This is a genomic window from Nonomuraea sp. NPDC048881, assembly GCF_040649795.1.
Classification (GTDB): Bacteria; Actinomycetota; Actinomycetes; order Streptosporangiales; family Streptosporangiaceae; genus Nonomuraea.
In genome coordinates this window covers 1-55,458 of the sequence record NZ_JBEZGC010000029.1, presented here as the reverse complement: position 1 = coordinate 55,458, position 55,458 = coordinate 1, and the positions used below count along the sequence as shown (strand labels likewise).

The 55,458-nt window shown below is 74.2% G+C and carries 55 protein-coding genes (1 of these 55 only partly in view); 26 read left to right on the top strand and 29 right to left on the bottom strand.

All coding sequences use genetic code 11. The features are described 5' to 3' along the window. The 6 genes from AB0C33_RS47965 to AB0C33_RS47940 all read left to right on the top strand — a co-directional run. Positions 1-731: the 3' portion of a LacI family DNA-binding transcriptional regulator gene (locus AB0C33_RS47965; protein ID WP_358301473.1), read on the top strand. The gene continues 337 nt to the left of window position 1, outside the view; only the last 731 of its 1,068 coding nucleotides appear in the window; its start codon lies off the left edge, out of view; the stop codon is at positions 729-731. A gap of 107 nt (positions 732-838) precedes the next feature. After that, positions 839-2,101, top strand: coding sequence for an extracellular solute-binding protein (locus tag AB0C33_RS47960; protein ID WP_358301472.1), 1,263 nt, complete (start codon positions 839-841; stop codon positions 2,099-2,101). A gap of 3 nt (positions 2,102-2,104) precedes the next feature. Next, positions 2,105-3,067 (top strand): sugar ABC transporter permease, encoded by a 963-nt coding sequence (locus AB0C33_RS47955; protein WP_358301470.1) that lies wholly within the window; start codon positions 2,105-2,107, stop codon positions 3,065-3,067. After that, on the top strand, positions 3,064-3,894 hold the full coding sequence (locus AB0C33_RS47950; protein WP_358301467.1) for a carbohydrate ABC transporter permease: 831 nt from the start codon (positions 3,064-3,066) through the stop codon (positions 3,892-3,894). Before AB0C33_RS47955 ends, AB0C33_RS47950 begins: the two co-directional genes overlap by 4 nt. A 32-nt stretch (positions 3,895-3,926) precedes the next feature. Then, positions 3,927-5,132: a family 1 glycosylhydrolase gene (locus tag AB0C33_RS47945; protein WP_358301465.1), complete on the top strand. Its 1,206-nt coding sequence runs from the start codon at positions 3,927-3,929 to the stop codon at positions 5,130-5,132. 58 nt (positions 5,133-5,190) lie between these two features. Continuing rightward, entirely contained in the window at positions 5,191-6,726 is a 1,536-nt protein-coding gene (locus tag AB0C33_RS47940) for a family 20 glycosylhydrolase (protein ID WP_358301462.1), read from the top strand. A 60-nt stretch (positions 6,727-6,786) separates the two neighbouring features. Here AB0C33_RS47940 and AB0C33_RS47935 read toward each other — a convergent pair whose 3' ends face one another. The 3 genes from AB0C33_RS47935 to AB0C33_RS47925 form a co-directional block, all read right to left on the bottom strand. Continuing rightward, positions 6,787-7,698, bottom strand: coding sequence for a hypothetical protein (locus tag AB0C33_RS47935; protein ID WP_358301459.1), 912 nt, complete (start codon positions 7,696-7,698; stop codon positions 6,787-6,789). A gap of 217 nt (positions 7,699-7,915) precedes the next feature. Next, entirely contained in the window at positions 7,916-8,560 is a 645-nt protein-coding gene (locus AB0C33_RS47930; protein ID WP_352351471.1) for a response regulator transcription factor, read from the bottom strand. After that, positions 8,557-9,561 (bottom strand): histidine kinase, encoded by a 1,005-nt coding sequence (locus AB0C33_RS47925; protein WP_358301455.1) that lies wholly within the window; start codon positions 9,559-9,561, stop codon positions 8,557-8,559. The genes AB0C33_RS47930 and AB0C33_RS47925 overlap by 4 nt, the downstream gene beginning before the upstream one ends. A gap of 446 nt (positions 9,562-10,007) precedes the next feature. Between AB0C33_RS47925 and AB0C33_RS47920 the strand changes: the two genes are divergently transcribed. Together AB0C33_RS47920 and AB0C33_RS47915 are read left to right on the top strand one after the other, a co-directional pair. Then, positions 10,008-10,466, top strand: a complete 459-nt coding sequence (locus tag AB0C33_RS47920) for a CBS domain-containing protein (RefSeq protein WP_358301452.1) — start codon at positions 10,008-10,010, stop codon at positions 10,464-10,466. 5 nt (positions 10,467-10,471) lie between these two features. Then, complete coding sequence (locus AB0C33_RS47915) at positions 10,472-11,755, top strand: ArsB/NhaD family transporter (protein WP_357969544.1); 1,284 nt, start codon at positions 10,472-10,474, stop codon at positions 11,753-11,755. A 15-nt stretch (positions 11,756-11,770) separates the two neighbouring features. Here AB0C33_RS47915 and AB0C33_RS47910 read toward each other — a convergent pair whose 3' ends face one another. Beyond that, on the bottom strand, positions 11,771-12,655 hold the full coding sequence (locus AB0C33_RS47910; protein WP_358301449.1) for a phosphotransferase: 885 nt from the start codon (positions 12,653-12,655) through the stop codon (positions 11,771-11,773). Positions 12,656-13,163: 508 nt separating this feature from the next. Here AB0C33_RS47910 and AB0C33_RS47905 point away from each other — a divergent pair. The 5 genes from AB0C33_RS47905 (at position 13,164) to AB0C33_RS47885 (ending at position 18,901) form a co-directional block, all read left to right on the top strand. Beyond that, positions 13,164-14,090: a lysophospholipid acyltransferase family protein gene (locus AB0C33_RS47905; RefSeq protein ID WP_358301446.1), complete on the top strand. Its 927-nt coding sequence runs from the start codon at positions 13,164-13,166 to the stop codon at positions 14,088-14,090. A 157-nt stretch (positions 14,091-14,247) separates the two neighbouring features. Continuing rightward, a complete protein-coding gene (locus tag AB0C33_RS47900; protein WP_358301443.1) occupies positions 14,248-16,482 on the top strand; it encodes an MMPL family transporter in 2,235 nt (744 codons plus the stop codon). Then, the gene (locus tag AB0C33_RS47895) at positions 16,479-17,336 is read left to right on the top strand and encodes a lysophospholipid acyltransferase family protein (RefSeq protein WP_358301440.1); all 858 of its coding nucleotides are present in this window, start codon (positions 16,479-16,481) and stop codon (positions 17,334-17,336) included. Before AB0C33_RS47900 ends, AB0C33_RS47895 begins: the two co-directional genes overlap by 4 nt. A 90-nt stretch (positions 17,337-17,426) precedes the next feature. Further along, complete coding sequence (locus AB0C33_RS47890) at positions 17,427-17,678, top strand: acyl carrier protein (RefSeq protein ID WP_352351457.1); 252 nt, start codon at positions 17,427-17,429, stop codon at positions 17,676-17,678. Further along, positions 17,678-18,901 (top strand): beta-ketoacyl-[acyl-carrier-protein] synthase family protein, encoded by a 1,224-nt coding sequence (locus AB0C33_RS47885; protein WP_358301437.1) that lies wholly within the window; start codon positions 17,678-17,680, stop codon positions 18,899-18,901. Before AB0C33_RS47890 ends, AB0C33_RS47885 begins: the two co-directional genes overlap by 1 nt. Positions 18,902-18,918: 17 nt before the next feature. On the opposite strand, the gene AB0C33_RS47880 is transcribed toward AB0C33_RS47885, so the two are convergent. Next, positions 18,919-19,356, bottom strand: a complete 438-nt coding sequence (locus tag AB0C33_RS47880) for a VOC family protein (RefSeq protein ID WP_358301434.1) — start codon at positions 19,354-19,356, stop codon at positions 18,919-18,921. 73 nt (positions 19,357-19,429) lie between these two features. Beyond that, positions 19,430-20,617 carry a cytochrome P450 gene (locus tag AB0C33_RS47875; RefSeq protein ID WP_358301432.1) on the bottom strand — a complete coding sequence of 396 codons (1,188 nt, stop codon included), beginning with the start codon at positions 20,615-20,617 and terminating at the stop codon, positions 19,430-19,432. A 73-nt stretch (positions 20,618-20,690) separates the two neighbouring features. Between AB0C33_RS47875 and AB0C33_RS47870 the strand changes: the two genes are divergently transcribed. Then, positions 20,691-21,299, top strand: a complete 609-nt coding sequence (locus tag AB0C33_RS47870; protein WP_358301429.1) for a TetR/AcrR family transcriptional regulator — start codon at positions 20,691-20,693, stop codon at positions 21,297-21,299. Positions 21,300-21,303: 4 nt separating this feature from the next. Here the strand turns inward: AB0C33_RS47870 and AB0C33_RS47865 are convergent, their stop codons facing one another. Then, positions 21,304-21,906 carry an ABATE domain-containing protein gene (locus tag AB0C33_RS47865; protein ID WP_358301426.1) on the bottom strand — a complete coding sequence of 201 codons (603 nt, stop codon included), beginning with the start codon at positions 21,904-21,906 and terminating at the stop codon, positions 21,304-21,306. Between the two features lie 67 nt (positions 21,907-21,973). On the opposite strand from AB0C33_RS47865, the gene AB0C33_RS47860 reads away from it, so the two are divergent. The 3 genes from AB0C33_RS47860 to AB0C33_RS47850 all read left to right on the top strand — a co-directional run bounded on the left by AB0C33_RS47860 (position 21,974) and on the right by AB0C33_RS47850 (position 24,186). Continuing rightward, positions 21,974-22,363, top strand: a complete 390-nt coding sequence (locus tag AB0C33_RS47860) for a RidA family protein (protein WP_358301424.1) — start codon at positions 21,974-21,976, stop codon at positions 22,361-22,363. Between the two features lie 32 nt (positions 22,364-22,395). Beyond that, on the top strand, positions 22,396-23,808 hold the full coding sequence (locus AB0C33_RS47855) for an MFS transporter (RefSeq protein WP_358301421.1): 1,413 nt from the start codon (positions 22,396-22,398) through the stop codon (positions 23,806-23,808). A 102-nt stretch (positions 23,809-23,910) separates the two neighbouring features. Next, complete coding sequence (locus tag AB0C33_RS47850; protein WP_358301418.1) at positions 23,911-24,186, top strand: hypothetical protein; 276 nt, start codon at positions 23,911-23,913, stop codon at positions 24,184-24,186. 16 nt (positions 24,187-24,202) lie between these two features. Here the strand turns inward: AB0C33_RS47850 and AB0C33_RS47845 are convergent, their stop codons facing one another. The 7 genes from AB0C33_RS47845 to AB0C33_RS47815 all read right to left on the bottom strand — a co-directional run bounded on the left by AB0C33_RS47845 (position 24,203) and on the right by AB0C33_RS47815 (position 31,474). Continuing rightward, positions 24,203-25,066 (bottom strand): serine hydrolase, encoded by an 864-nt coding sequence (locus AB0C33_RS47845; RefSeq protein ID WP_358301415.1) that lies wholly within the window; start codon positions 25,064-25,066, stop codon positions 24,203-24,205. Positions 25,067-25,176: 110 nt separating this feature from the next. Then, positions 25,177-26,370: a HAMP domain-containing sensor histidine kinase gene (locus tag AB0C33_RS47840; RefSeq protein ID WP_358301412.1), complete on the bottom strand. Its 1,194-nt coding sequence runs from the start codon at positions 26,368-26,370 to the stop codon at positions 25,177-25,179. After that, entirely contained in the window at positions 26,367-27,053 is a 687-nt protein-coding gene (gene cseB, locus AB0C33_RS47835; protein ID WP_358301409.1) for a two-component system response regulator CseB, read from the bottom strand. Before cseB ends, AB0C33_RS47840 begins: the two co-directional genes overlap by 4 nt. 15 nt (positions 27,054-27,068) lie before the next feature. Next, entirely contained in the window at positions 27,069-28,244 is a 1,176-nt protein-coding gene (locus AB0C33_RS47830; RefSeq protein ID WP_358301406.1) for an ABC transporter permease, read from the bottom strand. 2 nt (positions 28,245-28,246) lie between these two features. Next, positions 28,247-28,921 (bottom strand): ABC transporter ATP-binding protein, encoded by a 675-nt coding sequence (locus AB0C33_RS47825; protein WP_358301402.1) that lies wholly within the window; start codon positions 28,919-28,921, stop codon positions 28,247-28,249. Further along, on the bottom strand, positions 28,914-30,677 hold the full coding sequence (locus AB0C33_RS47820) for a peptidoglycan-binding protein (RefSeq protein ID WP_358301399.1): 1,764 nt from the start codon (positions 30,675-30,677) through the stop codon (positions 28,914-28,916). Before AB0C33_RS47820 ends, AB0C33_RS47825 begins: the two co-directional genes overlap by 8 nt. Next, positions 30,677-31,474, bottom strand: coding sequence for a hypothetical protein (locus tag AB0C33_RS47815; RefSeq protein WP_358301396.1), 798 nt, complete (start codon positions 31,472-31,474; stop codon positions 30,677-30,679). Before AB0C33_RS47815 ends, AB0C33_RS47820 begins: the two co-directional genes overlap by 1 nt. A 171-nt stretch (positions 31,475-31,645) precedes the next feature. Between AB0C33_RS47815 and AB0C33_RS47810 the strand changes: the two genes are divergently transcribed. Beyond that, complete coding sequence (locus tag AB0C33_RS47810) at positions 31,646-32,197, top strand: AAA family ATPase (protein ID WP_358301393.1); 552 nt, start codon at positions 31,646-31,648, stop codon at positions 32,195-32,197. Here AB0C33_RS47810 and AB0C33_RS47805 read toward each other — a convergent pair. The 3 genes from AB0C33_RS47805 to AB0C33_RS47795 all read right to left on the bottom strand — a co-directional run bounded on the left by AB0C33_RS47805 (position 32,175) and on the right by AB0C33_RS47795 (position 34,515). Then, positions 32,175-32,675, bottom strand: a complete 501-nt coding sequence (locus AB0C33_RS47805; RefSeq protein ID WP_358301390.1) for an anthrone oxygenase family protein — start codon at positions 32,673-32,675, stop codon at positions 32,175-32,177. The genes AB0C33_RS47810 and AB0C33_RS47805 overlap by 23 nt on opposite strands. 131 nt (positions 32,676-32,806) lie before the next feature. Beyond that, positions 32,807-33,556 (bottom strand): methyltransferase domain-containing protein, encoded by a 750-nt coding sequence (locus AB0C33_RS47800; RefSeq protein WP_358301387.1) that lies wholly within the window; start codon positions 33,554-33,556, stop codon positions 32,807-32,809. An 89-nt stretch (positions 33,557-33,645) separates the two neighbouring features. Then, entirely contained in the window at positions 33,646-34,515 is an 870-nt protein-coding gene (locus AB0C33_RS47795; protein ID WP_358301384.1) for a LysR family transcriptional regulator, read from the bottom strand. 76 nt (positions 34,516-34,591) lie between these two features. On the opposite strand from AB0C33_RS47795, the gene AB0C33_RS47790 reads away from it, so the two are divergent. Further along, positions 34,592-34,741 (top strand): hypothetical protein, encoded by a 150-nt coding sequence (locus AB0C33_RS47790; protein ID WP_358301381.1) that lies wholly within the window; start codon positions 34,592-34,594, stop codon positions 34,739-34,741. Between the two features lie 49 nt (positions 34,742-34,790). Here the strand turns inward: AB0C33_RS47790 and AB0C33_RS47785 are convergent, their stop codons facing one another. Beyond that, positions 34,791-36,914, bottom strand: a complete 2,124-nt coding sequence (locus AB0C33_RS47785; protein WP_358301378.1) for a SpoIIE family protein phosphatase — start codon at positions 36,912-36,914, stop codon at positions 34,791-34,793. A 423-nt stretch (positions 36,915-37,337) separates the two neighbouring features. Between AB0C33_RS47785 and AB0C33_RS47780 the strand changes: the two genes are divergently transcribed. Together AB0C33_RS47780 and AB0C33_RS47775 are read left to right on the top strand one after the other, a co-directional pair. Further along, positions 37,338-40,631 (top strand): S8 family serine peptidase, encoded by a 3,294-nt coding sequence (locus AB0C33_RS47780; protein WP_358301375.1) that lies wholly within the window; start codon positions 37,338-37,340, stop codon positions 40,629-40,631. 172 nt (positions 40,632-40,803) lie between these two features. After that, entirely contained in the window at positions 40,804-41,082 is a 279-nt protein-coding gene (locus AB0C33_RS47775; protein WP_358301371.1) for a hypothetical protein, read from the top strand. A gap of 19 nt (positions 41,083-41,101) precedes the next feature. Here AB0C33_RS47775 and AB0C33_RS47770 read toward each other — a convergent pair whose 3' ends face one another. Together AB0C33_RS47770 and AB0C33_RS47765 are read right to left on the bottom strand one after the other, a co-directional pair. Continuing rightward, a complete protein-coding gene (locus AB0C33_RS47770; protein ID WP_352330153.1) occupies positions 41,102-41,443 on the bottom strand; it encodes an Lsr2 family protein in 342 nt (113 codons plus the stop codon). 531 nt (positions 41,444-41,974) lie between these two features. Continuing rightward, a complete protein-coding gene (locus AB0C33_RS47765) occupies positions 41,975-42,835 on the bottom strand; it encodes a hypothetical protein (RefSeq protein WP_358301368.1) in 861 nt (286 codons plus the stop codon). An 84-nt stretch (positions 42,836-42,919) separates the two neighbouring features. Here AB0C33_RS47765 and AB0C33_RS47760 point away from each other — a divergent pair, with 84 nt between their 5' ends. After that, entirely contained in the window at positions 42,920-43,651 is a 732-nt protein-coding gene (locus AB0C33_RS47760; protein WP_358301367.1) for an ankyrin repeat domain-containing protein, read from the top strand. A gap of 84 nt (positions 43,652-43,735) precedes the next feature. Here AB0C33_RS47760 and AB0C33_RS47755 read toward each other — a convergent pair whose 3' ends face one another. The 3 genes from AB0C33_RS47755 to AB0C33_RS47745 all read right to left on the bottom strand — a co-directional run bounded on the left by AB0C33_RS47755 (position 43,736) and on the right by AB0C33_RS47745 (position 45,810). Next, a complete protein-coding gene (locus tag AB0C33_RS47755) occupies positions 43,736-44,950 on the bottom strand; it encodes a sigma-70 family RNA polymerase sigma factor (protein ID WP_358301366.1) in 1,215 nt (404 codons plus the stop codon). Then, a complete protein-coding gene (locus AB0C33_RS47750; protein WP_358301365.1) occupies positions 44,947-45,282 on the bottom strand; it encodes a YciI family protein in 336 nt (111 codons plus the stop codon). The genes AB0C33_RS47755 and AB0C33_RS47750 overlap by 4 nt, the downstream gene beginning before the upstream one ends. A gap of 99 nt (positions 45,283-45,381) precedes the next feature. Next, positions 45,382-45,810 (bottom strand): ATP-binding protein, encoded by a 429-nt coding sequence (locus AB0C33_RS47745; protein ID WP_358301363.1) that lies wholly within the window; start codon positions 45,808-45,810, stop codon positions 45,382-45,384. A 188-nt stretch (positions 45,811-45,998) separates the two neighbouring features. Here AB0C33_RS47745 and AB0C33_RS47740 point away from each other — a divergent pair, with 188 nt between their 5' ends. Continuing rightward, the gene (locus tag AB0C33_RS47740) at positions 45,999-46,340 is read left to right on the top strand and encodes a hypothetical protein (protein ID WP_358301362.1); all 342 of its coding nucleotides are present in this window, start codon (positions 45,999-46,001) and stop codon (positions 46,338-46,340) included. 68 nt (positions 46,341-46,408) lie between these two features. On the opposite strand, the gene AB0C33_RS47735 is transcribed toward AB0C33_RS47740, so the two are convergent. From AB0C33_RS47735 to AB0C33_RS47725, 3 genes are all read right to left on the bottom strand, one after another. Beyond that, positions 46,409-46,726 carry a transcriptional regulator gene (locus tag AB0C33_RS47735; protein WP_358301360.1) on the bottom strand — a complete coding sequence of 106 codons (318 nt, stop codon included), beginning with the start codon at positions 46,724-46,726 and terminating at the stop codon, positions 46,409-46,411. Further along, a complete protein-coding gene (locus AB0C33_RS47730) occupies positions 46,716-47,147 on the bottom strand; it encodes a hypothetical protein (protein ID WP_358301358.1) in 432 nt (143 codons plus the stop codon). Before AB0C33_RS47730 ends, AB0C33_RS47735 begins: the two co-directional genes overlap by 11 nt. A 141-nt stretch (positions 47,148-47,288) precedes the next feature. Continuing rightward, a complete protein-coding gene (locus AB0C33_RS47725) occupies positions 47,289-47,858 on the bottom strand; it encodes a helix-turn-helix transcriptional regulator (protein WP_358301356.1) in 570 nt (189 codons plus the stop codon). Positions 47,859-47,905: 47 nt separating this feature from the next. On the opposite strand from AB0C33_RS47725, the gene AB0C33_RS47720 reads away from it, so the two are divergent. Both AB0C33_RS47720 and AB0C33_RS47715 read left to right on the top strand, forming a co-directional pair. Beyond that, positions 47,906-48,727: a class I SAM-dependent methyltransferase gene (locus AB0C33_RS47720; RefSeq protein WP_358301354.1), complete on the top strand. Its 822-nt coding sequence runs from the start codon at positions 47,906-47,908 to the stop codon at positions 48,725-48,727. Between the two features lie 48 nt (positions 48,728-48,775). Beyond that, positions 48,776-49,951 carry an acyltransferase gene (locus tag AB0C33_RS47715; protein WP_358301352.1) on the top strand — a complete coding sequence of 392 codons (1,176 nt, stop codon included), beginning with the start codon at positions 48,776-48,778 and terminating at the stop codon, positions 49,949-49,951. A 6-nt stretch (positions 49,952-49,957) separates the two neighbouring features. Here AB0C33_RS47715 and AB0C33_RS47710 read toward each other — a convergent pair whose 3' ends face one another. Further along, a complete protein-coding gene (locus AB0C33_RS47710; RefSeq protein ID WP_358301350.1) occupies positions 49,958-50,911 on the bottom strand; it encodes a zinc-binding dehydrogenase in 954 nt (317 codons plus the stop codon). 78 nt (positions 50,912-50,989) lie between these two features. Between AB0C33_RS47710 and AB0C33_RS47705 the strand changes: the two genes are divergently transcribed. Next, the gene (locus AB0C33_RS47705) at positions 50,990-51,583 is read left to right on the top strand and encodes a helix-turn-helix domain-containing protein (RefSeq protein WP_358301347.1); all 594 of its coding nucleotides are present in this window, start codon (positions 50,990-50,992) and stop codon (positions 51,581-51,583) included. Between the two features lie 30 nt (positions 51,584-51,613). Here the strand turns inward: AB0C33_RS47705 and AB0C33_RS47700 are convergent, their stop codons facing one another. Both AB0C33_RS47700 and AB0C33_RS47695 read right to left on the bottom strand, forming a co-directional pair. Next, entirely contained in the window at positions 51,614-53,875 is a 2,262-nt protein-coding gene (locus AB0C33_RS47700) for a SpoIIE family protein phosphatase (RefSeq protein WP_358301344.1), read from the bottom strand. A gap of 19 nt (positions 53,876-53,894) precedes the next feature. Beyond that, on the bottom strand, positions 53,895-55,458 hold a 1,564-nt coding region (locus tag AB0C33_RS47695), incomplete at its 5' end, for a response regulator (protein WP_358301341.1).

Genomic DNA, 55,458 nt, shown 5'->3' with positions numbered 1-55,458 from the left:
TGGAGGCGCAGCGGCTGGGCCGCCCGGTGATGCTCGGGTCGGGGGCCAGCCGCGACTCGCTGGGCAGCTTCGATCTGGCCGGCAGCGTCGACGGCCTGGCGATCTTCCCGGGCGGCGCGGCGCGCGACCTGCTGGAGCACGTGGGACGCGGCGTGCCCGTGGTGATCTTCAGCAGCCCGCCCATGCACGACCCGCTGCACCACATCACGGTGGCCAACGAGAGCGCCGTGCGCGAGCTCGTCGATCACCTGGTCGAGCGGCACGGCCGCCGGTCTCCCGCGTTCCTCGGCGAGCCGGCCGCGCCCGACATCGCCGCCCGGTTCGCCGGGTTCCAGGCGGCGCTGGCCGCGCACGGGCTGCCGGTCCCCGAGGAACCGTTCGACACCACCGCGCTGGCCCAGGACAGCCTGCGCTCGTTGCGCGCCGCCATCGCGGCCGGCGACGTGCCGGACGCCCTGGTCTGCGCCACCGACCAGCTCGCGCTCACCGTGCTGGACCTCCTGGCCCGGCACGGCCTCCGGGTGCCGGACGACGTCGCGATCACCGGCTTCGACGGGATCGTCGCCGGCCGGCTCTCGAACCCGACGCTGACCACGGTCCGCCAGCCGTTCGCCTCGATGGGGCGGCTCGCGGTGCGCATCCTGACCGACACCGCGGCGGGGGTGTCCCACCCCAGGTCGTACGTGCTGCCGACGCGCATGGTGCTCGGCCGCAGCTGCGGCTGCTCCTGACGGAGTTTGTCTCAATTGCGCATTGGGGCTGGATTTCTGGCGAGTTAAGCGCATAAATTCACAGCCGTTCGGGGGAGGCAACACAGGCCGACAGGAAGGAACTGGCCGTGCGACACAGATCAACAGTGGCGGCCCTGGCCGCGATCGCCGTTGCGGCGGCGCTCACCGCGTGCGGCCGGGCCGACGAGGGCGCCGGACGGGCCCAGCCGTCCTCCAGCGTCGCGGCCAAGGCCGCCGGCGCGATCACGATGTGGGCGATGGGCAACGAGGGCGAGCTCCTGCCCGAGTTCGTCAAGAAGTTCGAGGCCGCCAACCCGGGGGTCAAGGTCGACGTGACCGCCATCCCCTGGGACTCGGCCTACCAGAAGTTCCAGACCGCCATCGCCGCCGGGAACGTTCCAGACCTGGCCATGATGCCCGGGTTGCCGGTGTTCAAGGACGCCTTCGCGCCCGTGCCCGACGCCATCGGCACGGCGGGCATGTACCCGGGAGCCGTCTCGACGGGAACGATCGGCGGCCGGCTCCTGGAGGTGCCGTGGTACGTCGACGTCCGAGCGCTCTACTACCGGACGGACCTCGCCCGCAAGGCCGGCTGGGACAAGCCCCCGGCCACCTGGGACGAGCTGCGGCGGATGGCGGCCGACCTGCAGCGCAAGGCCGGTGCGAGATGGGGCATCCGGCTGCCCGCGGGCACGACCGGATCGTTCCTGTCCTCGCTCTGGATGCCGTGGTCCAACGGCGCGGAGCTGATGAACGCCGACCAGTCCTCGTGGACGCTCGACACGCCGGAGTTCGCCTCGGCGTACGAGTACCTGGCGTCGTACTTCAAGCAGCGCATCGCCGATCCGAACGCCGACACGGCGCCCGCCGCCGCGGTGAAGGACTTCCTGACGGGCACGACGCCGATGCTCGTCGCCGGCCCCTTCCTGCGCGGCGCCATCTCCCAGGCCGGCGGGGACGCGTTCGCGGGCAAGTATGCGACCGCGCCGCTTCCGGCGGGGAAGAGCTCGACCTCGTTCGTCGGCGGCGCGAACCTCGTGGTCTTCAAGGCCGCCAAGAACCCCGATTCCGCCTGGAAGCTCGTCCAGTGGCTCAGCGAGCCGCAGACCCAGGCGGCCTGGTACAAGGTCAGCGGCGACCTGCCGGCGACCCAGAGCGCGTGGCGGGATCCGGCGCTGCTCGCCGACCCGACGCTCGCCGCGTTCGCCGAGCAGCTCAAGACGGCCAAGGCGCCGCCGCAGCTCGTCGCCTTCGACAAGGTCGGCGCGGCGGGCGACTCCGCGATCGAGCAGATCATCAAGGGCGGCCGGCCCGTGGCGGACACGCTGCGCAAGCTCCAGCAGCAGGCCGACGGCATCGGGGTGTCCTGAGCGGTGTCGAACCCCATGTCGCCCACCGCCCCCGGACGGGCGCGCGCCTCCCGTGACGTGCGCGCCCGCCGGGCCGGGGGAGCCAACTCCGAACGCCGGCGCCGGCAGACGACGGTCGCCTGGCTGTTCGCCGCGCCGTTCGTCGTCGTCTTCGCGGTGTTCATGGTCCTGCCGATCGCCGGTTCGATCGGCTTCTCCTTCACGGACCTGACCGCGCGGGACATCCAGTCGCCCTTCAACGTGGACTTCGTGGGCCTCCAGCAGTACGCGGACGTCCTCACGGATCCGGAGTTCCAGAACGCCGCCGGGGTGACGGCGCTGTTCGTCCTCGTCGGCATCCCCGCCACGGTGGCGCTCGGGCTGGGGCTGGCGCTGGCGCTCAACTCGGGCGTCCGCCGGCTCAGGCCGGTCTACCGCGTCGCCTTCTACGCGCCGGTGGTCACGAGCGTCGTCGCGGTCTCGGTCATCTGGCGTCACATCCTCGCCCGCGACGGGCTGCTCAACATGGTCCTCGCCCTGGCCGGGGTCGAGGGGCCGGACTGGCTGAACAGCACCACCTGGGCCCTGCCCTCGTTGATCCTGATGGCCGTCTGGCGCAACACCGGGACCCTCATGGTGATCTTCCTGGCCGGGCTGCAGGCCGTCCCGGCCGACGTCGCGGAGGCGGCGTCGATGGACGGCGCCGGGCCCTGGCGCCGCCTGCGCAGCATCACGCTCCCGCTGCTGCGCCCCACGATCCTGCTGGGCTGCGTGCTCATCTCGGTCGGCTACCTGCAGTTCTTCGAGGAGGCGTTCGTGATGACGCAGGGCGGGCCGCTCGGCTCCACGCTGTCCATGACGTACTACACGTTCAACGCCTTCGGCTTCGGCGACTTCGCCAAGGCGTCCGCGGCGAGCTACATCATGTTCGTCATCATCGCGGCGGTCGGCGTCCTGCAGTTCCGCCTGCTCAGGAGGGCCACATGACCCAGCCGGGACGCCTGACGGCGCGCTCGCTCAGCTACGTGGTGCTGACCGCCGGCGTGGTGGTGTGGCTCGCGCCGTTCGCCTGGATGGTGCTGGGCGCGTTCAAGACGCAGGACGAGATCTTCGCCGACCCCCCGACGTGGTGGCCGCACTCGCCCACCGGCGGGAACTTCGCCCGCTGGCTCACCGAGCTGCACTTCGGCACCTTCTTCGGCAACAGCCTCGTCGTCGCCGTGCTCACCGTGCTCGGCAACCTGCTGTTCTGCTCGATGGTCGGCTACGCGCTGGCCAAGATGGACTTCGCCGGGAAGCGCGTCCTGCTCGGCGTCGTGCTGGTGACCATCATGGTGCCCGGCGTGGTGACCTTCGTCCCGCTCTTCGTGATCGTCGCGAAGATGGGCATCCTCGACACGTACGGGGCCCTGGTGCTGCCGTTCCTCACGCAGCCCGTGGGCGTCTTCCTGATGCGCCAGTTCATGCTGGACATCCCCGACTCACTGCTGGAGGCAGCGCGCATCGACGGCGCCTCCGAGACGAGGATCTTCACCCGGGTCGTGCTGCCGCTGTGCGGCCCCGCGCTGGCCACCCTCGGCATCCTCACCTTCCTCGGCTCCTGGAACAACTTCCTGTGGCCGCTCGTGGCGAGCCAGACCGAGTCGATGTACACGCTGCCGGTCGCGCTCTCGCTCTACTCCACCGGCCAGTACGCGACCGACTACGGCACGCTGCTCGCCGGGGCCGTGCTGATCATCACGCCGATCCTCGCGCTCTTCGTGTCCCTGCAGCGCTACTTCGTGCAGGGCATCGCCACCATGGGCCTCAAATGACCACACCTCCGACACCCAAGACAGGATCGAACATGACGACTTCGCAGCCGCCGACCTTCCCGGACGGTTTCCTGTGGGGCGCGTCGACGGCGGCCCACCAGGTGGAGGGGAACAACGTCGGAAGCGACTTCTGGCAGGCGGAGCACGACGGGAGCCGGGGCCTGCCCGAACGGTCGGGGGACGCCTGCGACAGCTTCCACCGGTGGCCCGAGGACCTGGACATCGCCCGCGACCTCGGTCTCAACGCCTACCGGTTCAGCGTCGAATGGGCCCGCGTGGTCCCCGCGCCCGGTCACCCGTCGCCGGCCATGCTGGCCCACTACCGCCGGATCATCGAAGGCTGCGGGCAGCGCGGGCTGACCCCGGTCGTCACGCTCCACCACTTCACCAGCCCCGCGTGGCTGAGCGCCGGAGGCGGCTGGACCTCCGGGGAGGCGGTCGCGCACTTCGCCGACTACGTCCGCGCGGTGCTGCCGATCCTCGACGGCGTGCCCTGGGTCTGCACGATCAACGAGCCCAACATGGTCGCCCTGGTGGCCGCGCGCCGCAGGCACGGCGCCGGCGAACCCGTCCCCTCCTTCGTCCCGCCGGACCCCGACGTGACGCGCGCGCTGGCCCGCGCGCACGAGGAGGCCCGCGACCTGCTCGCCTCCGTGCCCGGACTGCGCTCGGGGTGGACGGTGGCCAACCAGAACGTGCAGGACCACGGCGCCGGCCCCGACCGCACCGCCGAGCTGTCGTACCTGGTCGACGACCAGTACATCGACCTGGCGAAGGACGACGACTTCCTCGGCGTGCAGGCCTACAGCCGCCTGCGCGCGGGCGCGGACGGCGTCATCGCCCCCGGCCCGGACGACAGGCGCACGATGATGGGCTGGGAGTACTACCCCCTCGCGCTGGAGGACGCGGTCCGGCACACCGCCGCCCGGCTCGGCGGATCGACACCGCTGCTGGTGACCGAGAACGGCATCGCGACCGCCGACGACGACGAACGCGTCGCGTACACGACCGAGGCCGTGACGGGCCTGGCCCGCGCCATGGCCGACGGCATCGACGTGCGCGGATACCTGCACTGGTCACTTCTGGACAACTACGAGTGGGGATCGTGGACGCCCACCTTCGGCCTCGTCGCGGTCGACCGGACCACGTTCCGGCGCACGGTCAAACCCAGCGCCCGCTGGTTCGGGCGGCTCGCCCAGAACCCGGCGGCCGCTCTGGGCGGAAAGGCCACGTCGTGACGAGACCCTGGAGGCGACCCCGGACGCACGGCCTGGCGGGGCTGCTCGGCGGCCGGCGATGAGGGCCGCGCTGGTGCCGTGGCCGCACGCGGTCGCGCTCGACCACGCGACGACGACCGTCCTGCACCCCGGCCACGTCGAGATCCGGGCGGACGATCGTCTGCGCGACGCCCGCGCGTGGCTCGAAGGCGAGTTCGCCCGCCTCCCCGCCACCCCCTCGGCGGGTCACCCGTCCCCGTCGCGCGTCGTCCTGCTGATCGGCGAGGCGCCCGGCGACGTGCCGCCGGCCGGCGGGATCGCGCCGGAACAGCTCCCCCCGGACGAGCGGCACACCGTGACGATCGCCCCGGCGGAGATCACGATCACCGGCCCGACCCCGCACGCGGTCCTGCGGGGCGCCGCGACGCTGGTGCAGCTGGCGGAGTCGGGGGCGGGCCGGCTGCCGGTCGGGCGCATCGCCGACGGGCCCGCCCTGGCGTGGCGGGGCCTGATGCTCGACGTCGTCCGGCATCCCTTCCGCCCGGACGAGATCCGCCGCGTCATCGACCTGCTGACGCGGTACAAGCTGAACGTGCTGCACCTGCACCTCACCGACTCCGGCGGCTGGCGGCTGCAGTCGGCGGCGCGTCCCGCGCTGGACGCGACCTCGCCCGGCGAGCTGATCACGCGGCGCGAGCTGGCGGAGCTGACGGCGTACGCCGCGGCGCGCGGGGTGGCGATCGTGCCCGAGATCGACCTGCCCGGGCACGCCCACGCCGCGATCCGCGCCTACCCGGAGCTCGCCGGCGACCGGGCCGCCGCCCGTCTGGGCTACGTCGATCCGGCCGTGCCCGGGGCCGAGTCCTTCCTCGCGGAGACCGTCGCCGAGTTCGCCCAGGCGTCCCGTGCCCGGTTCGTGCACGTCGGGGGTGACGAGCCGTTCGGGATGCCCGTCACGGCGTACACGCGCGCGGTCGGCGTGGCCGTCCGCGCGGCGCACGACGCCGGCAGCCGGGTCGTGGCCTGGCAGGAGACGGTACGCGCCGGGGCGCTGGGCGACGGCGACCTCGTGCAGCTGTGGATCGGCGCGGAGACGAGCATCGACGCCGACGCCAAGAAGGCGGAGCTGCCGGAGTCCGCGCACCCGTTCGTCGACCAGATGGTGGCGTTGTTCGCCCTCGCGCCGTCCGACGGGCCCGCCGCTGCGGCGGCCGGGCTGCCGGTGCTGCTGTCCTCCAGCGACGTGCTGTACTACGACCGCCCGTACGCCGAGCCCGCCGCGGACGCCGAGGGGGAGGCGCGCCGGGCCCGGCTCGGGTTCCGCGACTATCCGGCCAAGACCCTCCGGCAGATGTTCGACTGGACCCCGGGGTCCTTGGTGTCGGGGCTCGACGTCCGCGTCGCCGGGGTGGAGGCGGCGATCTGGTCGGAGACGATCACGTCCTTCGACGACCTGGCGTTCCTGCTGCTGCCCCGTCTCCCGGCCGCGGCCGAACGATCCTGGACGCGCGAGCCGGCGACCTGGGAGGACCACCGGGCACGCCTGGAACCGCACGCCGCCACATGGCAGGCGACGGGATGGGGAGCGGCGTACCGGCCCGCGGCGGAGCCGTGACCCGCGCAGGCCCCGGGGCTCGTCGCGGTCCCGGGCTCGCCGCGGCCCCGGAGGTCGTCGTCAGGCTCGCACGGGCGACCCGCCGAGCTCGGTCACCGTCAGGGCGCGCAGCAGGTACGGGTGCAGGCCCTCGGCCCGCGGCCGGGGCAGGCCGGCGGCGATCGCGGCCTCGGTGAGCGCGGCCCGCGTCCAGGCCAGGTCGACCCGCCGGCCCGCCTCGCCGGTGAGCAGCGGGTGGTCGGCGGGCCGGTCGCCGCACAGGCGGCGCAGCGGGCGGCGCAGGTAGGGGGCGAGCGGGAAGGCGACGATGTCGCCCCGCCCGTCGTGCAGAGTGATCAGCACGGGGTCGCCGGCGCCCACCAGGTGCACGTCGCACGGGGTCAGCCGGGCCAGCGCGTCGACGGACGCGCCGGTGGACTCCAGCAGGCCGACGGCCACGGCCTCGGCTAAGCGGCCTTCCTCGGCCAGCAGGGCGACCCCGCCGCGCAGCAGCCGCCGCTCGGCCGGGGTGGGCGGGTGAGCGGCCGGCGCCGGAAGAGCCGGCCCGTGCCGTCCGGCGAAGGCGTAGAACGAGGCCAGCACGGCCCGCCGGCGGATCACCGTCGCGCGCGCCAGCGGCCGGCCGGACGGCGCCAGACCGGCGGTGAGCGCGGCCAGGCAGTAGGCGTCGACCTGCGACCCGGCCCCCAGCACGTCGCCGCCGGGATCCTGCCCGCGCAGCCACCGCAGGTAGGAGGCCAGCACCCGCAGCCGCGTCCGCCGCAGGGCCGGGGAGGGCCGCTCGCGCAGCCAGGCCGCCGCCACGCCGGCCGCCGCCGGAGCCAGCCCCTCGACGACGTCGACGTCGGCCGCGGGGACCTCGCCCCCGTCGCCGGGACCGCGCCGCGGACGCAGCCCCTCGATGCGGGAGACGAGGCCGCGGGCCTCCTGACCGGTGAGCGCGCCCCAGGACGCGACGGTGTCCTCGGCCATGCTCAGCACACGACCGGCACGACGACGGGATCGGCGGCAGGGTCGGCGGCGGCCCGTGCCGGAGCACAACAGGACGAAAGGGAGGCGTGGAGGACGTCACTGCTCGCGCCCAACGGACCCATCATGATCTCGATCGTCTCATGGAACTGCGCCCGCGGGCTCCATCCCGCCGGGCCGCCGGGGCCGCGGGACCCAGGGGCGCGGCCGTCCGCCGAGGTCAGGGTTCGATCAGGCCGGCGCGGATGGCGTAGCGGGTCAGGTCGAGCCGGTCGTTGAGGCCGAGTTTGGCCAGGATGTTGCTGCGGTGGCGGTCGACGGTCTTCGGGCTGATGACCAGGGTGTCGGCGATGGCCTTGGTGGAGTGGCCCTCGGCGATGAGCTTGACGATCTCCTCCTCGCGGGCGGTCAGCAGGCTGTCGGGCAGCGGGTCGCCGTGTCGGTGGCGGTGGAGGTAGTCGCGGATCAGCGCGGTGACCGCCCCGGGGTAGAGGAACGGCTCGCCGCGCATCGCCGCCCGGCACGCCTCGATGAGGTCGCGGTCGGCCACCGACTTCAGCACGTAGCCGCAGGCCCCGGCCTTGAGCGCGGCGAAGAAGTACTGCTCGTTGTCGTACATCGACAACATCAGCAGGCGGATGCCGGGCCGGCGGCGGGAGATCTCCCGCGCGGCCTGCAGGCCGGTCATGCGCGGCATGGCGATGTCCAGGACGACCAGGTCGATGTCGTGGGTGCGGACGGCCTCCACCGCCTCGGCCCCGTCGGCCGCCTCGGCGACCACGGTCAGGTCGGGCTCGGCGTCGAGGATCAGGCGGACGCCCTGGCGGACGAGCGCGTGGTCGTCGGCGAGCAGGATGCGGGTCATCGGGCGTTCTCCTTGGCCGCGCCGGGGACGGTGAGGACGATCTCGGTGCCGCCGCCGGGCGGCGAGTGCACGCTCAGGCGGGCCCCGATGAGCAGGGCGCGCTCGTGCATGCCGCGGATGCCGGCGCCCGGCTCGCCGATGCCGCCCCGGCCGTCGTCGGTGACGCGCAGGACCAGGTCGCCGTCGTCGGGCGTCAGCGTGAGCGTCGCCCTGGTGGCCTGGGCGTGGCGGGCGACGTTGGTCAGGCTCTCCTGGGCGATGCGGTAGAGCACCAGCTCGACCTCGGAGCTGAGCGGCGGCAGCCCCGCGGCCAGTCTACGCGTGACCTCGACCGTGCCGGTCTGCGACAGGTCGGTGGCCAGCGCGGTGAGGGCGCTGGTCAGCCCGAGGTCCTCCAGGACGCCGGGGCGCAGCCGGTGGGCGACCTGGCGCACCTCGTCCAGGCTGGTCCTGATCGCCTCCTGGGCGTGGCCGAGCTCGTCGGCCAGCTCCGCGGGCGCCCGGTCGCGCACCCGCTTGAGCGCCAGGAGCGCGACGGTGAGGCTCTGGCCGATCTCGTCGTGCAGCTCGCGGGCGATGCGGCCGCGTTCGGCCTCCTGGGCGGCCAGGGCCTGGGCGCTGGCCACGCTGCGCTCCTCCTCCAGCCGGTCGAGCATCTGGTTGAAGGTGTCGGTGACGCTGCGCAGGTCCCGGTTGCCGGCGGGCAGCCGGTCGTGGGTGTGCAGCAGGTCCACCCGCCGCATGAGGGCGGTCAGGGAGGTCAGCGGGGCCAGGCTGGCCCGCACCAGGAACGCGTTCGCCGCCAGGATCAGCGCCAGGCCGATGAGCAGCACCGGGACCTCGGTCAGCAGCACCGGCGAGGAGACCGTCGCGGGCGACAGCGCCAGCACGAACGTGCCCGCGGCGAAGACCAGCGCGTTGATGACGAACAGGCGGCGGAACAACGCCTGGGCCGGGGTGCGGCCAGGCGGCTCCGGCGCAGTGGCGACGGCGTCTCTCATGCCTTCAGCCTGGGCGTTCGCCGCCCGCGCTGTCCACTGACCCGGCCCGAATGCGGTCGCGCCCCCACCCGATATGGGGGCCGGACCCGATGGGCGCGGCCCCCCGCGCGGTGATGGCATGGTCTCCCCGGAAAACAGGGACGGACCGTAAGGAGGTGGGCGATGCGTGGCACGGACCTTCTCCGAGCCGCGGCGGCAGGACCGCTTCTCCTCCTGCCCGCCCGCGGGTCGCGGTCCGTCCCCCGGGGCCATCTGACGCGCGGGCCGCGCCGGGGGCCGGCCGCCGTCCCGTGGCCGGGGCAGAGCGCCTGAGCCGTCCCGGCCGCCTTTGTGACCTTCGCCCATGCCCCCGCTGGAGGCTCCCCATCAAGATCCGTCATACGACCGTGCCCCGAACCGGCGCGAACCGTCGTCTTCCCACCACTTCGACCACCGTGGACGGTGCCATGCGAGCACAGGACATCGCCGTCACCCTGCCGACCGTGACGGCCCGCGACTCCGTGGGACGCGCCGTGCGCCTGATGGTGGTCAACCGGCTGCCCGGACTCATCGTGGTGGACGAGCGGGGCAGGCCGGCGACCGTGCTGCCGGGCACGCAGGTGCTGCGGCTGGCCATTCCCGGCACGTACCAGGAGGACCAGGCCCTGGCCCGCACCCTCGACGAGAGCGACGCCGAGCTGTTCTGGCAGGAGCTCGCCCACCTGACCGTCGGCGACTGCCTGCCCAGGCCGCCCGCGCGGCCCGTCACCGTGCCGCCGGACGCGACCCTGCTGGAGGTGGCGGCGCTGATGGCCCGCACGCGCAGCCCGCTGGTCGCCGTCCTCGGCCCGGACGCCACCCTCACGGGGGCGATCACGCTGGAACGCCTGCTGACCAGCCTGGCCATCACGAGCCTTCCGGACTGATCCGCATGAGCGCGATCCTGGCCCTATCCATCTTCGTGGTGGCGTTCTTCTTCATCGCCACCGAGAAGGCCGACAAGGTCAAGGTCGTCCTGGTGGCGGCCGGCCTGATGACCGTGCTGGGGCTGACGCCGGGGGAGGAGGTGTTCTCCTCAGGGCACGCGGGCATCGACTGGAACGTCATCTTCCTGCTGCTCGGCATGATGATCATCGTGGGGGTGATCAAGCAGACCGGGCTGTTCGACTACCTGGCGATCTGGGCGGCCAAACGCTCGCGGGGGCGGCCGTACCGGCTGATGGCGATGCTGATGGCCATCACCGCCGTGGCCTCGCCGTTCCTGGACAACGTCACGACGATCATGCTGGTCGCGCCGGTGACGGTGATGGTGTGCGGGCGGTTGCGCATCCCGGCGCAGCCGTACCTGATCGCCGAGGTGCTGGCCTCCAACATCGGCGGGGCGGCGACGCTGATCGGCGACCCGCCGAACATCATCATCGGCAGCCGGGCGGGGCTGACGTTCAACGACTTCCTCGTCCACATGGCGCCCGCGGTCGTGGTGATCTTCGGCGTGTTCGTGCTGCTCACCTACCCGCTGTTCCGCCGGTCGTTCCACTACAACGCCGAGCACGTCGCCAAGGTGATGGCGCTGCAGGAGCGGCGGGCCATCACCGACCCCGCGCTGCTGGCGCGGTCGATGACGGTGCTGGCCGGGGTGGTGACGGCGTTCGCGCTGCACTCCGTCCTGCACCTGGCGCCCTCGATCATCGCCCTGGTCGGCGCGGGGGTCATGCTGCTGGTCTGCCGGGTCGAGCTCGGGGACGTGCTGCGCGAGGTCGAATGGCCCACGCTGGTGTTCTTCGCCGGGCTGTTCGTCATGGTCGCCGGCCTGGTGCACACCGGCATGATGGAGACCATCGGCCGCGCCACCATCGACCTGTTCGGCGACAACTACTTCGCCGCGGCCACCTCGCTGCTGTTCGGCTCCAGCGTGCTGGGGGCGTTCTTCGACAACATCCCGTACGTGGCGACGATGGCGCCGGTGGTGGAGGAACTGGCCGCCACCGCACCGGACGCGTCCACCGGGCAGGCGCTGTGGTGGGCCTTCGCCTTCGGCGCCGACTTCGGCGGCAACGGCACCGCGGTCGCCGCCAGCGCCAACGTCGTGGCCCTCGGGATCGCCGCCCGCACCGGGAACCCGATCTCCTTCTGGCAGTTCACCCGGTACGGCATCGTCGTCACCCTGGGCAGCACGGCCCTGGCCTGGGTGTACGTCTGGCTGCGTTACTTCTGACCCGGGCCGCCCGGGTCAGGGACGCAGCCGGTGGAACAGCTCGACCCGGGCCCGGTGGTAGTCGAGGTCCTCCTCGTCGTGCGGCACGCCCGCCGCGGCGGCCTTGCGGAAGTAGGCGTGCTCCCTGCGCAGCTTGTGCCGGACAAGCTGGGCGAGCGACTCGTCGTCGAGGGGGGCCGCCGTGCCGCCCTCCTCGTGGTAGGCGGCCACGAACTCCTTGCTGGGGCCGGTCAGGTCGTCGCCCCACTCCAGCGCGGCGGCGGCCAGCTCCAGCTCCGGGGCGCCGACGAAGGTCTCGTCCCAGTCGAGGACGGCGACGATGCGGCCGTCCCTGGCCAGGGTGTTGCCGGTGTAGTAGTCGCCGTGCAGCGGGTGGCGTACGGGATGCCCGGCGTGGAAGGCCGCCAGCCAGCGGTCGAGGACGGGGTCGGGCAGGTCGGCGGCGTCCGGGGGCGGGTCGCCGTACAGGCCGGACTCCTGGAAGGCGGGCACGGGACGCGGGCCGGGACGCAGACCGGCCAGCGCGCGGTGGAGCCTGGCCAGCAGCCGCGCGCCCGCCTCCCGCTGCGCCGGCACGTCGGAGTCGGGCCACTCGCCCTCGACATAGGGCCAGCAGGAGATCGGCCGCCCCGCCACGACGACCACCGTCGCGCCGCCCGCGGTGGCCAGCGGGGCGACGGCCTCGGGGAGCGTGGTGGCGGCGTGCCGGGCGACGGCGTGGCACCACTCCGACTCGGCCACCCCGCGCGCGGCCGGGCCCACCCGGACGACGTGGTCCCCGAGACGGTAGGCGGCCGACTCCTCCCCGCCGTGCAGCCGCTCGCCCTCTCCTTCGGCGCCCCAGGCCCGGGAGACGGCGGCACGGATCTCGGGGGTGAGGGGCGTCTTTGCGTAGATCACCTTGTCAGGTTATGGGGCTCAGGTCATGAGCTGGGACGGCTTGTGGAGTGTTCTGCCAAGGTCGGGCGACACGTGGCGCAAATTCGGCGCTCTCCGCCGGATGGCGCTTAACCTGCACTAACAGGATCATCATCCGCTTGTCACCCCGCGGTCAGGGCCGCCGGTGCCGAGCCCGCTCCGAATTCGGGACGCTCATGATCGTGCAGTCGCAAGAAATCGCCCAAAGCTCATATCAGCCCCATACCCGCCCGTCCCGGCGTCGTGCCCTGTCAGGGTGAGCACACCAGTCGGCCCGCGTCCGCGTGCCGGGCCTTTCCGCGCCAGGTGCGCGCATGTCTTGGAACGGTCCAAGCTTCGGGTCCGGTCCGGCGCAGCCTGCCGCCCGCCGTCGTCTCGCGCCGCCGTCAGCGCCGCTCGGGCCGGCCCGCCGATCACCGTCTGGGAGTCCCGCGTGTCCCATCCGACTCCACCCGCAGTGCCGACTGCGGCACCGTCTGCGATGCCGTCCGTGACGCCGTCCGTGATGCCGTCCGCCGTGCAGTCCGCCGTGCCGCCCGCCGGGGCGGGGCGGGGGCGTGCGACGTGGCGGCACGTCGCCGGCCCCGGCCGGCGCGTGGAGATCAACCCGTGGCTGGCGCGGGCGCCGTGCTCGGTGCGCGCGTGCCTGCCTGAGGAGGCCGTCGCCGCCGGGCGGACGCGCCGCGCGGCCCGGCTGTGCGCCGCCCTGCTGGTGCTGCTGGCCGCGCTGCCCGCCTTCCTCGCCATGGGGGCCGCGCCGAGGCTCTGGCGGGCCAGGACCGCGCAGGCGGCGGCCCGGCTGCTGCTGCGCGCGTTCGGCGTCCGGGTCGAGGTCGCCGGTCCGGCGGACCTCGCGGGGCCGGCGGCCGGGGTGCTCGTCGTGGCCAACCACGTCTCGCTGCTCGACCCGCTGGTCATGCTGGCCGCGCTGCCCTGCCGCCTGCTGGCCAAGCGGGAGGTGCGCCGGTGGCCGCTCATCGGGACGCTCGGCGCGGCCTGCGGGGCGCTGTTCATCGACAGGGAACGCCTGTCCACGCTGCCCGCCGCGGTGGGCCTGATCCGCGACGCCCTGCTGGCCGGGGAGACGGTCGCCGTCTTCCCCGAGGGCACCACGTCCTGCGGGCGCGAGGTCGGCACGTTCCGGCCCGCGGTCTTCCAGGCGGCGATCGACGCGAGGGCGGCGGTGTGCCCGGCCGTCCTGCGCTACTACGAGGGACCGAGCCCGTCGAGCCGGGGGAGCTGGGTGGGCGAGGACTCGGTGACCGGGTCCGTCGTCCGGGTGGCCGGGACGCGGCGGCTGCGGGCCGAGGTGCGGCTCACCCCGCTCCTGCCGCCGCCCGCGCCCGACCGCGGGCCGCGCGGACGGGCCGCCCTGGCCCGCGCCGCCGAGGAACGCGTACGCGCCGGCCTCGACTGACCGCAGAAGCCGACCGCACACAACTGACCACACGGGCCCGCGCCGCGGGGGAGCGCGTGCGCGGCGGCCTCGACCGACCGTTACTCGACGTAAGGATTCACCGATGTGGGGCAATTCGCCGCCGTCCGGCCGTGGGCGGAGGTGGCCGCGACGGGTCGTGCTCTGGGGCGCGGCCGTCACGTTCGCCGTCTCGCTCGTGGCCGGCCTGGACGTGCACGACCGGCTCGTGCTGGGCGACATCGTGCCGCTCGGATCGCAGTCCCTGCGCGCGGACGACATCCTCCAGGACGCCTTCCACGCGGGCAACGCCGACCTGGTCCTGATCGCCCGCGCCGCGCGCCCGGTCGACGACCCCGAGATCGACGCCGCCGGGACGCGGCTCACCGAACGCGTCTCGGCCGATCCCGGCGTGTGGCGGGTCACCTCGTACTGGCGCGGCCACGAGCCCAGGCTGCGCAGCGGCGACGGGCGCGCGGCGGTCGTCCTGGCCCACCTGAGCGGCGACAACGCCGCCCGCAACGCCGCCGCCCGCCGGATCATGGACTCCCTGCACGGCCGCTACGGCCCCCTGTCGCTGACCGCCACGGGCGAGGCCCAGGTACGCGTCGAGGCGCAGGACCGCAGCGAGACCGACCTGCGCACCGCCGAGCTGATCGCCGCGCCGCTGACCCTGGCCATCCTGTGCGTGGTGTTCGGCAGCCTGGTCGCCGCCCTGCTGCCGGTGCTGATCGGCGCGCTGGCGGTGATCGCCACCATGGCCGTGCTGCGCCTGCTCACCGAGGTCATGGAGATCTCGGTGTTCGCGCTGAGCATCTCCAGCGCGCTCGGCTTCGCCCTGGCCGTCGACTTCAGCCTGTTCATCGTCACCCGCTTCCGCGAGCAGCTCGCCCAGGGCCAGGACGCCGTCCAGGCCGTCTCCGTCACCATGCGCACCACCGGCCGGGCCATGGCCTGCTCGGCGGCCACCGTGGCGCTGTCCATGTCGGCGCTGCTGCTGTTCCCGTTCACCATCCTGCGCTCGCTGGCCGTCGGCGGGATGACGATCAGCCTGACGGCGGCCGCGGCCAGCCTCGTGGTGCTCCCGGCCGTGCTCACCCTGCTCGGCGACCGGGTCAACCGGCTTCCCGTGCCCGGCCCGTGGAACGCCGCGCGCCGGTCCGCGCCGCCGGTGGAGGACGGGCCCTGGTACCGCCTGGCGGTCGCCGTCATGCGCCGCCCGCTGGCGGTGGCCGTGCCCACCACCGCGCTGCTGCTGGCCATGGGCGCGCCGTTCCTGGGCGCCCGCTTCGGCACCCTGGACGACCGCATCCTGCCGCCCGACGCGCCCGCCGCCCGCGCGGCGCAGGCGCTGCGCGCGGAGTTCGGCGGTCAGCAGGTCGTCGGCGGCACCATGATCGTGCTGCCGGACCTGCGGATGACCGGGCAGAGCTCCGCCGGCCCGCTGGACGGCTACGCCAGGCGCCTGGCCGCCACCGACGGCGTGCTCCGGGTGGACACGGCCGGCGGCTCCTACAGCAGGGCCGCCGCCGTGCCGGGGCCGGGCCGCCGGTTCACCGGCGAGGCGGGCACCTGGCTGCTCGTCACCACCGCGCACGAGCCGTACTCGGTGGCCAACAGCGAGCTCGTCCGGCGCCTGCGCGCGATCCCGGCCCCGGGCCAGGCGCTGTTCGCCGGGCCGGGCGCCGAGCTGGACGACATCAGGCAGAGCATCGCCGGCACGCTGCCCACGGCCCTGGCGCTGATCGCGCTGGCCACCCTGGCCATGGTGACGCTGCTGACCCGCAGCGTCGTGCTGGCCGTCAAGGCCCTGGTGATGAACGTGCTCAGCCTCACCGCCACCTTCGGCGCCCTGGTCCACGTCTTCCAGGACGGCCACCTGCGCGCGCTGGTCGGCGACTTCACCGCCACCGGCAGCATCGACGCCCTCATGCCCACGCTGATCTTCTGCGTCGCCTTCGGCCTGTCCATGGACTACGAGATCTTCCTGCTGTCCCGGATCACCGAGGAGTACCGCAGCCGCGGCGACACCGCCACCGCGGTCGCCACCGGGCTGCAGCACACCGGGCGGCTGTTCACCTCGGCCGCCGTCATCTTCGCCGTCGTCATGGCCGCCGTGGCGACCTCCGGCCTGGCCGTGCTCAAGATGATCGGGGTGGGCATCGCGGTGGCCGTCCTGGTCGACTGCACGCTGATCCGCACGCTCCTCGTGCCCGCCGTGATGCGCCTGGCCGGGCCCGTCAACTGGTGGTCGCCCCGACTGCTGCGCGGCAGGCGGGGGAGCGGCGGCGGCTCTCCCGGCGACCCGCCGCGCGTCCCCGTCGGCGCGGCCGCGGGCGGCCCGGACGGGACGGATCCCGCGGCGCCGGCGGGCACACCCGCGAGCACACCGTGACGACCATCCGCGATCAGGACCACCGCCACGAGCGGCCGCCGTCCGGGCCGGGGCTGTCGCCGTGCACGCCGGACGCGTGCGTGCGCCCGCCGGTCGCCGCCGCCGGGCCGGTGCGCCGGGCCGCCCGCCTCCTGGGCTGCGCGCTGGCCCTGGGAGCCGCCCTGACGCTGTCGGCGATGCCCGCCCGCCGCGCCGGTGCCCTGCGCGCACGCCTCGCGCGCAGGGCCACGGGCCTGATCGTGCGCGCGCTCGGCATCACGGTGCGGATCCCCGGTGGCGTCCCCGCCCTGGACGGGCACGGCACCCTGCTGGTGAGCAACCACATCTCGTGGGCCGACCCGCTGATCATGGCGGCCCTCACGCCGGCCCGCCAGCTCGCCAAAAGGGACATCGGACGGTGGCCGCTGGTCCGGTCGCTGGCCGCGGTCCACCGCACGCTGTTCATCGACAAGGACCGGCCGGCCGGGCTGCCCGCCGCGATCACGGCCGTCGCCGCCGCGCTGCGCGACGGGGACGCGGTGCTGGCCTACCCCGAGGGCACCACCTGGTGCGGGCAGGCCATGGGAGCCTTCCACCCGGCCCTGTTCCAGGCCGCCGTCGAGGCGGGCGCGACCGTCCGGCCGGTGGCGCTGCGCTACCGCGAAGCCGGCGCGCCCTCCACCCGCGCCGCCTGGATCGGCGCGGACTCCCTGCCGGTCTCGCTGCTGCGCGTGGTCGCGACCCGGAACCTGGTGGCCGAGGTGACGTTCCTGCCCCCCGTACGCCCCGAGCTCACCGGACGGCCGCGCGCGGACCGGGCGGCGCTGGCCGCGCTGACCGAGTCGCGGGTCAGGGACGCTCTGGGCCCGGCTTGATGGACATTTGATGTGTCATACCCGGACCCGCCCGCACTCCTGGAGCACACTCGGACACGCCCCCCATCCGCCGAGAGAACGGACGGCACCATGACCGACGACCAGATAACAGACGTGCTCCGCGGCCACTGCGCGCGGGTCCTGGGCGTCAGCCCGGCCCAGATCGGCCCGCACACCGACCTGCGCGAGGAACTGGACGCCGACAGCCTCGACTTCGCCGAGCTGCACGCCGTGGTCGAGGACGAATGGGGCACCTTCGCCGACGACCGGCTCCAGCGGGTGCGGACGGTCGCCGACATGGCCGCCGTCATCCGCCGCCACCTGACGGCGGTGGGCGGCTGATGCGACCCCGGGTCGCGGTGACCGGGCTCGGCCTGCGCACACCCGCCGGCTCCGGTCCCAAGGAGCTGTGGAACGCGCTGCTCGGCGGGCGCTCGACGGCACGGGCCATCACGTCCTTCGACACCTCCGCGCTCGCGGTGCGCTTCGCCTGCCAGGTGCCGGAGCTGGACGTCTCGGCGTACCTGACCGACCGGCAGGCCCGGCGGCTGGACCGGGCGTCGCTGCTGGCGGTGTGCGCGGCGGGCGACGCGCTGGCCGACGCCGGTCATCCGCGGGTGCCGCCCGAGCGGCGGGCCGTGGTGGCGGGCAGCTCGTTCTGCGGCACCGAGACCTACGAGTCGGCGCTGCTCGACACGCCCGGTCCGGCCGCGCTGCGGCTGTCGCCGATCTTCATCCCGAAGATCATGCCCAACGCCGGCGCCGCCGCCATCGGCATGCGGTACGAGATCCGCGGGCCGAGCATGTCCGTGGTCACCGCCTGCGCCTCCGGCGCGCACGCCATCGGCGAGGGCGTCCGGCTGATCCGCGACGGCTCGGCCGACCTGGTCGTGGCCGGGGCCGGGGACGCCAACGTCACCCCCGGCATGCTGCACGGCTTCAGCCGGTGCCGGGCCCTGTCGGTCCGCAACGACGACCCCGAGGCCGCCTGCCGCCCCTTCGAGGCCGATCGCGACGGGTTCGTGCTGGCCGAGGGGGCCGCGTTCCTCGTCCTGGAACGCCTCGACGACGCCGTGCGCCGCGGGGCGCGCGTCCACGCCGAGGTGTCCGGTTACGGCCGCACCAGCGACGCCCACGACCTGACGGCTCCCGCGCCCGGCGGCGAGGGCGCCCGGCGGTGCATGGACGCCGCGCTCGCCGACGCGGGCCTGGCGCCCGAGGACATCGTGCACGTCAACGCCCACGGCACCGGGACCGAGCTGAACGACCTGGCCGAGGCGCAGGCGATCGGCCGCGTCTTCGGGCCCGCCGCCGTGCCGGTGAGCTCGACCAAGGGGGTGACCGGGCACGCCCTCGGCGCGTCCGGGGCGATCGAGGCCGTGGCGTGCGTGCTGGCGATGGCCGAGTGCACCGCCCCGCCGACCGCCAACCTGGACCGGCTCGACCCGCGCTGCGACATCGACGCGGCGCCCGTGCCGCGCCCGATCGCGAGGGGGCCGGTGATGTCGAACTCGTTCGGCTTCGGCGGCCACAACGCCACGCTGGTCTTCTCGCCGGCGCGCTGACCGCTCCCGCCGGGCGGTCAGCCCCGCCGGGAGACGAACACGCAGAACGGGTGCCCGGCCGGGTCGGCGTAGACCCGCAGGGGTTCCTCGTCGTCGTCGATCCGGTCCAGCAGCAGCCGGCCGCCCAGGCGCAGAACGCGTTCGTGCTGCTCCAGCAGGCTCTCGACCGACGGCACGGTCAGGTCGAGGTGAAGCTGCTGGGGCACTCCGGGCTCCGGCCAGGTCGCCTCCGGAAGCGTCTCGACCTGCTGGAAGGCGAGCTGCGGCGCGCCGTCCCTGGTTCGCAGCACGAGCCAGTCGCGGCCGCGCTCGTCGTCGGCGCCCGCCTGCGGCGGCTCGTCGCCGGGCCGGTAGACCAGGTCCAGCAGGGACCGGTAGAACTCCGCCAGCGCCCGGGCGTCGGTGCAGTCGAGCACCACCTGACACAGCCTGATCCCGCCGTCCGTACCGGCCATGCGCGCCTCCCGTGATCGTCTTTCGTCCGTCATGCTCTCTGCACGGCGGGAGGGCACGTCAAACGCGGCGGCCTCACCAGGTGACCGGCAGGGACGCCAGGCCGTAGATCGTGGCGCGCGGGCGCAGCGGCACCTCCTCGGCGGGCACGGCCAGCCGCAGTCCGGGGAAGCGGCGCAGCAGCGCGGGGAAGGCCAGCCGCATCTCCAGGCGGGCGAGCTGCTGGCCCAGGCATTGGTGGATGCCGTGGCCGAAGCCGAGCTGCGGCCCGGCCTCGCGGGTGACGTCGAAGCGGTGCGGGTCGGGGAAGCGGGCCGGGTCGCGGTTGACGGCCGGCAGGGAGAGCGTCACGGTCTCCCCGGCGCTGATCGTCCGCCCGGCGAGCGGCACGTCGGCCCGCGCGACCCGGATCGGGCCGATGTGCACGATGCTGAGGTAGCGCATCAGCTCCTCGACGGCGGTCGCCGCCACGCCTGGGTCGGTGCGCACCAGCTCCGCCTGCTCCGGACGGCTCAGCAGCAGGAACGCGCCGAGGGCCAGCATGTTCGCGGTGGTCTCGTGGCCGGCGGTCAGCAGCAGGGTGGCCACCCCGGTCAGCTCCTCGTGGTTCAGCTCGCCGCCGGAGACCAGCTCGCCGAGCAGGTCCTGGGCAGGCTCGGCCCGCTTGCGGGTGACCAGCTCGGACAGGTAGCCCATCAGCTCGGCGCCCGCCGCGCCGCGTTCCTCGGCGGAGTTGTCCAGGTTCACCGCGCGCGCGGTGGTGTCCTGGAAGCGCGCGCGCTCGTCGTACGGCACGCCGAGCAGCTCGCAGATCACCAGCGACGGGATCGGCAGCGCGAACGCGCCGACCAGGTCGGCGGGCGCTCCGGCCGCGGCCATCTCGTCGAGCCGGCCGTCGACGATCTCCTGGATCCTGGGCTCCAGGAGCCGCATCCTGCGCATGCTGAAGCGGCCGGTGAGCAGCCGCCGGTAGCGGGAGTGCTCGGGGTCGTCCATGGCGATGAAGAAGCCCGGCGGGACCACCAGGTCGGCCAGGCCCTCGGGCGGCGCCAGCTCCTTGATCGGCGGCGCGGCGCCCTGGGAGGTGTTGCTGAAGCGCGGGTCGTCGAGCACCGCGCGGGCCTCGGCGTGGCCGGTGACCAGCCAGCCGGGGCGGCCGTCGGCGTAGATCATGCGGTGCAGCGGGCCGTGTAGCCGGGCGAGCTCGGCGGGCGGCTCGAACGGGTCCTCGCGGTCGAGCGGCAGGCTCTGAAGGATGTCCATGCATTCAGAAAACCGCAGAGACTGCGAATTTGCAACCTATGCATAAAAGCAGGGCGTGCAGTAGGGTGGCGCCGTGGAAGGTCATCGCGAACGCAAGAAGGCCCGCACCCGCCGCGCGCTGCTGGAGGCGGCCGTCCGGCTGTTCGCCGAGCGGGGGTACGAGCAGACCACGGTCGCCGACATCGCCGCGGCGGCCGACGTCGCGCCCCGCACCTTCTTCGCGTACTTCGCGAGCAAGGAGGACGTGCTCTTCCTCCAGGCGGGCGAGCGCGAGCGGGTGATGCTGGAGGCGATCGCCGGGCGGCGGCCGGGAGAGCCGCTGGGGGAGCTGCTGAGCCGGATGTTCGAGGCCATGGTGCGCAGCCTGGCCGAGGACGACGAACTCGGCTTCGCGCTGTCGCCGCTGCGGGCGCGGCTGATGGTCGCCGAGCCCGCGCTGCGCGCCCGCGGCCTGACGCTCATGATGGAGACCCAGCCCCGGCTGGCCAGGGCGCTGTGCGAGGTCTATCCGGGGCTCGACCCGGTGTCGGCGGGGGCGGCGGTCGGCAGCTTCATGGGCGCGCTGGCCGTGGCCGGCATGGTCGCCCAGGAGCAGGGCGGCTCGGAGGACGACGTCCTGGCCGCCGGGCGGCGCGGGATCGAGGTCGCGGTCGACGGCCTGTCGAGCCTCGACCGGCCTTAGTCCGTCACGGCTCCAGGGCCTGGCGGGCGCGCAGGGCGCGGAGTTTGTGGCGGTTGCCGCAGCGTTCCATCGCGCACCAGCGGCGGGCGCCGGGACGCGAGGTGTCGACGAACACCAGCGGGCAGTTGTCGCTCGCGCACTCGCGGATACGTTCGGCGAGCGGCCCGGACAGCAGTTCGATCATCTCCCGCGCCATGGCGGACAGCGCCTGGGCGGCCCGCACCGGTGACGCCCATCCGGCGGTGACGCCGTCGGCGGCGAGTTCGGGGACCAGGGGCGCGGCCGTCGCGGCCCGGTTGATGACCGTGATCGCCCCGGCGGGCAGGGGGCGGCGCGCCGCCTGGGCGTGGGCCGCGTCCCATATCGCCTGGCGCAGGGCCTTGGCGTCGGCGAGCTCGCCGGCGGTCACGGGGGCCGTCATGACCGCCGTCAGCGGGGGCTGGGCCAGCCATTCGGCCAGGTCGGCGGGCTCGTGCAGGGTCTCGAAGATCGCATATTGCCCCTCGCCGCCGGTGTGGGCGAAGTCGAGGCAGAGGGCGCCGGCGTCGAACCGGAACGACCCGCCCTTGGGATCGTGCAGCACCCGTCCGGTTGCGTTCACTCGCATGACACCACTATAACTGGTGTCGCAACGAAACCCCTTTAACCGGTTTCAGAACGCGAGGAGAGAGAACATGGGCGTACGGCACATCAACCCCGAGGGGCTGCACCGCAGCCCGGCCTTCAGCCAGGCCGTCGTGGTCGAACAGCCGGCCAAGACCATCTACATCGGCGGCCAGAACGGCGTCGGCCCCGACGGCAAGGTCGTCGGCCCCACGGTGGGGGAGCAGGCCAGGCAGGTGTTCCGCAACCTCAGGACGATCCTGGAGAGCGAGGGGGCGAGCCTGGCGAACGTCGTGCACTGGCGCATCGCCGTGCTGGACGGCCACACGTTCGACGAGGGAGTGGCCGCCTTCCAGGAGGTGTGGAACCGGGCCGACCCGCCGCCCGCCATCACGGTGCACGTCGTGGCCGGCCTGAACCCGGGATGCCTCGTCGAGGTCGACGCCGTCGCCGTCGTGTGACCCCGCGGGCACCCTCCACGAGATCTCCGATCATGACGAACACCGCGGACGCGCCACCGGCCGGGCGGGGCGCCGCCCGGCCGCCCGGCCCCCTCTGGCCGATCGTCGCCCTGGTCTGCCTGGCGCAGTTCATGATGGTCCTCGACGTGTCGATCGTGAACGTCGCGCTGCCCGCCATGGAGTCCGACCTCCGCCTGGGCGCCGAGGGGCTGCAATGGGTGGTCAACGGCTACCTCCTCACCTTCGCCGGGTTCCTGCTGCTGGGCGGCCGGGCGGCCGACCTCTACGGTCGCAGGCGCACCTTCGTCGCGGGCCTGGCCGTGTTCGCGGTCGCCGGCCTGGCCGGCGGGCTCGCCACCACGCCCGAGCTGCTGATCGCCGCGCGGGCGTGCCAGGGGCTCGGCGCGGCCGTGGTCGCCCCGGCCACGCTGACCATCCTCACCACCACGATCCCCGCCGGGCCGGCGCGGGCCAGGGCCATCGCCACCTGGGGCGCGGTCGGGGCGGTAGGCGGGGCGGCGGGATCGCTGGCCGGCGGGCTGCTCACCGACCACCTGTCCTGGCGCTGGATCCTGCTGATCAACGCGCCGATCGGGGCCGTCGCGGTCATCGCCGCGCTGCGCCTGCTCGCCGAGAGCCGCGACACCGGCGCCCGCGGGCTCGACCTGACCGGCGCGATCACGGTGACGGTCGGGCTGTCGGCGCTGGAGCTGGGCGTGCTGCAGACCCCCGCGCACGGCTGGGGTTCGGCGCGCGCGCTGGTCCCGATGGGCGCGGGCGTGCTGGCGCTGGGCGTGTTCGTCCTGGTGCAGGCCCGGTTCGCGCGGGCGCCGCTGATGCCGCTGCGGATCTTCCGGGCCCGCTCGGTGTCCGGCGCGCTCCTCGTGCAGTTCCTGCTGGGGGCCGCGGGCTTCGCGCTCTGGTACTTCTTGTCGCTCCACATGCAGCAGGTGCTGCGCTACAGCGCGCTCCAGGCGGGCCTGGCGTTCCTGCCGCACACCCTCGCCGTCGTCGTCGCCGCCAAGGCCACGCCGTGGCTGGCCGGCCGCGTCGGGCTGCGTCCGCTGCTGGCCACGGGTGCGCTGGTCTCGGCGGCGGGGTTCGTCTGGCAGGCCGTCGTCACGCCGGAGAGCGGCCTGCTCGCCGGGATCGTGCTGCCGGGCGTGCTCGTCACCGGCGGGCTGGGGCTCACCTCGGCCCCGATCGCGATGACCGCCACGGCCGGCGCCGCCCCTGGCGAGGCGGGGCTGGTCTCCGGCATCCTCAACTCCGCCCGCCAGGTCGGCGGCTCCCTCGGGCTGGCCGCGCTGACCACCCTGGCCGCGGCCCCCACCGGGGCGCCGGCCTCCGGGTACGCCCTGGCGTTCTGGGCGTGCGCCGGCCTCGTGACCGCCGGGGCGGTGGCCGTGCTCGCTCTGCCCAGGGCCTCGAAGGACCGTCCCTGACGGGGGATCGCGTCCGATAGTGGACATCGCTCCCGGGTGGCGCGCGGCGGGTCGCGGGGCAGGGAAGAGATGCCGCCGTCCCTTCGGAGGAGAGGGAATCTCATGATCACGCTGGCGCGACGGCTCGCCGTCATCTCGGCCCTCGCCCTCGCCGGGGCGTCCCTGCCCGCGTCGTCCGCGCACGCGATGGGCTCGTGGGTCTGCTCCGGCGGCTCCCGCACCTACCTGGGCAGCGTCGTGGGCTACCACATCCTGGGTTCCGGCTGCACCGGGGAGGGGTCGGGAGCCGGGTCGATCACCATCCCGTCCGGCACCTACGGCTGCGCGGTCGTCAACCCGACCCCCCAGCTGGGCATCGTCAGCGGCCTGAACTGCTGATCCCGGCCTGGTCACGTCATCGCGACCGGTCGAGCAGCCACCGCTCGACCGCCGCGCTCATCCGCCCGCCCGCCTCCAGCGCCGCCGCCTTGGCGGCGGCCGGGTCGGTGTGCGCGGCCTGGCCGAGGATGACGCCGAGCACCAGATGGCCCCGTACGCGCGAGGCCCACATCAGGTTGCCGCCCGCGGCCGTGCCCGAGCCGGTCTTGATGCCGATGACGCCGTGCCTGTTCAGCAGCGTGTTGGTGTTGTGCAGCCGCCGGGCGTCCCCCGGGACGGACGTGTCGGTCTGGGCCACCACCGCCCGCAGCACCGGGTCGCCCATCGCCGCCCTGGCCAGCCTGAGCTGGTCGGCGGCGGTGCTGACGGTGGTGTCCTCGTTGCCGCTGGCCCCCGTGTACGTGGTGTCCGCCATGCCCAGGCGTCGTGCGGCGGCGTTCATCCGGGCCACGAAACGCTCCTGGGAGCCGGCGTCCCAGCGGGCCAGGAGTCGGGCCACGTTGTTGCCCGAGGGCACCATCATCAGCTCCAGCAGCCGCCGCAGCCGTACCGTCCGGCCCTGGACGAGCGGGACGGTCGACTCCAGCCGCGACAACGACTCCTCGGCCGCCGTGCGGTCCACGGTGATCGGCGGGCCGTCGTCGCCGGGCCGGAGCGGGTGGCGGCGCAGGATCACGTAGGCGGTCATCACCTTCGTCACGCTGGCGATCGGCACCGGCCGCAGGTCGCCGCTGACGCCCAGGCTGCCCACGTCGGCCACCTCGACCGCCGCCTGCCCCTCCCGCGGCCACGGCAGGGACGCGTCCCCGGTGACCGGGGGAGCCCCGGCGCAGCCCGACAGAACACCCGCCAGCAGCAGAAACATCAAGGAACGTCGCATACCGGCCAGGTTGCGCGACCGCCGTGTCCGTACGGCCGTGGCCGCGCATCCGTCCGCGCTCAGCCGTGTATCAGCCCGGCATCAACCCGCTGGGAGGTATCAGTCCGGCATCAACCCGCGGGGAGGCGGAGGACGGCGACCGCGCCGCCGTCCGGGGCGTTGGCCAGGGTCAGCTCGGCGCCGATGACCCGGGCCTGGCCCAGCGCGATCGTCAGCCCCAGGCCGTGCCCGCGGCCCCGCTCGGCGGCGCCCGTGCGGAACCGGCGCGGCCCGTCGGCCAGCAGCTCCGGCGGGAACCCCGGCCCCCGGTCGCGCACCTCGATCACGTGGTCGCCGACCGCGATCTCCACCGGCGCCGCGCCGTGCCGATGGGCGTTGAGCACGAGGTTGGCCAGGATCCGGTCGAGCCGCCGCGGATCGGTCTCGGCCACCGGGTCCCCGTCGGCCAGCACCCGCGCCTCGACCCCCACCCGGGACGCCGACTCCGCGGCCAGCCCGGCCAGCGGCACGCGCACCCGCTCGGCGACCTCGGCCCCGGCGTCCAGCCGGGACACCTCCAGCAGGTCCTCCACCAGCGTCCGCAGCACCCGGACCCGGTCCCGCACCAGATCGGTGACCTCGCCCTCGTCCAGCAGCTCGACCACGGCGACCAGGCCCATCAGCGGGGTGCGCAGGTCGTGCGCGACGTCGGCGGTGAACCGCTGCTCGGCCAGCAGCCGGTGCTGCAGGCTCGCCGCCATCGAGTCCACGGCGGCGGAGATGCGGGCGATCTCGTCCCGGCCGCGGGCGTCCGTCCGGGCCGCCAGGTCGCCCCCGGCGATCCTGCGGGCGGTGCGCGCGACCCGCCGCAGCCGCCGGTTGGGCAGCTCGGCCGCCAGCACCGACAGCGGCACCACCCCGGCCAGGGCGAGCAGCCCCGCCTTGGCCATGTTCCGGTCGAGCGCCTGGAGGCCGAGCACTTCGGAGCCCATCGCGATCTGCGCGCTCATCACCTCGCCGTCGCCGTACGGCTGGACCGCCCACATCCACGGCTCGTCCCGGTGGTCGAGCCCGTACCAGACCACCCGCCGGCCGGGCCGCAGCCGGTCGGCCAGGGCGTCGGGGAGCTCGGCGACGGACACCACGTCCTCGGCGGTCCCGGCGGCCAGCGACTCCTCCAGGGCCACCTCGGCCTGAGCCTGGCCGAGGTCGAGCGCCCGCTGCCAGGTCGCCCGGTGCACCAGGAGCCCCACCACGGCGGCGACGACGGTCGCGGCGAGCGTGACGAGTGCGGCGATCTTCCAGCGCAGCGAGGCCGGATTCACGTGACGGCCAGCTTGTAGCCGAACCCGCGCACGGTCTCGACGCGCTCGGCGCCGATCTTCCTGCGCAGCCGCTGCACGCACAGGTCGACCACGCGGCTGTCGCCGTCCCATCCGTAGTCCCACACGTTGCGCAGCAGCGTCGCCCGTTCCAGCACGATGCCGGGATGGGCGGCGAACTCCAGCAGCAGCCGCAGCTCGGTCGGCGACAGCTCGACGCGCCGGCCGGCCCGGCGCACCTCCAGCGCGCCGGTGTCCACGCTCAGGTCCCCGAACTCCAGCACGGCCGCCCCGGCCTCGGGCCCGGCGGCCGGCGTACGCGCGAAGGTGGCCCGGCGCAGCAGCGACCGGATCCTGGCCACCAGCACCGGCAGGTCCACCGGCTTGACCACGTAGTCGTCGGCGCCGCCCTCCAGCCCGGCCACGATGTCCAGCCCGTCGCCGCGGGCCGACATCATCAGGATCGGCACCTGGCTGGTCTCCCTGATGCTGCGGCACACGCTGATGCCGTCGAGGCCGGGCAGCATCACGTCCAGCAGCAGCAGGTCATGATCGCCCGTACGGGCGGCCTCCAGCCCGTCGAGCCCGTCGGCCGCCGTGGTCACCTGGTAGCCGTACCGTTCCAGGGCCATGCCCAGCGACGTGCGGATCACGGTGTCGTCCTCGACGAGCAGCAGGGATGTCATGAAATCGCACCATACCTAGCGAAGTGCATTGACCGGTTCCATCCGGGCGGCGCGCAGGGCCGGATACAGGCCCGCCAGCAGCCCGACGACGGCCCCGGCCACCGGCGCCAGGACGGCCTGCCCGACGTCCAGGACGGGCGTCCACTGCTTGACCGCGCAGACCCCGACGATCACCAGGATCCCCGCGGACGCGCCCAGCACGCCGCCGATCAACCCGGTCAGCGTGGACTCCAGCAGGAACTGCGCCGCGATGTGGCGGCGCGCCGCGCCCAGCGCCCGGCGCAGCCCGATCTCGGCGACGCGTTCCATGACGGTCACCAGTGTGACGTTGGCGATGCCGACCGCGCCGACGACCAGCGAGACCAGCCCGAGGATCAGGAACAGGGCGTTGACGTCGCCCTCCACCGCGTCGCGGGCCCTGGTGGGGCTGGGCGGCGAGATGACCTGGAGCAGGGCCTCGTTGCCGGGGCTGAGCGCCGCCGGCGCCTGCCGGGCGATCAGCTCGGCGGCTCCGAGCGCGGTGTCGACCAGGACGCGGGTCACGGTGCCCAGGCCGTAGGGCCGGCCGGCCGTCGGCGGCAGGATGACCGCGCTCGCCAGGCTCCTCTCCCGCCGGAGATCCCCGAGCACCCCGATCACGGTGTACGCCCGGGTGCCGATGAACACGGCCGGAGCCCGGTCCAGCCCGGTGATGCCGAGCAGCCGGGCCGCCTGCTGGCCCAGCACGACGACCCGGTCACCCCGGGCGACGTGCCCGGCGTCGAAGTAGCGGCCCTCGATCATCCTGCCCTTGACCGCCGCGGGCAGGCCGGGGCTGCTGGAGACCACGGTCAGCGTCTGGTCGGTGACGCGGGCCGGGTCCACGACGTCGTTGGAGCGGACGACGAGGTTGGCGCTGCGGTCGGACTCGGCGAGCGCGGCGGCCGCGACCACCCCGCGCAGCCGGGTCACCCGGCTCACGTCGGCCCATCCGACCAGCGGGAACGGGTGCGCCGGGACCTCGACCGTGACGGAGGTGGCGGTCAGCTCGTCGAAGCGGCCGACGATCTGGTTGCCGGCCGTCGCGGCGACGCCCAGGGTCACCACGAGCGTGGTGATGCCGAGCACGGTGCCCAGCGTGGTCAGGGCCGAGCGCACCGGGCGGGCCAGCAGGCCCGCCACGGCCTCGGTCAGCAGGTCGCGCGGGTGCACGTCTACTCCTCCGTGAGGACGCCGTCGGTGATGCGGACCCGGCGTCCGGCCCGGTCGCTCACCTCGGTCTCGTGGGTGATGACGACGATGGTCATCCCTTGGGCGCGCAGTTCGTCGAACAGGTCGAGCACCGCGCCGGTGTTCCTGCTGTCGAGGTTGCCGGTGGGCTCGTCGCACAGCAGCAGCGACGGCTCGCCCAGCAGGGCGCGGGCGATGGCGGCGCGCTGCCGCTCGCCGCCGGACAGCCTGCCGGGCAGGAAGTCCACCCGGTGCGACAGGCGCACCCGATCGAGGGCGCGCACGGCGCGGTCCCGCCGTCCGGCGCGCGGGGCGGTGCCGTAGACCTCGGCCAGCATGACGTTCTCCAGGACGCTCCGGTGCGGCAGCAGGTGGAAGGACTGGAAGACGAAGCCGATCCGGCCGCCGCGGACGGCGGTGCGCGCCCCTTCCCTCAGCGTGGTGGTCTCGATGCCGTCGAGCCGGTAGCTGCCGCGGGTCGGCCGGTCGAGCAGGCCGAGGGTGTTGAGCAGGGTGGACTTCCCCGACCCCGACGGGCCGACGACCGCCACGTAGTCCGCCCGCTCGACCCGCAGGTCGACCGACGACAGCGCGCGGACGGGCGGGTCGCCGGGGAACTCCTTGGTCAGCTCGCGGAGGTGGATGACCGGCTCAGCCACTGTTGACCACCACCCGATCGCCCGGCTGGAGGTCGCCGGTCACCTCCACGGCCCCGTCGGCGGACAGGCCGGTGCGCACCTGCACCTCCTCGGTCCGGCCGGGCGCGGTCTCCACCCGCACCCTGGCCCGGCCGTCCGCCGCGGTGACGACCGCCGCCACGGGGACCACGAGCACCTCCCCGCCGGTGGCGCCGATGGTCACGCGGACCGTGACAGGCTGCCCGGCGAGCGCGCGCAGTCCCTTCGCGGAGGCGGGCGTGACCGTCACCGGGACGGCGCCCTTCGCGTCACGTCCCGCGACGGCGGTCACCGTGCCGGGGACGGTCGTGCCGGAGTCGGTCTCGATGCTCGCGGCCAGCCCCGCCTTCACCCGTTCGGCCTCGGCCGCGTCCACCGAGCCGGACACCACGAAGCCGGCGCCGGTGACCGTGGCGACCGCCTTGTCCACCGGCTCGCCCGCCTTGACGGCCGGCTTGTGCAGGCGGACGGGCAGCCTGGGCAGGAAGACGATCTCGCCGGGCGGCACAGTGGTGCCGTAGGTGCGGGAGAACTCGGCCAGCAACGCCCGCGCCGCGGCCAGGTCGCTGCGCGCGTTGGCCACCTTCAGCCTGGCGGGGGAGAGCTGCCTGGCCTGCCGCAGCGCCTGCTCGGCGACGGCCACGGCCTCCCGCGCCGCCCGTACGGCCTTCTCCAGTCCGGCCAGCCGCTTCCCCCGCGCCGCTCCGGCCGCCGCCCGCGCGCGTTCCAGCGCCGACCGGGCGGCGGCCAGGTCCGCGCGGGCGTTGGCGACCCGCAGTTCGAGCAGGCGGGTGTCGGCGGGCGACCCCGCCGTGGGGGCGGAGCCGGGCGCCGCGGTCGGCCCGGTGGTGGGCCCGGTGGTGGGCCCGGTGGTGGGCGCTGTGGTGGGCGCTGTGGTCGGCGTCGCCCTGGCCTGGGCGAGCTCCTGCTCGGCCGCGAGCAGCCGCTCCTCGGCCGCCCGCACGGCGCTCTCGGCGGCCTCGACGCCGGCCACGTCCTCGGCCGTGCGGTACTGGGCCCGCGCGCTCTTCAGCGCCTGTTCGGCCTCCTTCAGGTCGCGGCGGGCGCCGGTCACCCTGAGCTTCAGCGGGAGCACGTCCATGCCCTGGTCGAGGGCCTTGCTCTCGGTCGCCAGCACCTCCCGCGCGGTCCGGACGGACCGGGCCAGCTCGTCGCGCCGCTGCCGCAGCTCCAGGGTGGGCTGCTGGGCCTCGTAGCCGCGCCGGGCGTAGAAGCGCGACACCGCCGCGACGGTCGCCTGGTCGAACACGCCGGTCACCGGCACGCGGTGCCCGAGCCGGCGCAGCGCCTTCTGCAACTGCCGGACGTCGTCCCCCTCGGCGCCGGGGACGATGCCGCGGTGCATCGGCACCCTGCCCGCGAAGACGAAGACCGGTCGCCCGTTCACCTCCATGAGCACCGCGCCCTCCACGAGCTTCCCCCGCCGGGGGGCACGGGTGGCCCGCTGGACGGCCTCGCCGCCGCCCGCCATCCCGCCCACCACCCCGGCCAGCGACACCGCACGCGGGGAGCCGTACTCCAGCGTGCCGCTGACGACGACGGTGGCGACCAGCCTGCGCCGCTCGACCTCGACGGTGACCAGCGACGGCACGGGCGGCCTGCGCGCCGCCGCCTCGTCGGCCGGGGAGCGCAGCCGGGCGCCCACCCCCCAGCCGGTCCCGGCGACCGCCAGGACCACGACCAGCACGAGCAGCAACTTGCCGCGAGGGGTGCGCATCACTGCTCTTGGAACCCGTACTTCACCCGCGCCTCGTTGGTGAGCCGCCGTTGCAGCGGGACGAAGGCCGCGTAGAAGTCCTTGCCGCACTCCAGGTCGACCAGCGCCGACCTGATCTCCTTGGCCAGGTACGGCCGGGCCGCGGCGGCCGTGACCTCGCCCGCCTTGCCGAGCCGGTCGGCCTGCTCCCCCCACAGCGTCAGCCCCCGCGCGCTCAGCGCCAGCGGCCGGGCGGAGGTCACCCGCTCGCCCTTGGACTTCAGGCACTCCGCGAACGGCCCGGCCAGCTCCACCAGCTTCGGATCGCCGTCGAGCGCCTTGTCGATGTTCTCGATCTCGGTGCTCATCTGGTCCTGGTAGTCGGCGAGCGAGGTGACCTTCAGGCCGTTGACCTGCCGCAGGGCGCTGACCCGGCACTCGTTCATGGTCTTCTGGTAGGCGTCCCGCCGGGGGCCGGAGAGCCCGTCGAGCGTGGCCTGGTTGGGGTCGGGGGCCCGGGTCTCGGTAGGCTTGGGGTAGACGATCGCGGCGAAGACGCCGAAGCCGTTCCTGCTCCGCTCGGCCTTCATCGCCTCGTAGTCGGCCGGGTCGGCGTCGGGCGTCGCCGGGCGGCTGACCGAGGGCGTGTAGGCGAAGCCCTTCTGCTTCATGCAGGTGGCGATGACGGTCTCCCGCTCGCGGAGCTTGTCCGCCCTGGCGTCGCCCCCGCCGGACGCCGGGGCGGCCTGTCCCGCCGGAGCCCCTCCGCAGCCGGTCAGCACCGCCAGACCGAGCAGACCGCACACCAGCACACGCATCAAGGGCTCCTTCACCGTGGGGACGCGCCGCCCTCCGCGACGCCTCGGCCACTCTTGAGCCCTTTTCCCTCCGCCCGGCCTTGGCCGGGTATCACCGGGCGCTCGGCCGTGTATCGGCCGTGTATCAGCGCCCATAGCTCGCCATCAACCCCACGGAAACGGAGAAGAACCGTGCCGAATCACGTTCTCACCGGCACCCCGGGCGCCGGGAAGACGGCCGTCCTGCGGCTGCTGGAGGTTCACGGGTTCAGCGTCGTCGAGGAGGCGGCGACGGACGTCATCGCCCTCGGCCAGGCGCTCGGCCGCGCGGAGCCCTGGCGCGAGCCCGCCTTCGTCGAGGAGGTGGTCAGGCTCCAGTTGCGGCGCCAGGAGGCCGCCCCCGCGGGCGGCGAGGCCGCCGTCTTCTTCGACCGCTCGCCGGTCTGCACGCTGGCGCTGAGCCGCTTCCTCGGGTTTCCCGCCTCGCGCCTGCTCGCCTGCGAGGTCGAGCGGGTGGTGGACCGGGGGACGTACGACGGGAAGGTGTTCTTCGTGCGCAACCAGGGGTCCGTCCGCGCCACCTCCGCCCGGCGGATCGGCTACGAGGAGGCGCTGGACTTCGAGCGCCTGCACGAGCGGACCTACCGCGACCTCGGGTTCGAGCTCGTCGAGGTGCCCGCCGGGCCGCTGGCCGACCGCGTCGCGCTGATCGAGCGCGCGGTCAGCCCACCCGGCCGCTCTTGACGAGGGCCCAGCACAGCGAGGCGAACGCGCCGGTGGTGGTGATCGTCCGGACGAGGTTGTAACCGGCCCACTTGGCCTCGTCGAACGCGCGGCGCACCGCGGCCAGGTCGGCGATCCGGTCCGGGTCGCCGGCCGCCTTGATGGCGTCGTTGAGCGGCACGTTCACGGCCACCGTGAGCACGAAGGCGACCAGGTAGAGCACCAGCGCGACGATGATCCAGGGCAGCACCGCGCGCACGTTCTGGCCGAGGTGCAGCGCCGCCGCCAGGCCCGTGAAGGCCAGCGCGCCGACGAAGCTGAGCATGAACCAGGGGTTGAGGATCGCCCGGTCGACGGCCTGGAACGCCCCGACGAACGTGCGGTCGTCGGTCGCGCCCAGACCGCGCATGATGGTGTGCGAGTAGAGCCCGAAGACGCCCGCCGCGAGCCCGGTCGCCATGGTCGCCGCGATCAGCACGACGGTGCGCAGAACCGACATCAGTGTGTCCCCTTGTTCGTTCCCGCGCCCGACGTCCCGGACGCGCGAGGACAAGTCAACGCGACACCGGGGGAGCGCGGCCATGGCCGAGACTCTCCCGCCCATACGTCAGACTCCAGGGGGCGCCGGGGTCAGGGCGCGGGCGGGTTCCGGCGCGCGGTGACCAGCGCGAAGGACAGGTATTGCCCCTGGTCGGCTTCGAGCATGGCGATCGTCGCCGTCTCCTGGCGGGCGCGGGCCCACAGCAGCCAGTCGTGCCATCCGCCGTCCTGCAGGCGCGCGGACGTCACCGTGACCAGCTCGGTGATCTCCCACTGGAAGCGCCACCACCCGGCGGTGTGCCAGGCGATGGCCTCCCAGCCGACCAGCGCCTTGACGTGGGCGGGGATGTGCCCGAGGTCGCGGACCTCGCGGGTCATGCCGGGCGTGGCGACGCCGAGCTGCCCGCCGGGCCGCAGGAAGCGGACCAGGTAGGGCAGGTAGGAGTCGGCCGTGCCGAAGTACTCGAAGGCGTCCACGCTGACGATGGCGTCGAAGGACTCCTGCTCGAACGGCAGCGCGTGCGCCTCGGCCCGTACGGCCCGGACGCGGTCCGCGACGCCCGCCGCGGCGAAGACGGCCGCGGCCTTCTCGGGCGCGACCCACAGGTCGGCGGCCACCACCTCCACCCCGAACTCGCGGGCCAGGAAGACCGAGGTCGCGCCCAGGCCCGAGCCCAGGTCGAGCACCCGCATGCCGGGCCGCAGGTCGAGGTCGCGGGCCAGGTCCTCCAGCAGCCACAGCGGATGGGGGCCCATGTCCAGCCCGAGCACCCATTCCGGGTCGTATTTGGAGGAGAGCGGATAGACGTCGGGGCGCACGAGGTCCTGGATCGCTGACACAGCGGGCCATCCCACCACGAAGACCCCGCCCGTTCAACCGGTTATGCGCCGCCGGGGGCCGGGGCCGGGCCTCGCAAGTCCGATCCGGGTCACCGGGTGAGGTGCGCCAGCAGGGCGGCGGCGGCCGGGTTCGTGGGAACGGGCGCCCGGCCGGCCAGCACGACCGTCCTGGCCGGATCGGGCTGGCGGATGCGCACGGTCGGCAGCCCCTCCTGCTCGGCCACCCGCCGGGGGACGATCGCCACCCCGATCCCGGCGCGCACCAGGTCGACCAGCAGCCGGATCTGGGTGACCTCGCAGGTGATCTGCCGGTGCAGCCCGCACCCGGCGGCCAGCCGGCGCACCGCGGTCTCCAGCCCGGTGCCGGCCTTGAAGTCCACGAACGGCTCCTCCGTCAGCTCCGACAGCAGGGCCCGTTCCGCGCCGGCCAGCCGGTGGTCGGGCGAGGTCATCAGCACCAGCTCCTCATCCCAGGAGTCGAACACGGCCAGCCCCGCCGGCAGCTCGGCGCCGTCGAGCGCCAGGTAGGCCAGGTCGAGCTCGCGGGCGAGCAGCGCGTCGAGCAGCCCCGCAACCGGGGCGTCGCGCACCGAGATCTGGATGCCGGGCCGCAGACGGTGGAAGGCGGCCAGCTCGGCCGGCAGGTCGACGCTGGTGAGGGTCTGGATGGTGCCGATCGCCACCCGGCCGGTGGCCAGCCCGGACACCGCGGACACGGCGTCGGCGGCCGCCGCGGCGTCGGCCAGCAGCGCCCGCGCGGCCGGCAGGAAGGCGTGCCCGGCCGGGGTGAGGACCGGCCGCCGTCCGGTGCGCTCGAACAGGTCGGCGCCGAGCTCGCGTTCGAGCTTGCGGATGGACGTGCTGAGCGCCGACTGCACGATCAGCTCGGCCCGCGCGGCGGCGGTGAAGCTGCCGTGGGTGGTGACGGCGACGAAGTGGCGGAGCTGGCGCAGTTCCATCCATCTACGATAGCGATGGCTGTCAGCGAGACGATGTGTTGGATCGATCAGTGCGCGCCAGGACATCCTGGTCCGCATGGAACGACACGTACCCGCCCTGTGGTCGGCCGCCTACTGCTCCCGCCGTCCCGCCCCGGTCCGGCTCGCCGGGCGGGGGCTGCTGAAGCTCCTCGACTTCGTCCGGGCGCTCGCCCTGGCCGACCACCGCACGTTCGTCTCGCACTGAGCACTGAGCACTGAGCATTGGGCACTGAGCACTGGGCACTGAGCGGGGCTCAGCCCGCGTTCTCCCGGTGCCGCAGGAGCAGCAGCGCGATGTCGTCGGTGTGCGGGGCGTGGTCCAGCAGCGTCCCGGCGACCTGCTGGAGCTGCTCGCGCGGGGCGCTGGTCAGGTACGCCGCCAGCGTCCCGATGGCCTCGTCCAGGTCCACGCCCGGCGCCTCGACCAGCCCGTCGGTGTAGAGGGCCAGGACGGCGCCCGGCGGGAACGGCACCTCCACCGTGGCGTACTCGGCGTCGGCGTCGATGCCGAGCAGCAGGCCCGCCGGGATGTCGATGATCTCGGCCGGCATGTTGGGCGGGCGCAGCAGCGGCAGGGGATGACCGGCGTTGGCCGCCCGCAGCGTGCGCAGGCGCAGGTCGAAGTAGATGAGCAGGCAGCTGGTGAACAGGTCGGTGTCCAGGTCCATGAGCAGCCGGTTGGTGTGCTGGAGCACGTCCCCGGGGCTGGCCCCGACGGCGGCGTGGGCGTGGATGGCGGTGCGCACCTGGCCCATGAGCGCCGCGGCCGTCATGTTGTGCCCCTGGACGTCCCCGATGACGGCGGCGGCGGTGGTCTCGTTGAGCCGGATCAGGTCGTAGAAGTCGCCGCCGATGCCGACGCCGCGGGTCGCGGGCACGTACCGGGCGGCCACCTCCAGGCCCGGCATGTCGGGCAGACTGCCGGGCAGCAGCGAGGTCTGCAGGCTGTGGGCCAGCCGGTCCTTGGTGTCGTAGAGCAGCGCGCGGTCCAGGGCCTGGCCCATCAGCCCGGCCAGCGTGGTGAGCGTCGCGCACTGCTCGGCGGTGAAGGGCCGCGCGTGGTCGAAGGCCAGCAGGCAGACGCCGAAGGTGTCGTCGGAGACGGTCAGCGGCAGGAAGGCCCAGGCGGCCATCCCGTCGTCCTGGGCGGTGTCGGGGAAGGCCCGGACCAGCTCGGCCCGGTCGGCGTAGAAGGCGGGCTCGCCCGTCCGGACGACCTGCTCGGCGGGGCTGGGCGCGGCCAGCGTCTGGCCGTCGAACCGCTCCAGCACCTCGGGGACGTAGCCGTGGGAGCCGACGATCCGCATCCGGCCGCTCTCGGCCCTCATGATCGCCATGGCCTGCGCCTTGAACACCGGCATCACGTGCTCGGCGATGAGATCGACGACCTCCCGGACGTTCAGCGCCCGGGTCATCGCCGAGGCCATGTGCAGGAAGTTGTAGAAGACGTCGGCCCGCGGCAGCCCCGAGTTGTCCGGCATGAAGGCGCGCGCGGGCCGCTGCGCGGACAGGTCGGCCCCCGAGGGGGTGATGCGCAGGCTCACCCCCGTCGGGTCCGGGTGCAGGACGAACTCCAGCTCGTGGCCGTCCGGCCGGCGGGCCGAGCAGGAGGCGACCTGCTGGCCGACCACCGCCGCCCGGCAGCGGTCCTGGAAGGCCGGGTCCTTCAGCCACGTCGCCGTCTCCCACAGCGGCGTGCCCAGCAACTCCGAGACGGTGGTGCCGAGCAGTCCGGCGGCGGCGGGGCTGGCGAAGGTGACGACGCCGTCCAGGTCGAGCGCGACGGAGCCGTCCCGCAGCCGGTCCAGGTAGCCGGCCGCGGCCACGGCCTCGTACGGGTCGGGCATCGGCGGCGGCACCGGGGTCAGCACCCGCGGCTCGCCGCCCGGACGCAGCGGACATCCGCTGTCGGCGGCCTGCTCCAGGACGGCCGCCAGGCGCTCGCTCGTGGCGGCGATGACCTCCTGCTCCCGCCCGCTCAGCTCGGCCGGCCGCCCCTCCGGCCACAGCAGGATCCACGAGCCCCACATGCGGGAGTCGCTGTGCAGGGGCGCGGCGGCCGAGGCGAAGGCGTACGGGAAGGCCAGGGCCGTACCCGGGAAGCGGCGGGCCAGCTCCTGCGCGGTCGGCACCCACACCAGCCGCCCCTGGCGCACGGCGGCGGCCACGGGCGCGCCGCCGTCCAGCCTGACGGTGGTCCACGGCTTGACGAGCTGCGCGGGCAGCCCGATCTCCGCCTCCATCACCAGGACCTGCGGGGAGCCCGTCAGGAGGTACACCGCGCCGATGTGCGCGCCGGTGTCACGGGCGGCCTGGGCGAGCTGCTCGTCCAGCGCCGAGGTGTACGGCCGGGTCCCCTCGTCGGCGTGGCCGCCCACGGGCTACCTCGTTCCGTCCTGCGCTGACGTCGGCGCCGCGTCCCGTTGATCGCCCATAGGACAACTGTAGATATCCGTATTGGGGGTGATGCTCACCGTTGCCGGATTCTGGCGAAGAGGAGGGACGAATATGAGCTTTTCGGCGGGCGGTCGTCTGGTGGGGCCAATTGGCCGGAACGTGACAAAGCGGCGGGGTTCTCGGCCAGTTGATCGCTGTCTACACTCCGGTTCGGACGCCAACCCGCCCCGCCCACGGGGAGGGGAGGCGGTCCAGCTCGTCACCCACCGGGGAGGGTCATCGATCTCTCCGGCATGCGCGCGTGGGGGTGACATGACGTCCTCGGCCGGTCCGGCGGGTTCGTGCAGCTCCTCGGCCAGGAGGTCTTTGTGTTGTCCCGTTCGTTCTCATCCCGTTTACGCCGGTTGACATCGTTAGCCGTCGGGCTCGGCGTCGTGCTGACCATGAGCCCGGCCGTGGCGCGGGCCACGCCGGCCCCGCCCGGCAAATGGCGGTCGGTGCCGCTCACCGGCGCCGAGGTGGTCGAGGGCGCCAAGTCCCCCACCGGCAAGCTCGCCAAGAGCGACGCCGCGCTGCTGAAGGTCACCTCGCCCGCGCCGGTCAACGTCATGGTCAAGCTGGACTACGACTCGCTGGCCGCCTACCAGGGCGGGCTGGCCGGGCTGCCGGCCACCAGCCCCGCCGTCACCGGCAAGGCCCTCGACACCAGAAGCGCCGAGGCCAGGAAGTACGGCACCCACATCCAGGACGTCGAGAACGCCTTCCTCGGCGAGCTGGCCAAGAAGGTCCCCGGAGCCGTCGTCGGCCAGCGCGTCAGGACCGTCTACGGCGGCATCGCCCTGCGCGTCCCGGGCAACAAGGTGGCCGACGTGCTGCGGCTGCCCGGCGCGGTCGCCGTCCAGGAGGACAAGCCGCAGCAGCTGCTGACCGACTCCAGCCCCGAGTTCATCGGCGCCGACACCATCTACGGCAAGCTCGGCGGCAGCTCCTCCGCGGGCAAGGGCGTGATCGTCGGCGTGCTCGACACCGGCGCCTGGCCCGAGCACCCGTCCTTCGCCGCCGCCCCCGGCCTGCCCGCCCCCGGACCCACCAAGGACGGCACGCCGCGCGTGTGCAACTTCGGCGACAACCCGCTGACCCCCGCCAGCGACCCGTTCACCTGCAACAACAAGCTGATCGGCGGCCAGCCGTTCATGGAGACCTACAACGCCGTCTACGGCGGCGAGGTCTACGGCGACAGCGCCCGCGACTCCAACGGGCACGGCACGCACACCGCCAGCACCTCCGCGGGCGGCCCGGTCGCCGACGCCAACCCGCTGGGCATCAGCCGCGGCCCGATCCACGGCATCGCCCCGGCCGCCGAGGTGTCGGTCTACAAGGTGTGCGGCGCGCAGGGCTGCTTCCCCTCCGACTCGGCGCAGGCCGTGGCGCGGGCCGTCCTGGACGGCGTCCGCGTGATCAACTTCTCGGTCTCCGGCGGCAGCGACCCCTACAGCGACCCGGTCGAGCTGGCCTTCCTCGACGCCTACGCGGCCGGCGTGCTGGTCTCGGCCTCGGCCGGCAACTCCGGGCCCGGCGCCGGCACCACCGACCACCGCGGCCCCTGGGTGACCACGGTGGCCGCCTCCTCGCAGTCCAGGACGTTCCAGTCCACGGTCACGCTGTCCGGCGGCGGCGCCACGGCGACGATCAAGGGCGCGTCCATCACCGCGGGCCTGGCCTCGCCGCTGCCGGTCGTCCTGGCCTCGGCGCCGCCGTACTCGCGCGCCGCGTGCGACGTCCCGGCCCCTCCCGGGCTGTTCACCGGCAAGATCGTCGCCTGTGAGCGCACCCCCAACCGCGTGCTGAAGAGCTTCAACGTCAGGCAGGGCGGCGCGGCCGGGATGATCCTCTACAACGCCTTCCCGTTCGACGTCTTCACCGACGCCCACTGGCTGCCGTCGGTGCACGTGGACAAGCCCGAGGCCGACACCCTGCTGGCCTTCCTGGCCGCCCACCCCGGCGCCACCGCCTCCTTCACGCAGGGCGCCAAGTCCACCTGGCAGGGCGACGCGATGGCGCACTTCTCCTCGCGCGGCCCCGGCGGCGACTTCCTCAAGCCGGACGTCACCGCGCCCGGCCAGCACATCATGGCGGGCATGACGCCGACCCCCGAGTCGCCGCTGGAAGGCCCGCCCGGCAACCTCTACCAGGTCATCTCCGGCACCTCGATGTCCGCGCCGCACGTCACCGGCTCGGCGGCGCTGGTCTTCGCCCTGCACCCCACCTGGACGCCCGGTCAGGTCAAGTCGGCCCTGGAGACCACGGCGAAGACCGCGGTCACCAAGCAGGACAGGACCACCCAGGCCGACCCGTTCGACATGGGCGGCGGGCGCATCGACCTGACCAGGGCCGGTGACCCCGGACTGACCCTGGACCAGGACGCCGCCGGCTTCGTCGCCTCGGCCACCGACCCGCTCAACCGGATCGACCTCAACCTGCCCTCGGTGAACGCGCCCACCATGCCCGGCGTCATCACCGCCAAGCGCACCGTCACCAACACCACCGGCTCGTCGCTCACCTTCACCGCCTCCGGCACCACCGTGAGCGGAGCCGCCGTCGCCGTGCTGCCGCCGCTGTTCACCGTCGCGCCCGGCAAGAGCGCCAAGCTGAGCATCGTCGTCACCGCGCCGGAACTGCCCGACGGCCAGTACTTCGGCCAGGTCAACCTCAAGCAGGTCGGCGGCTCGCGCGCGCTGCACCTGCCGGTGGCGTTCTACCGCAAGCAGGGCGCGGTGCCGGTCGAGCAGACCTGCGCCCCGGACACCATCGCCACGAACACCGGCGAGTCCACCTGCACCGTCACCGTGCGCAACACCACGTACGAGGACGCCGAGGTGACCGCGCTCAGCACCCTGGACGCCCGCCTGCGCCTCAACGGCGTCACGGGCGCGACCAAGGTCGGCACGCAGGTCGCCACCACCAAGGCGACGCTGGCCGCCACCCAGCCCGCCCGGCCGGCGATCGCGCCCGGCGCCGGACCGGCCGGCTACATCCCGCTGGACGCCTTCGGCGTCACGCCCACCCCGATCGGCGACGAGCAGGCGCTCAACTTCACCGTGCCCGCCTTCCAGTTCGCCGGACGCAGCTACACCCGGCTCGGCGTCACCTCCGACGGCTACAGCGTCGCGGGCGGGGCCACCGGCGACGACGTCTCACCGACGCCGCAGACGCTGCCCGACCCGGCGCGGCCCAACGGCGTGCTCGCTCCCTACTGGACCGACCTGGACGGCACCGCCGCGCCGGGCGTCCTGGCCACGATCCTGACCGACGGGGTCAACGACTGGCTGGTGGTGGAGTGGCGGCTGAACCTCTACGGCACCACCGACCTGAAGGTCTTCCAGCAGTGGATCGGGCTCAACGGCGTGGAGGACGTCAGCTACGCCTACGACCCGGGCAACCTGCCCGGCTCGCCGCCCGCCGGTTACGGCCTGACGGTCGGCGCCGAGAACGCCGAGGGCACCGCCGGCGCCCAGATCTCCGGGCCGCCCACCCAGGATCTGGTCGTCACCAGCACGCCGGGGGCGCCCGGCGGCAGCCTGACGTACTCGATGAAGGTCAAGGGGGTCAGCGCGGGGGTTGGCAAGATCACGACCGCCACCTCGACCCCGCAGGTCAAGGGCATCACCGTCGAGGTGGACAAGATCACCGTCCAGTGACCCGCCGGGGGCCGCGGGCGGCGCACCCGCCCGCGGTCACCGCGGCACGGCTTCCGGCCGGGGCAGTACAGGCCGGCGCCAAGTCCGTCGCAGGTCGTTCCCAGGTCTCTCCGCCGCGGGCGTTCGCCGAGCATGGGAGCCGTCACCCGGACCGCTCTGACAGGAGACGGACATGCCGACTTCCACCACCGCTGTCCCCGCCGGACGGGCGCTCGGCCCGGTACTGCTCGGCGGGGTCGGTGTCCTGCTCACCATGGACGTGATCGGCGCCCTCATGGCGGTCGCCGGGGTGCTGGCCTTCGTGTCGGGGTTCTACGACGGCGGTTACGCCGCCGAGCTGACAGCCGGGCAGCGGGTCTACCAGATCGCCCTGGTCTCGGCGCACCTCGCGGTGGCCGTCGTGGCGGCGCTCAGGCTGGCCGGACTGCTCCGCCGGCCCGCGCGCTCCTGACGTCGTCCTGGTGGGCGTCCTAGTGGGCGGCCTCGTACTTCTCGACCACCGAGGCGGCGATGCGGCCGCGCTCGCTGACGGGCAGGCCGTTGGCCTTGGCCCACTGCCGGATCTCCGAAGACTTCTCCCGGCTCAACGCGCGGCTGCCGGTGACGGCCGCCCGGCGCCCGCGCCCACCGCGATCCACGCGAACAGGACGGGCCTTCACGATGAAGGGCGCCAGTGCTTTCCGCAGCGCGTCCGCCTTCTCCTCATGAAGGTCAATCTCGTAGCTGCTGCCATCGAGTGCAAAGACGACGGTCTCATGAGCCTCCCCACCGTCTACATCGTCGATGAGAATCTCTTGAATCTGCTTAGCCATGGTGGCACTCCATGCTCGATACGGTTGTTGCGTACTGTAGCGCCCTTCAGTAGCGTGCGGGCAACTTAGCTCGGCCCGGCGCCGGTGAACGCGGAGAACTCGCCGGGCACACCGCCTGTCAAACGTATTTCAAACGCGGCCGGAACCGCGCGTGCCCGGGGTGTCACGGCGGCCGCCTCGCGTATCTCACCTGGGAATGCCCGGGTCATGTTCCAGGTCGCGGGGCGGGCGGGCGGTCGCGGCGGACGCGGGGCCGCCCGGCGCGCGCACGCGGACGGCGCAGCCGCGGGAAGGCGGCGGCCACGGCGGCGCGCATCTTATCGAAGATGAATTCAAAGGTGTGCTTCAATGTGTCCGCGCCGCTCCCGCGTGCGCGCCGCCGTCGCTTCCCGGCTTCGGCACACGGTTTTCCGGCGGCCCGCGAGCTGTGCGCCGGCGGGGCCCTATGGCGTCAACTCCGGGCAAGGCGTAGAAGTGCAAGTGCGAATGCGACGGGCCCGGCCGTCTTCCGCCCTTTTGTTTCTGACCGATTTATCGGGCGGGGCGGCCGAACCACTCCGTGACGCGGCGGAGGGCGGCGTCCGGGCCGTCGAGGTCGAGCAGGAGCTCGGGGGCGGCGAGCGCGGCCACCTCCTCGAAGGCGTCCTGATGACAGGTCAGCCGCCAGCCGGGCCAGCGCTCGGCCGGCCGCGACGGGGGCAGCGAGCAGTCCAGCGACCACCAGTCGAGCGTGCGGGCGGCGGCGTCGAGGTGCACGCCGTTCCAGGGGACGGCCTCCAGCGCCGCGAAGGGCGTCGCCAGCTCCTGGGGACTCAGCAGGGCGGCGGGGCCGGCGAGCAGCACGCGGGCCAGGCCGGTGCCCCACCAGCCGGCGAACGACAGCCTCCCGGTGGTGTCCCGTACGGCCACAAGGGTGTCGGCGACCACCGACAGGTCGTCGTCCTCCGCCGGGCCCTGAGCCCATTGCGGCGGCAGCGGCGCCGGTGGGTCGTCGAGGCCGGCGACGGTGTCGTAGCCGAGCCCGAGGTGCTCCATGACCTCGTGGAGGCCGCGGGCCGCCCACTTCACCGTCCAGCCGGGCCACCGCGCGGCGAGCAGGCCCAGCCACGCCCGGATCTCCGGCACGGACGTGCGCCACACGGGCCCGCGGATCTCCAGGGAGCAGTGGACCAGCAGCAGGCGGCGGGACACGTCCAGCACGGCCACGGCCTGCCAGCGCACCGCGTCGCCCCAGCCGAGGGCGTGGCCGTGCTCCTGCTCGCGCACGAAGGCGACCAGCCGGTCGGGGCCGCGCAGCAGGTCGCCGTAGAAGGTGCCCGCGCCGCCCCGGCGTGACCAGACCCGATGGCCGCCCGCGTCGACGATCACGTAGTGCGCGTGCTCGGTGCCCATGCCGCCCAACCTAGCCCGCGCCCGGCCGGGGCGGTCTCCGGCTGATCCGTGGCGGGACGGGCCGGGGCTCGTGACAATGGGCCCATGCGCTACCTGGATGCGGCGGACCCGCTGGCGGTGTCGGCGGCGGCGGCCGTGCGGCTCGGCGACCTCGACGGCGTACGGCGTCTGCTGGCCGGGCATCCCGGGCTGGCCCGCGTCCGGCTGGGCGAGGCGGGCGGGGTGTCCCGGACCCTCCTGCACGTCCTCACCGACTGGCCGGGCCACGTGCCGGGCGGTCCCGCCCTGGTACGGGAGCTGGTGGCGGCCGGGGCCGAGGTGGACGCCCGCTTCGCCGGCCCGCACGCCGAGACGCCGCTGATGTGGGCCGCGAGCTGCGACGACGTCCCCGTGCTCGACGCACTGCTGGACGCCGGGGCCGACGTCGAGGCCACCGGCGCGGTGATCGGCGGCGGCACGGCGCTGTCGGACGCGTGCGCCTTCGCCCAGTGGGACGCCGCCCGCCGCCTCGTCGAGCGCGGCGCGTCCGCCCGGTTGTGGGAGGCCGCGGCCCTCGGGCTCATGGACCGGATCGCGGCGGCGTTCGAGGCCGGGACGCCGTCGCGGGCGCAGGTGACGCAGGGGTTGTGGGCGGCCTGCCACGGCGGGCAGTCGCAGGCCGCGGCGTTCCTCCTGGAGCGCGGCGGCGACCTCGGCTGGGTGGGCTACGACGAGCTGACCCCGCTGGACGCCGCCCGCCGCGCCGGCGCCGACGACCTGGCGACCTGGCTCACGGCACGCGGCGCCCGCCCGGGCCCCCGGCACTCCGCCGGCTGACCCCCGCCGGCACGCCCCGGCATCCCGCCGGCACGCCCCGGCATCCCGCCGGCACGCTCCGGCGCCCCGCCGGCCGGTCTCCGCTCAGGCTCCCGTGCCGCGCGCGGTCTCGGTGGCGCGGGTGAGGAGGGCGCGGCGCTCCTGGTCGCTGTGGGCGACGGCGGCGGCCCGCCGGAACAGCGCCGCCGCGCGGGCCGGATCGCCGTCGCGGGCGGTGAGGTCGGCCTCGGCGGCGATGGCCAGCGGATGGCCGTCGAGCTCGGCGCGGGAGCGCTCCAGCAGCGCGAGCCCGGCCCGCGGCCCGTGGGCGTACCCGTGTGCGACGGCCCGGTTCAGCTCCACCACGGGCGTGGGGTGGAGCAGGGCCAGCTCGTCGTAGCAGCGGGCGATCCGCGACCAGTCGGTGCCGGGCAGCGAGGACGCCGTGGCGTGGCAGGCGGCGATGCGGGCCTGGAGCCCGTACGGGCCGCCGCCCTCGACCGCGGCCAGCAGGGCGAGCCCCTCGCCGATCGCGGCCCGGTCCCAGCGGGAGCGGTCCTGCCGGTCGAGGGGCACCAGGTCGCCGGCGGCGTCGCGGCGGGCGTCCCGGCGGGAGTGCTGCAGGAGGAACAGCGCCAGCAGCGCCGTCACCTCCTCCTGCTCCGGCATGAGCCGCCGCAGCAGCCGCGCCAGCCGGATCGCCTCCTCGGCGAACGCGGGCTCGCCGCCGGCGTCGTACCCCTGCGTGAACAGCAGATAGAGGACGGCCAGCACCCCGGGCAGCCGCTCGGCCAGCGCCGTCCCCTGCGGCACCCGGTACGGGATGCCCGCCTCGGCGATCTTCCGCTTCGCCCTGGTCAGCCGCCGGGTCATCGCCGACTCGGTGACGAGGAAGGCGCGGGCGAGGTCGGCCGTGGGCACGCCGCAGATCGTCCGCAACGTCAGCGCCACCCGCGACTCCAGGGCCAGCGCCGGATGGCAGCACGTGAAGACGAGCCGCAGCCGGTCGTCCACGACCTCCTCCTCCCGCCCGTCCCCGGGCCCGTCCTGGACGGTCAGGGCCAGCGCCGCCACCTCGGCCAGCTTGCGGCGCTCGATCGAGACGCGGCGCAGCGCGTCGATCGCGCGGTTGCGCGCCACCGTCATGAGCCAGCCGCCCGGGTTGGACGGCACGCCCTCCTCCGGCCACCGCCGCACGGCCAGCGCCAGCGCCTCCTGGGCGCAGTCCTCGGCGAGGGTCCAGTCGCCGGTGACCCGGATGAGGGCGGCGACGATCCGCGGGTACGCCTCCGCCGCCGCCTCCTCCAGGTGCCGTCTCACTGCTCGAAGTCGGCGAACGGCCGCAGCTCCAGCCGTCCGTGCCTGGCCATCGGGTGGCTGCGGGCGACCTCGACCGCCTCGTCGAGGTCGGCGCATTCGAGCAGGTCGAAGCCCACGATCACCTCTTTGGTCTCGGCGAACGGCCCGTCGGACAGGACCAGCTCGCCGCGGCGCACCCGCACGGTGGTCGCGGCCGACTCCGGCGCCAGCACCGCGCCGCGCACCCGCCGCCCGCGGGCGTCGTTCTCGGCCACCCACGCCTCGACGTCGGGCAGGTTCTCCTGGTCGGTGTCGGGCTCGGTGTCGGTGCAGACGAACATCATGTACTTCATCTCGTGCTCCTCGGTCGGACGGCGTCTCACCATGGTGACGAACGGGACCGACGGAACCGGACGTCGTCCGCCGAGATTTCTTTCGCGGAGAGAGAAGGGTCAGGCCGGCACGGCGCGGCGCGCGTCCAGGCGGCCGGCCTCGCGACGGGCCCGCAGGTCGAGGGTCAGCAGCGAGCCGAGCCCGGTCTGCTCCAGGACGACCTCGTCGCAGAGCTGCTGGATGACCCACAGGCCGTACCCGTGGGAGGCGGTCGGGTCGAGGCGGGCCGAGGCCAGGTGCTCGGGGGTGAGCCGGCCGGCGACGTCGAGGATCTCCACGACCACGCCGTCGGCGCCGCCGCGGGAGGTCACCATGCCCGTCCGGCCGCCGTGGTCCAGCACGTTGGTGACCGCCTCGTTGACCGCCACCACCAGGTCCTCCAGCCGGTCGGCGGGCAGCCCGCAGTGGCGGCCGTGGACGCGGATCAGGTCCCTGATGAGGGCAAGGTCAGTGCTGATGGGGCACTGGAGCTCGAACTGAAGGGTCATGATCGTCTCGCGTGGCGGGGTCGGATGGGGTGGCGGGCCAGTCTCCAGCTTTCCCGCCGACGGCCACTCAAACGTGTACCGCCGCCGTTCGCAAGTCGGCGGCATGAGGGGCGCAGGACCGGGTAGCGCCATGAGTGCAGAAACTTCCGGCACGCCCACGGTCCCCAGACGAACCCGGAGGCTGACGAATGCGGCATGGCGACGGCGACCAGAGCACGGGCATCGACCATCCCAAGGGGAGCGGCCAGATCGCGGGAAGCGGCGGGCTGGGCAGGGCCGCGCTGTGGCCGGCCTCGGTGCTGACCGCGGCGGTGACCGCCGACCTGCTGCGGCGCCGGTTCGCGCCGGCCCGGCTGCGGCTGGCGGAGGCCGCGAGCGAGCTGCTCGAACGTACGGGCGTGCGGCCGGCCAGGCCGCGCCTCACCGACCGGGAGCGGCTGGACCGCCAGTTGCTGACCTGGCGCCAGGCCCACCCGGAGACCCCGTGGCCCACCGGCCGCATGGGCCCGGCCGGGACCGGCGGCGGCTGACCGGGCTCCCGTCAAGAATCTGCGGGCGCCCAGAACAGCCGGGCCCCGTAGGTCTGCGCGAGCCCGGGTCAGGTGGGGTCGGCGGCGCTCCGGCGGGCCGTCTCGGCGATCGCCTGGAGCGCGTCGAGGTGCCCGGCCAGTGCGCGGCGGCCCTCCTGGGTCAGCGAGAGCCACGTGCGGGGGCGCTTGCCGACGTAACCCTTGCGCACGTGCACGTAACCGGCCTCCTGCAGGGCGGAGACGATCCGGCTGACGCTGGCGTCGGAGATCTCGGCGTAGTCGCGGACCGCGGCGAACTCCGCCTCCAGCGCGCCCGACAGGAACGCCATGACGGTCAGCCGGGTGGGATGCTGGATGACCTCGTCCAGCCGGGGGTCAGCGGGCATGGCCGTCCAGTGCCGTGACGGTCCACAGCGCCGCCCCGCCGAGCACGGCGGCGCACAGCGCGCCCACGCCCTGCCCGAACGGGATGGCGGCAAGCCAGCCCAGACCGTAGACGGTGGCGGGGCCGAGCTGGTTCATCAACCGGCGGGGGAGCGGGCCGCCCGGCATGGTGATGACCCCGCCGCGGCTGATCACCACCGCGTGCACGGCCAGGAAGGCCAGCAGAACCGCCATGCCCGCCACCAGCACCGCGCCGTGCTCCGGCCAGGGCCCGCTCACCAGCCCGACACCGACCGCGAACAGCAGCCCGCGCGCCGGGGCGAACCAGCCGGGGGCGACCGGCCGCGAACGGGCCGCCGCCCGCGCCGCCTCGGCCGCCTGCAACGCCTGACGGGCGGCGTGGGCGTCACCGTGATCGCGCATCGGACCTCCTCGGCAGACGTACTTTCACCGTAGCATCTACTTTTGCCTCGCAAAAGTACATCAGCCGGTTCCCCGACTGTCGGACGCCGGTATGTGCGAGGTTCGCACGGTGAGTGCGTCTGCGCCTGACGGCCGCCGCGTCTACGTCTGGCCCGCGTGCAGGTGGGAGCGCTCGCCGTCGTGGTCGAAGATGGTGAGCAGCTCCACGGGCCCGTCGTGGGCGCCGACGGCGTGCGGGGTCATGGTCGAGAACTCGGCGGCGTCGCCCGCCGGCACCAGGACGGTCCGCTCGCCCAGCAGCAGGCGGGCCGTCCCGGACAGGACGGTGAACCACTCGCGCCCGGGATGCGCCTGCGGTTCGAGCGGCCGGTCGGGGGTGATGCGCATCTTGGCCACCGTGACGCCGTGCAGCGAACGTTCCCGGGACAGCAGCCACACGGTCATCCCCGGGTGGTCGCAGGGCAGCGGCCGGATCACCACGTCGTCGTCCTCGGTGGACTCGACGAGCTGGTCGAGCGTCGTGCCGAGGGCCCGCGCGATGGGGACGAGCTGGTCGAGGGCGATCCGGCGGTGGCCGGTCTCGATGCGGCTCAGGTTGGACGGGCTCAGCCGGCACCGCGCGGCCAGGGCGTCGAGCGACCACCCCCGGGCCAGCCGCAGGCCGCGGATGCGCCGCCGGACCACGGCGTCCAGGTCGACTTCTTGCGTCATAGGCAAGAGTGTATGCCGCACGCGCAGGAGCCCCTTACGGTGAAGCCATGGAAGGACATCACCACCACGAACATCACCATGGCGACGAATCAGCCCTGGCGGACCTGCTCGACCTGGACGCCGAAGTGCTCGGGCCGTTCCTGGACGAGCTGACCGCCTGGGTCGGCGAGCAGGCCGACCGCACCCCGCGCACGGTCGCCGACCTGGGCGCCGGCACCGGAACCGGCACGCTGGCCCTGGCCCGGCGGTTCCCCGCCGCCGACATCGTCGCGGTCGACCGCTCGCCGCTCATGCTCGACCGCCTGCGCGCGGCGGCGCGCGGCCAGGGGCTGGGGGAGCGGGTGCGCCTGCTCCAGACCGACCTGGACGCGGCCCTGCCGCCGCTCGGCGCGCCGGACCTGGTGTGGGCGGCGGCGTCGCTGCACCACGTCGAGGACCCGGCGCGGCTGCTCCGCGAGGTGCACGCCGCGCTGCCCCCCGGCGGGCTGCTGGCGGTCGTCGAGATGGACGGCATGCCGCGCCTGCTGTCCGACGAGGCCGGGGCGGCGCTGGAGGCGCGCTGCCGGGAGGCGCTGGCGGGCAGCGGTCCTGACCCGTACCCGGACTGGGGGCCGGTCCTGGCGGCGGCCGGGTTCGAGGTGGCCGCGCGGCGCGACTTCCCGGTCGAGGTGCGTCCGGCGCCGCCGGGGGCCGTCCGCTACGCGCGGGCGGTGCTGAGCGGCTACCGGTCGCGGCTCGCCGGGCACCTGGCCGCCGACGACCTGGCCGCCCTCGACCGGCTGCTCTCCGCCGACTCGCCGGAGTCCCTCCGCCACCGCGAGCTCGTCGTGCGCGGCACCCGGACCGCCTGGGCGGCCCGCCGTCCCTGACCCCGGGGGAGCCCGGGTGTTGCCGGCGGGACCGATACGTTGGGATGCGTGACGACTGCTCCCTTTGGCACCCCCCAGGTCGTTCGTCCGGAGGCGTCCAGGCTCGCCTGGCTGGACGCCCTGCGCGGCATCGGCGCGCTCGCCGTCGTCGGCGAGCACCTGACCACCTGGGCCATGCCCTGGCTGCGCCCGACCTTCTTCAACCTGGGCGTGTACGGCGTCCTGGTGTTCTTCCTGGTCAGCGGCTACATCATCCCGTCGTCACTGGAACGCCACGGCGACGTGCGGGCCTTCTGGATCGGCCGCGCCTTCCGCCTCTACCCGCTCTACCTCGCCGTCATCGCCGTGGTCCTGGCCCTGTCCTGGTGGATCCCGGTACGCGCCGAGGTGCCCAGGGACGCCTCCTCGGCCGCGGCGCACGCCACGATGCTGCTGGACGTCGTCGGCGTCGCCGGGGTGATGAACACGATGTGGACGCTCTCCTACGAGATGGTCTTCTACCTGATGGTCACCGCCCTGTTCGTGACCGGCGTCCGGGACCGGCGCGGCCTGGTCGCCGTCGCGTTCGGGGTGACCGCGGTCGTGGCGGGCCTCGCGCTGAGCGCGGCGCCGCTGACCGGCGGCTGGCTGTCGTGGATGTCGTTCGCGGTGTTCGCCGCCGGGCTGGCCGGGGTCGTCTCCGGCCGGCTGCGCACCGTGGCGGCGTGCGCGCTCGGCGTCATGGCCCTGGCCCTGCTGCTGCTGAGCAGCCGCGTCCCGTGGTTCGGCGCGGCGATCCTCGCGGTCATGTTCACCGGCACGGCGATCCGCCGGTGGGAGAGCGGCCAGGGCTCCCTGTGGCCGGTGGCCCTGGCCGCCTCGCTGGTGACGGTCGCCCCCGTCTGGGCGCTCAGCGCCGGGTGGTGGTGGGTGCAGCCGGACGTGTGGGGCACGACCGTCGTCCTGGCCGGGCTCACGTTCGCGGCCGGTCTGGCCTGGCGGGCCCGCCGGGTGCCCGCCGTGCTCACCTGGCTCGGGCTGATGAGCTACTCCCTCTACCTGGTGCACCTGCCGGTGCTCCTCGTGGTGATGGAGGTGGCGGGGGAGATGCGCTGGTCGCCGCTGCCTCTGCAGATCGGCGTCAGCGTGCTCTTCCTGGCTCTCGTGCTGCCGGGCAGCCGGCTGACCTACCGTTTCCTCGAACGTCCGATGCAGCGGCTCGGCCGCCGCCTGACCGCCTCCTAGGAGCTCCTACCGGCGCGGGTCGAGCACGAGCTTGCCGGTCGTACGCCGTTCCCTGAGCTCCGCGTGCACCTGCCGCACCTCCGACATCGGACGGTCCCCGCCCACGACCACCCGCAGCTCGCCCGCGATCACCTGCGCCGCCATCTCCGCGTACGCCCCGGCCAGGACGGCGGGCCGCTGGAAGGCGTTGAGCAGCCAGAAACCGCTGACGGTGGCCGAGCGGGGCTGGAGCGCGCGCGGCGAGACCGGCTGCGGCTCCACCCCGCCCGCCATCCCGTAGAAGGCCAGCCGGCCGAACGGCGCCAGCGCCGCCAGGCTCTGGTCGGTGACCCGGCCGCCGGTCATCTCCAGGACCACGTCCACGGGCTCGCCGCCGTTGGCCGCGCGCAGCGCCGCGGTGAGGTCGTCGGCGGCCGGGTCGACGGCGGCGTCCGCGCCCAGCGACAGGGCGAGCTCCCGCTTGGCGGGCGTGCTCGCCGAGGCGATCACCCGGCCCGCGCCCGCCGCCTTGGCGAGCTGCACCGCCAGCGAGCCGACGCCGCCCGCCGCCGCGTGCACGACCACGCTCTCCCCGGCCTGGACCCGGCCGGTGTGGCGGACCAGCCACCACGCGGTCAGCCCCTGGGCCAGCAGGGCCACTGCCGCGACGTCGTCGAGCTCCTCGGGCACCGGGAAGGCGGACGCCTCCGGGATCGCGGCCTTCTCGGCGTACCCGCCGCGCTCCAGCATGGCGGCCAGGCGGCGGCCGTCGGCGGCCCTGCCGACCACCTCGCCGCCCGGGACGACCGGCAGCGTGGTCGCGGCCAGGTAGGCGTTCTCGCGCATCAGCGTGTCGGCGAAGTTCACGCCGCAGCGCGAGACGTCCACGACGACCTGGCCGGGGCCGGGCCGCGGCTCGTCCACCTCCCGCACCCGCACGACCTCGGGACCGCCGAACTCGGTGATCTGCACGGCTCGCATGGCAACTCCAATGGAATTCAGTTTCAAATGGTACTGAGTACCATAAGGGACGCCGTCCATGAGCGCTAGACTGGGCCCGTGACCGAGCCCTCCCTGCGCGCCCGCAAGCGACAGCGAGCCCGCGACGAGATCATCGAGGCCGCCTACCGGCTCTTCGCCGAGCGCGGCTACGACGAGGTGACGGTCGCCGACATCGCCGAGCGCGCCGAGGTGGGCCGCACCACGTTCTTCCGCTACTTCGGCGACAAGCAGGAGGTCGTCTTCGCGGGGGAGCACGACTGGCTCGACGGCCTGGCCGCCCACCACCGCGAGCTGCGCGGCGACCGCCCGCCCGGCCTGCCCGAGGCGCTCGCCCAGGTGCGCGAGCTCACCCTCGCCCTGTGCGCCATGGCCACCCTCGACCCCGGCCGCTACGTCCTGCGCGAACGGCTGATCGCCGATCATCCCGAGCTCGGCGACCGCACGGCGCGCAAGCAGCGCCGCTTCGCCGAGACGATGACCGAGGTCCTGCGCGAGCACGGCGCCACCCCCGAGACGGCGGCCCTGGCCCCGCAGCTCGCGCTGGCCTGCTACACCGCCGGCCGCGCCGTCGCCGGCGACGACCCGGCGGCGCTGGCCCCGAGCGTGGCCGCGGCCTTCGACCGGCTCGGCCTCCTCCCGCCCGCCGCCTGACCCGGCGCCCGGCCCCTTCGCACGCCCGGCTCAGCGCACGTGCACGCCGATCAGGCAGGTGTCGTCGTCGGTGTCGGAGTTGCAGTGGGTGAGCAGGTCGTCGAGCCGGTGGTCGAGGGTCGCGGCGGTCCGCGAGGCGACGGCCAGCAGCCGGTCCTGGGCGTGGCGCAGGTTGTGGTCGCGCCGCTCGATCAGGCCGTCGGTGTAGAGCAGCAGCGTGTCGTCGGCCTCCAGCTGCAGCCGGCCCTCCTCGTAGACGGCGTCGGCGAACGCGCCGAGCAGCGGCCCCTTGACCATCGGCAGCTCCGTGCCCTGGGCGCCGCGCAGCAGGATCGGCGGCAGGTGCCCGGCCCTGGCCCAGCGCAGGACGCGGGTGGCGGGGTCGTACAGGCCGCAGATCGCGGTCGCCGTCATGCGGTCGGCCAGGTGCCGGGCGACCAGGTTGAGCCAGCTCAGCAGCCGAGCCGGGCCCGCGCCGGTGGCGGCCAGGCCGCGCAGCGCGTTGCGCAGCACCACCATGCCCGTGGCGGCCTCGACGCCGTGCCCGGCCACGTCGCCCACCGACAGCAGGATGCACTCCGACGGCAGCACGACCGCGTCGTACCAGTCGCCGCCGACCAGGTCCTCCTTCTGCGCCGGACGGTAGCGGACCGAGATGCGCAGCCCGAAGGAGTCCATGCGGCCGTGCGCGGGCGGCATGATGGCGTGCTGGAGCTGGAGGGCCAGGCGGTTGCGGGCGGCGGACTGCCGTTCGGTGTGGGCCAGCCGGTCGCGGGTCACGGCCAGCGCGACCTCCGTCCAGTGCTGGGGCGAGACGTCCTGGTAGGCCCCCCGCAGCCCGGCCAGCCGGCCGTCGGGGGCGAACACCGGCTCGGCCACCACGCGCAGATGGCGGGCCACCCCGTCGGGACGTTCGAGCCGGAACGCCGTCGCGGCCGGCCGCCGGTGATGCAGCACCGTGCGCAGGAAGAGGCCCACGGCCACCTCGTCGTCGCGGTGCACGTGGTCGCGCAGGCGCTCCAGCGGGACCGGCCGGGCGTCCGGCGGCAGGCCGTACAGGGAGAACATCTGGGCGTTCCACATGATCTCGCCGGTGAGCGCGTTCTCCTCGAAGCCGCCGATCCGGCCCAGACGCTGGGCGTGCTCAAGCAGGCGGGCCTGGTCGTCATGGTCGCGCCGGACGAGCAGCACGCTCCCGCCGTGGCGGGTGATGCTCACCTCGGCCGTGGAGGCGGCGGTGAAGGGCATGTCGGCGGCGCGGAACGGCTCGCCGGTGGCGTGCACGTGCTCGATCCTGGCCAGCAGCTCCCCGGCCGCGAACGGGTACGCCTCCAGCAGCAGCCCGCCCGCCCGCACCGCCGACGACCCGTTGGCGTGGTGGACGCGGAAGTCGGCGATGTGCCCCTGCGGGTCGAGGTGCGGCACCAGGACGAGCGCCGGGTCGGACATGGAGTCGGCCAGGGCGGCCAGCTCGGCCAGGGCGGCGCCGGCGCGCGCGGGCGGCCCGGGGGAGTTCAGGGTCAGGGCGCACAGGTCGGCCAGCGCCTCGATCTGCCGTTCCATCCTGGGCGTGGGCTCGGGACAGTCGCCCGGCCAGCAGATCTCCAGGACGCCGAGCACCCGCCCGCCCAGCCGGGCCAGCGCGGTGACGCGGCCGCCGGTCAGCTGGTGGCGGCCGATCGAGGGCGGCCCCTGCGTGGTGTGCCACAGGGTGCGGCGTTCGATCAGCGTGCTGGTGGCCGGCGTGACCAGGCCCGGCGGGACCTGCCGCCAGAGCCCGGCCTCCTCGGCGCTGAAGCCCGCGTACCCGGCCAGCGTCAGCGACGTGTCCGGCCCGGCCGCCCACACCGCGACCGCCGTCGCGCCGATCGGCAGCAGGGCCGTCTCCAGCACGGCGTGGGCCGCCGCCTGCACGTCCGTGGCGCCGAGCGCGGCGCTCTCGGCCGTGCGCAGCCGCACCGCGGCCGCCGCGTGCCCGGCGGACGGCTCCGGACCGCCGTCGAGCCCGGTGGCGCCGGTCAGGGACGCGTCGGCGATGGGGTCGTCGGCGGCCCGGTTGACGACGTCGGCCGCCAGCTCGGCCAGCGGCCGCCCGGTCCTGGCCGCGAGCGTGGCGAGCTGGTCGGCGGCCTGCGCAGGGGCGCAGCGCAGGCGTTCGACCAGGATGCCCTTCGCCAGCTCGACCAGCGCGCGGTCGTCGGCGGCGCGGCGGACCTCGTGCAGCTCGGCGCGCAGGCGTTCGACGGTCGCGGCCAGCCTGGCCAGGCCCGTCTCCTCGGCTGAACTCCCCATTGCGCGACTCCTCACCGGGTCAGGCCGGATCCATCCAGTGCTGGATGCGTTCGATCAGCTGGTCGGCGTCGACCGGTTTGGTCACGTGGTCGCTGGCCCCGGCCGCCAGCGACTTCTCCTGGTCGCCCGGCATGGCCTTGGCCGTGACCGCGATGATCGGCAGGTCGGCGTAGCCGGGCATGCCGCGGATCGTCTCGATCGCCGTGTAGCCATCCATCTCGGGCATCATCACGTCCATCAGGATCAGGTCCGTCTCGGGGTGGGCCGTGAGGGTGTCGATGCCCTTGCGGCCGTTCTCGGCGTGCAGCACGTCGATGCCGTGGATCTCCAGCATGCTGGTCAGCGCGAACAGGTTGCGCGCGTCGTCGTCCACGACCAGGACCGTGCGCCCGGACAGCGTGTCGTCGATCTCCCGGCCCGACGCCGCCCCCACCGTCCGGGACCTGACCAGCGGCAGCACGTCGCCGGGCTGGTCGGCGGTCAGGTGCAGGGCGATGCGCTCGCGCAGCTCGTCGAGGCTGGACAGCAGCTCCAGCGGCCGGTCGCCGACGCGCGCCTCCCGCGACGGGCCGGAGCGCCAGTTGTCGTAGGCCAGCACCGGCACGCCGCGCAGCCGCGGGTCGCCGTCCATGGCCTCCAGCAGGCCGTGGGCGGCCCGGTCGGGCAGGTCGAGGTCGAGCACGACGCAGTGGCACGGCTCGGCGGCCAGCAGGTTCGCCGCCTCCTCCGCGCCCCTCGCCTCGACCACCTGGACGGTCCCGCCGAGCGGGTCGGGCGCCCCGGCCAGGCCGCTCACCACGCTCTCGGTCACCAGCGACAGGAGCCCGTGCGGGCGTTCCTCGATCACCAGCAGCCGCCGCGGCTGACCGGCCGCCGGCAGCGCGTGCCCTTCGGCGCCGGGCTGGGCGACCGGCAGGTACAAGGTGAACACGCTGCCCTGGCCCGGCGTGCTGCGGACGGTGATCGCACCGCCGAGCAGGTAGGCGATCTCGCGGCTGATGGACAGGCCGAGGCCGGTGCCGCCGTACTTGCGGCTGGTGGTGCCGTCGGCCTGCTGGAACGCGCCGAAGATGGCTTCGAGCTGCTGCTCGGGGATGCCGATGCCGGTGTCCATGACGCGCAGGGCGATGGCGGGGGCGTGCGGGCGCACCGCGGCGGGCAGCTCGCCGTGCGCGGCCGGTTCGATGCGCAGCTCGACGCCGCCGGTCTCGGTGAACTTGACCGCGTTCGACAGCAGGTTGCGCAGCACCTGACGCAGCCGCGAGTCGTCGGTGAGCAGGTCGGCGGGCACGCCCGGCCCGGTGGTGATCCGGAAGTCGAGGCTCTTCTGCGACGTCATCGGCCGGAACGTGGCCTCGACATAGTCCAGCAGCTGCCGCAACGGCACCCATTCGGGGTTGATGTCCATCTTGCCCGCCTCGACCTTGGACAGGTCGAGGATGTCGTTGATCAGCTGGAGCAGGTCCGAGCCCGCGGAATGGATGATCCCGGCGTACTCGACCTGCTTGGGCGTCAGGTTGCGCGTGTGGTTCTGGGCCAGCAGCTGGGCCAGGATGAGCAGCGAGTTGAGCGGGGTGCGCAGC

Excerpts from the sequence above, each read along its gene's own strand:
- AB0C33_RS47875 (WP_358301432.1), bottom strand. The coding sequence starts at position 20,617 with ATGGACATCCTTCAGAGCCTGCCGCTCGACCGCGAGGACCCGTTCGAG.
- AB0C33_RS47920 (WP_358301452.1), top strand. The coding sequence starts at position 10,008 with ATGCGAGCACAGGACATCGCCGTCACCCTGCCGACCGTGACGGCCCGC.
- AB0C33_RS47935 (WP_358301459.1), bottom strand. The coding sequence starts at position 7,698 with ATGGCCGAGGACACCGTCGCGTCCTGGGGCGCGCTCACCGGTCAGGAG.
- AB0C33_RS47730 (WP_358301358.1), bottom strand. The coding sequence starts at position 47,147 with ATGCGCGATCACGGTGACGCCCACGCCGCCCGTCAGGCGTTGCAGGCG.
- AB0C33_RS47890 (WP_352351457.1), top strand. The coding sequence starts at position 17,427 with ATGACCGACGACCAGATAACAGACGTGCTCCGCGGCCACTGCGCGCGG.
- AB0C33_RS47940 (WP_358301462.1), top strand. The coding sequence starts at position 5,191 with ATGAGGGCCGCGCTGGTGCCGTGGCCGCACGCGGTCGCGCTCGACCAC.
- AB0C33_RS47845 (WP_358301415.1), bottom strand. The coding sequence starts at position 25,066 with ATGCGACGTTCCTTGATGTTTCTGCTGCTGGCGGGTGTTCTGTCGGGC.
- AB0C33_RS47950 (WP_358301467.1), top strand. The coding sequence starts at position 3,064 with ATGACCCAGCCGGGACGCCTGACGGCGCGCTCGCTCAGCTACGTGGTG.
- AB0C33_RS47765 (WP_358301368.1), bottom strand. The coding sequence starts at position 42,835 with ATGGGCACCGAGCACGCGCACTACGTGATCGTCGACGCGGGCGGCCAT.
- AB0C33_RS47790 (WP_358301381.1), top strand. The coding sequence starts at position 34,592 with ATGGAACGACACGTACCCGCCCTGTGGTCGGCCGCCTACTGCTCCCGC.
- AB0C33_RS47725 (WP_358301356.1), bottom strand. The coding sequence starts at position 47,858 with ATGACGCAAGAAGTCGACCTGGACGCCGTGGTCCGGCGGCGCATCCGC.
- AB0C33_RS47805 (WP_358301390.1), bottom strand. The coding sequence starts at position 32,675 with ATGTCGGTTCTGCGCACCGTCGTGCTGATCGCGGCGACCATGGCGACC.
- AB0C33_RS47700 (WP_358301344.1), bottom strand. The coding sequence starts at position 53,875 with ATGGGGAGTTCAGCCGAGGAGACGGGCCTGGCCAGGCTGGCCGCGACC.
- AB0C33_RS47745 (WP_358301363.1), bottom strand. The coding sequence starts at position 45,810 with ATGACCCTTCAGTTCGAGCTCCAGTGCCCCATCAGCACTGACCTTGCC.
- AB0C33_RS47720 (WP_358301354.1), top strand. The coding sequence starts at position 47,906 with ATGGAAGGACATCACCACCACGAACATCACCATGGCGACGAATCAGCC.
- AB0C33_RS47865 (WP_358301426.1), bottom strand. The coding sequence starts at position 21,906 with ATGCGAGTGAACGCAACCGGACGGGTGCTGCACGATCCCAAGGGCGGG.
- AB0C33_RS47885 (WP_358301437.1), top strand. The coding sequence starts at position 17,678 with ATGCGACCCCGGGTCGCGGTGACCGGGCTCGGCCTGCGCACACCCGCC.
- AB0C33_RS47795 (WP_358301384.1), bottom strand. The coding sequence starts at position 34,515 with ATGGAACTGCGCCAGCTCCGCCACTTCGTCGCCGTCACCACCCACGGC.
- AB0C33_RS47815 (WP_358301396.1), bottom strand. The coding sequence starts at position 31,474 with ATGCGTGTGCTGGTGTGCGGTCTGCTCGGTCTGGCGGTGCTGACCGGC.
- cseB (WP_358301409.1), bottom strand. The coding sequence starts at position 27,053 with ATGACATCCCTGCTGCTCGTCGAGGACGACACCGTGATCCGCACGTCG.
- AB0C33_RS47770 (WP_352330153.1), bottom strand. The coding sequence starts at position 41,443 with ATGGCTAAGCAGATTCAAGAGATTCTCATCGACGATGTAGACGGTGGG.
- AB0C33_RS47740 (WP_358301362.1), top strand. The coding sequence starts at position 45,999 with ATGCGGCATGGCGACGGCGACCAGAGCACGGGCATCGACCATCCCAAG.
- AB0C33_RS47710 (WP_358301350.1), bottom strand. The coding sequence starts at position 50,911 with ATGCGAGCCGTGCAGATCACCGAGTTCGGCGGTCCCGAGGTCGTGCGG.
- AB0C33_RS47735 (WP_358301360.1), bottom strand. The coding sequence starts at position 46,726 with ATGCCCGCTGACCCCCGGCTGGACGAGGTCATCCAGCATCCCACCCGG.
- AB0C33_RS47750 (WP_358301365.1), bottom strand. The coding sequence starts at position 45,282 with ATGAAGTACATGATGTTCGTCTGCACCGACACCGAGCCCGACACCGAC.
- AB0C33_RS47860 (WP_358301424.1), top strand. The coding sequence starts at position 21,974 with ATGGGCGTACGGCACATCAACCCCGAGGGGCTGCACCGCAGCCCGGCC.
- AB0C33_RS47775 (WP_358301371.1), top strand. The coding sequence starts at position 40,804 with ATGCCGACTTCCACCACCGCTGTCCCCGCCGGACGGGCGCTCGGCCCG.
- AB0C33_RS47855 (WP_358301421.1), top strand. The coding sequence starts at position 22,396 with ATGACGAACACCGCGGACGCGCCACCGGCCGGGCGGGGCGCCGCCCGG.
- AB0C33_RS47820 (WP_358301399.1), bottom strand. The coding sequence starts at position 30,677 with ATGCGCACCCCTCGCGGCAAGTTGCTGCTCGTGCTGGTCGTGGTCCTG.
- AB0C33_RS47880 (WP_358301434.1), bottom strand. The coding sequence starts at position 19,356 with ATGGCCGGTACGGACGGCGGGATCAGGCTGTGTCAGGTGGTGCTCGAC.
- AB0C33_RS47945 (WP_358301465.1), top strand. The coding sequence starts at position 3,927 with ATGACGACTTCGCAGCCGCCGACCTTCCCGGACGGTTTCCTGTGGGGC.
- AB0C33_RS47915 (WP_357969544.1), top strand. The coding sequence starts at position 10,472 with ATGAGCGCGATCCTGGCCCTATCCATCTTCGTGGTGGCGTTCTTCTTC.
- AB0C33_RS47850 (WP_358301418.1), top strand. The coding sequence starts at position 23,911 with ATGATCACGCTGGCGCGACGGCTCGCCGTCATCTCGGCCCTCGCCCTC.
- AB0C33_RS47925 (WP_358301455.1), bottom strand. The coding sequence starts at position 9,561 with ATGAGAGACGCCGTCGCCACTGCGCCGGAGCCGCCTGGCCGCACCCCG.
- AB0C33_RS47760 (WP_358301367.1), top strand. The coding sequence starts at position 42,920 with ATGCGCTACCTGGATGCGGCGGACCCGCTGGCGGTGTCGGCGGCGGCG.
- AB0C33_RS47930 (WP_352351471.1), bottom strand. The coding sequence starts at position 8,560 with ATGACCCGCATCCTGCTCGCCGACGACCACGCGCTCGTCCGCCAGGGC.